Annotated in this window: 48 protein-coding genes, 4 tRNA genes and 1 pseudogene (1 of these 53 running past the window's edge); 9 read left to right on the top strand and 44 right to left on the bottom strand. The window is 71.0% G+C overall.

From position 1 onward, the window contains the following. Window positions 1–84: 84 nt before the first annotated feature. The 8 genes from ACZ4VT_RS25060 to ACZ4VT_RS25095 form a co-directional block, all read right to left on the bottom strand. Window positions 85–157: transfer RNA gene (locus tag ACZ4VT_RS25060), tRNA-Ala, on the bottom strand. A 131-nt stretch (window positions 158–288) separates the two neighbouring features. Further along, entirely contained in the window at window positions 289–522 is a 234-nt protein-coding gene (locus ACZ4VT_RS25065; protein WP_008738908.1) for a hypothetical protein, read from the bottom strand. A 144-nt stretch (window positions 523–666) separates the two neighbouring features. Then, window positions 667–739, bottom strand: a tRNA-Ala gene (locus ACZ4VT_RS25070). 133 nt (window positions 740–872) lie between these two features. Continuing rightward, complete coding sequence (locus tag ACZ4VT_RS25075) at window positions 873–1,529, bottom strand: histidine phosphatase family protein (protein WP_467952939.1); 657 nt, start codon at window positions 1,527–1,529, stop codon at window positions 873–875. Further along, the gene (gene rsfS, locus ACZ4VT_RS25080; protein WP_030008628.1) at window positions 1,526–1,972 is read right to left on the bottom strand and encodes a ribosome silencing factor; all 447 of its coding nucleotides are present in this window, start codon (window positions 1,970–1,972) and stop codon (window positions 1,526–1,528) included. The genes ACZ4VT_RS25075 and rsfS overlap by 4 nt, the downstream gene beginning before the upstream one ends. A 140-nt stretch (window positions 1,973–2,112) precedes the next feature. Continuing rightward, window positions 2,113–3,804 (bottom strand): LCP family protein, encoded by a 1,692-nt coding sequence (locus ACZ4VT_RS25085; RefSeq protein WP_467952860.1) that lies wholly within the window; start codon window positions 3,802–3,804, stop codon window positions 2,113–2,115. A 24-nt stretch (window positions 3,805–3,828) separates the two neighbouring features. Continuing rightward, window positions 3,829–4,446, bottom strand: a complete 618-nt coding sequence (nadD, locus tag ACZ4VT_RS25090) for a nicotinate-nucleotide adenylyltransferase (RefSeq protein ID WP_030710913.1) — start codon at window positions 4,444–4,446, stop codon at window positions 3,829–3,831. Window positions 4,447–4,482: 36 nt separating this feature from the next. Then, on the bottom strand, window positions 4,483–4,650 hold the full coding sequence (locus ACZ4VT_RS25095) for a hypothetical protein (RefSeq protein WP_319720698.1): 168 nt from the start codon (window positions 4,648–4,650) through the stop codon (window positions 4,483–4,485). Between the two features lie 140 nt (window positions 4,651–4,790). Here ACZ4VT_RS25095 and ACZ4VT_RS25100 point away from each other — a divergent pair, with 140 nt between their 5' ends. After that, window positions 4,791–5,873: a M48 family metallopeptidase gene (locus ACZ4VT_RS25100; RefSeq protein ID WP_467952862.1), complete on the top strand. Its 1,083-nt coding sequence runs from the start codon at window positions 4,791–4,793 to the stop codon at window positions 5,871–5,873. Here the strand turns inward: ACZ4VT_RS25100 and ACZ4VT_RS25105 are convergent. The 7 genes from ACZ4VT_RS25105 to ACZ4VT_RS25135 form a co-directional block, all read right to left on the bottom strand. Next, window positions 5,857–7,002, bottom strand: coding sequence for an SCO2583 family membrane protein (locus ACZ4VT_RS25105; protein WP_467952863.1), 1,146 nt, complete (start codon window positions 7,000–7,002; stop codon window positions 5,857–5,859). The two genes, ACZ4VT_RS25100 and ACZ4VT_RS25105, sit on opposite strands and share 17 nt — an antisense overlap. A gap of 68 nt (window positions 7,003–7,070) precedes the next feature. Further along, entirely contained in the window at window positions 7,071–7,631 is a 561-nt protein-coding gene (locus ACZ4VT_RS25110) for an SCO2584 family spore wall biosynthesis protein (protein ID WP_467952865.1), read from the bottom strand. 77 nt (window positions 7,632–7,708) lie between these two features. Beyond that, window positions 7,709–8,992 (bottom strand): glutamate-5-semialdehyde dehydrogenase, encoded by a 1,284-nt coding sequence (locus ACZ4VT_RS25115; protein ID WP_467952866.1) that lies wholly within the window; start codon window positions 8,990–8,992, stop codon window positions 7,709–7,711. A 202-nt stretch (window positions 8,993–9,194) separates the two neighbouring features. Next, window positions 9,195–9,656, bottom strand: coding sequence for a hypothetical protein (locus ACZ4VT_RS25120; protein WP_351592494.1), 462 nt, complete (start codon window positions 9,654–9,656; stop codon window positions 9,195–9,197). 34 nt (window positions 9,657–9,690) lie between these two features. Next, window positions 9,691–10,818 (bottom strand): glutamate 5-kinase, encoded by a 1,128-nt coding sequence (gene proB / locus ACZ4VT_RS25125; protein ID WP_362808360.1) that lies wholly within the window; start codon window positions 10,816–10,818, stop codon window positions 9,691–9,693. A 76-nt stretch (window positions 10,819–10,894) separates the two neighbouring features. Continuing rightward, window positions 10,895–11,323, bottom strand: a complete 429-nt coding sequence (locus ACZ4VT_RS25130) for a GtrA family protein (protein WP_467952868.1) — start codon at window positions 11,321–11,323, stop codon at window positions 10,895–10,897. Beyond that, the gene (locus ACZ4VT_RS25135; protein ID WP_467952870.1) at window positions 11,320–12,315 is read right to left on the bottom strand and encodes a glycosyltransferase family 2 protein; all 996 of its coding nucleotides are present in this window, start codon (window positions 12,313–12,315) and stop codon (window positions 11,320–11,322) included. The genes ACZ4VT_RS25130 and ACZ4VT_RS25135 overlap by 4 nt, the downstream gene beginning before the upstream one ends. 188 nt (window positions 12,316–12,503) lie before the next feature. Here ACZ4VT_RS25135 and ACZ4VT_RS25140 point away from each other — a divergent pair, with 188 nt between their 5' ends. Together ACZ4VT_RS25140 and ACZ4VT_RS25145 are read left to right on the top strand one after the other, a co-directional pair. Beyond that, complete coding sequence (locus tag ACZ4VT_RS25140) at window positions 12,504–15,392, top strand: bifunctional glycosyltransferase/CDP-glycerol:glycerophosphate glycerophosphotransferase (RefSeq protein WP_467952872.1); 2,889 nt, start codon at window positions 12,504–12,506, stop codon at window positions 15,390–15,392. Next, window positions 15,389–16,561, top strand: coding sequence for a glycosyltransferase (locus ACZ4VT_RS25145; protein WP_467952874.1), 1,173 nt, complete (start codon window positions 15,389–15,391; stop codon window positions 16,559–16,561). The genes ACZ4VT_RS25140 and ACZ4VT_RS25145 overlap by 4 nt, the downstream gene beginning before the upstream one ends. Window positions 16,562–16,646: 85 nt before the next feature. Here ACZ4VT_RS25145 and galE read toward each other — a convergent pair whose 3' ends face one another. The 18 genes from galE to folC form a co-directional block, all read right to left on the bottom strand. After that, on the bottom strand, window positions 16,647–17,660 hold the full coding sequence (gene galE, locus ACZ4VT_RS25150; protein ID WP_467952876.1) for a UDP-glucose 4-epimerase GalE: 1,014 nt from the start codon (window positions 17,658–17,660) through the stop codon (window positions 16,647–16,649). A gap of 61 nt (window positions 17,661–17,721) precedes the next feature. Continuing rightward, complete coding sequence (locus ACZ4VT_RS25155; protein WP_467952878.1) at window positions 17,722–19,338, bottom strand: glycosyltransferase family 2 protein; 1,617 nt, start codon at window positions 19,336–19,338, stop codon at window positions 17,722–17,724. 70 nt (window positions 19,339–19,408) lie between these two features. Further along, a complete protein-coding gene (gene obgE, locus ACZ4VT_RS25160; protein WP_362808380.1) occupies window positions 19,409–20,854 on the bottom strand; it encodes a GTPase ObgE in 1,446 nt (481 codons plus the stop codon). A 168-nt stretch (window positions 20,855–21,022) separates the two neighbouring features. Next, entirely contained in the window at window positions 21,023–21,277 is a 255-nt protein-coding gene (gene rpmA / locus ACZ4VT_RS25165; RefSeq protein ID WP_030027134.1) for a 50S ribosomal protein L27, read from the bottom strand. Between the two features lie 13 nt (window positions 21,278–21,290). Next, window positions 21,291–21,611, bottom strand: a complete 321-nt coding sequence (rplU, locus tag ACZ4VT_RS25170; protein ID WP_008738952.1) for a 50S ribosomal protein L21 — start codon at window positions 21,609–21,611, stop codon at window positions 21,291–21,293. Window positions 21,612–21,898: 287 nt separating this feature from the next. Further along, window positions 21,899–25,960: an Rne/Rng family ribonuclease gene (locus tag ACZ4VT_RS25175; protein WP_467952881.1), complete on the bottom strand. Its 4,062-nt coding sequence runs from the start codon at window positions 25,958–25,960 to the stop codon at window positions 21,899–21,901. 235 nt (window positions 25,961–26,195) lie between these two features. Next, window positions 26,196–26,975, bottom strand: a complete 780-nt coding sequence (locus tag ACZ4VT_RS25180) for a TIGR03936 family radical SAM-associated protein (protein ID WP_467952883.1) — start codon at window positions 26,973–26,975, stop codon at window positions 26,196–26,198. Between the two features lie 127 nt (window positions 26,976–27,102). After that, window positions 27,103–28,191 carry a hypothetical protein gene (locus ACZ4VT_RS25185; protein ID WP_467952885.1) on the bottom strand — a complete coding sequence of 363 codons (1,089 nt, stop codon included), beginning with the start codon at window positions 28,189–28,191 and terminating at the stop codon, window positions 27,103–27,105. A gap of 63 nt (window positions 28,192–28,254) precedes the next feature. Continuing rightward, window positions 28,255–30,180, bottom strand: a complete 1,926-nt coding sequence (locus ACZ4VT_RS25190; protein WP_301371177.1) for a TIGR03960 family B12-binding radical SAM protein — start codon at window positions 30,178–30,180, stop codon at window positions 28,255–28,257. Between the two features lie 72 nt (window positions 30,181–30,252). Next, window positions 30,253–31,773: a CYTH and CHAD domain-containing protein gene (locus tag ACZ4VT_RS25195; RefSeq protein WP_467952888.1), complete on the bottom strand. Its 1,521-nt coding sequence runs from the start codon at window positions 31,771–31,773 to the stop codon at window positions 30,253–30,255. Between the two features lie 49 nt (window positions 31,774–31,822). After that, complete coding sequence (gene rodA, locus ACZ4VT_RS25200) at window positions 31,823–33,022, bottom strand: rod shape-determining protein RodA (RefSeq protein WP_467952890.1); 1,200 nt, start codon at window positions 33,020–33,022, stop codon at window positions 31,823–31,825. A 12-nt stretch (window positions 33,023–33,034) separates the two neighbouring features. Further along, window positions 33,035–35,215, bottom strand: coding sequence for a penicillin-binding protein 2 (gene mrdA, locus ACZ4VT_RS25205; RefSeq protein WP_467952892.1), 2,181 nt, complete (start codon window positions 35,213–35,215; stop codon window positions 33,035–33,037). Between the two features lie 13 nt (window positions 35,216–35,228). Then, on the bottom strand, window positions 35,229–35,936 hold the full coding sequence (gene mreD, locus ACZ4VT_RS25210) for a rod shape-determining protein MreD (protein WP_467952894.1): 708 nt from the start codon (window positions 35,934–35,936) through the stop codon (window positions 35,229–35,231). Between the two features lie 13 nt (window positions 35,937–35,949). After that, entirely contained in the window at window positions 35,950–36,897 is a 948-nt protein-coding gene (gene mreC, locus ACZ4VT_RS25215; RefSeq protein ID WP_362852609.1) for a rod shape-determining protein MreC, read from the bottom strand. 135 nt (window positions 36,898–37,032) lie between these two features. Further along, a complete protein-coding gene (locus ACZ4VT_RS25220; RefSeq protein WP_467952896.1) occupies window positions 37,033–38,052 on the bottom strand; it encodes a rod shape-determining protein in 1,020 nt (339 codons plus the stop codon). A gap of 306 nt (window positions 38,053–38,358) precedes the next feature. Next, a complete protein-coding gene (gene ndk, locus ACZ4VT_RS25225; protein WP_030008577.1) occupies window positions 38,359–38,769 on the bottom strand; it encodes a nucleoside-diphosphate kinase in 411 nt (136 codons plus the stop codon). A 97-nt stretch (window positions 38,770–38,866) separates the two neighbouring features. Beyond that, window positions 38,867–39,253 carry a DUF4233 domain-containing protein gene (locus ACZ4VT_RS25230; RefSeq protein ID WP_467952899.1) on the bottom strand — a complete coding sequence of 129 codons (387 nt, stop codon included), beginning with the start codon at window positions 39,251–39,253 and terminating at the stop codon, window positions 38,867–38,869. Window positions 39,254–39,256: 3 nt separating this feature from the next. Then, on the bottom strand, window positions 39,257–40,795 hold the full coding sequence (folC, locus tag ACZ4VT_RS25235) for a bifunctional tetrahydrofolate synthase/dihydrofolate synthase (protein WP_467952901.1): 1,539 nt from the start codon (window positions 40,793–40,795) through the stop codon (window positions 39,257–39,259). 115 nt (window positions 40,796–40,910) lie between these two features. Between folC and ACZ4VT_RS25240 the strand changes: the two are divergent. Then, window positions 40,911–41,235: pseudogene (locus ACZ4VT_RS25240) on the top strand (rod shape-determining protein); the annotation flags it as partial. A gap of 38 nt (window positions 41,236–41,273) precedes the next feature. On the opposite strand, the gene ACZ4VT_RS25245 reads toward ACZ4VT_RS25240, so the two are convergent. Together ACZ4VT_RS25245 and ACZ4VT_RS25250 are read right to left on the bottom strand one after the other, a co-directional pair. Further along, complete coding sequence (locus tag ACZ4VT_RS25245; protein WP_467952903.1) at window positions 41,274–42,425, bottom strand: sensor histidine kinase; 1,152 nt, start codon at window positions 42,423–42,425, stop codon at window positions 41,274–41,276. A 280-nt stretch (window positions 42,426–42,705) separates the two neighbouring features. Continuing rightward, complete coding sequence (locus tag ACZ4VT_RS25250; protein WP_467952905.1) at window positions 42,706–45,327, bottom strand: valine--tRNA ligase; 2,622 nt, start codon at window positions 45,325–45,327, stop codon at window positions 42,706–42,708. Window positions 45,328–45,467: 140 nt separating this feature from the next. Between ACZ4VT_RS25250 and ACZ4VT_RS25255 the strand changes: the two genes are divergently transcribed. Further along, window positions 45,468–46,397 (top strand): hypothetical protein, encoded by a 930-nt coding sequence (locus ACZ4VT_RS25255; RefSeq protein ID WP_467952907.1) that lies wholly within the window; start codon window positions 45,468–45,470, stop codon window positions 46,395–46,397. Between the two features lie 69 nt (window positions 46,398–46,466). On the opposite strand, the gene clpX is transcribed toward ACZ4VT_RS25255, so the two are convergent. The 5 genes from clpX to ACZ4VT_RS25280 all read right to left on the bottom strand — a co-directional run bounded on the left by clpX (window position 46,467) and on the right by ACZ4VT_RS25280 (window position 51,156). Next, window positions 46,467–47,753, bottom strand: coding sequence for an ATP-dependent Clp protease ATP-binding subunit ClpX (clpX, locus tag ACZ4VT_RS25260; RefSeq protein ID WP_301371147.1), 1,287 nt, complete (start codon window positions 47,751–47,753; stop codon window positions 46,467–46,469). A gap of 153 nt (window positions 47,754–47,906) precedes the next feature. Next, the gene (locus tag ACZ4VT_RS25265; protein WP_351302275.1) at window positions 47,907–48,578 is read right to left on the bottom strand and encodes an ATP-dependent Clp protease proteolytic subunit; all 672 of its coding nucleotides are present in this window, start codon (window positions 48,576–48,578) and stop codon (window positions 47,907–47,909) included. 54 nt (window positions 48,579–48,632) lie between these two features. Beyond that, window positions 48,633–49,250, bottom strand: coding sequence for an ATP-dependent Clp protease proteolytic subunit (locus ACZ4VT_RS25270; RefSeq protein ID WP_030026957.1), 618 nt, complete (start codon window positions 49,248–49,250; stop codon window positions 48,633–48,635). A gap of 276 nt (window positions 49,251–49,526) precedes the next feature. Next, the gene (tig, locus tag ACZ4VT_RS25275) at window positions 49,527–50,915 is read right to left on the bottom strand and encodes a trigger factor (RefSeq protein WP_467952910.1); all 1,389 of its coding nucleotides are present in this window, start codon (window positions 50,913–50,915) and stop codon (window positions 49,527–49,529) included. A gap of 164 nt (window positions 50,916–51,079) precedes the next feature. Beyond that, a tRNA-Pro gene (locus tag ACZ4VT_RS25280) sits at window positions 51,080–51,156 on the bottom strand. 168 nt (window positions 51,157–51,324) lie between these two features. Here ACZ4VT_RS25280 and ACZ4VT_RS25285 point away from each other — a divergent pair. Next, window positions 51,325–51,395 (top strand) — tRNA-Gly (locus tag ACZ4VT_RS25285). Window positions 51,396–51,593: 198 nt separating this feature from the next. Here ACZ4VT_RS25285 and ACZ4VT_RS25290 read toward each other — a convergent pair. The 3 genes from ACZ4VT_RS25290 to ACZ4VT_RS25300 form a co-directional block, all read right to left on the bottom strand. Continuing rightward, window positions 51,594–51,788 carry a membrane protein gene (locus ACZ4VT_RS25290; protein WP_030008564.1) on the bottom strand — a complete coding sequence of 65 codons (195 nt, stop codon included), beginning with the start codon at window positions 51,786–51,788 and terminating at the stop codon, window positions 51,594–51,596. 176 nt (window positions 51,789–51,964) lie between these two features. Further along, complete coding sequence (locus tag ACZ4VT_RS25295) at window positions 51,965–52,420, bottom strand: HD domain-containing protein (protein ID WP_467952912.1); 456 nt, start codon at window positions 52,418–52,420, stop codon at window positions 51,965–51,967. Next, entirely contained in the window at window positions 52,417–53,805 is a 1,389-nt protein-coding gene (locus tag ACZ4VT_RS25300; RefSeq protein WP_467952914.1) for a pyridoxal phosphate-dependent decarboxylase family protein, read from the bottom strand. The genes ACZ4VT_RS25295 and ACZ4VT_RS25300 overlap by 4 nt, the downstream gene beginning before the upstream one ends. 489 nt (window positions 53,806–54,294) lie before the next feature. Between ACZ4VT_RS25300 and ACZ4VT_RS25305 the strand changes: the two genes are divergently transcribed. Together ACZ4VT_RS25305 and ACZ4VT_RS25310 are read left to right on the top strand one after the other, a co-directional pair. Then, the gene (locus tag ACZ4VT_RS25305) at window positions 54,295–54,918 is read left to right on the top strand and encodes a DUF4232 domain-containing protein (protein WP_467952916.1); all 624 of its coding nucleotides are present in this window, start codon (window positions 54,295–54,297) and stop codon (window positions 54,916–54,918) included. Continuing rightward, entirely contained in the window at window positions 54,915–55,517 is a 603-nt protein-coding gene (locus ACZ4VT_RS25310) for an AAA family ATPase (RefSeq protein ID WP_467952941.1), read from the top strand. Before ACZ4VT_RS25305 ends, ACZ4VT_RS25310 begins: the two co-directional genes overlap by 4 nt. Before the next feature lie 88 nt (window positions 55,518–55,605). Here ACZ4VT_RS25310 and ACZ4VT_RS25315 read toward each other — a convergent pair whose 3' ends face one another. Next, the gene (locus ACZ4VT_RS25315) at window positions 55,606–56,748 is read right to left on the bottom strand and encodes a SpoIIE family protein phosphatase (protein WP_467952918.1); all 1,143 of its coding nucleotides are present in this window, start codon (window positions 56,746–56,748) and stop codon (window positions 55,606–55,608) included. A 117-nt stretch (window positions 56,749–56,865) separates the two neighbouring features. On the opposite strand from ACZ4VT_RS25315, the gene ACZ4VT_RS25320 reads away from it, so the two are divergent. Further along, window positions 56,866–57,135, top strand: partial view of a GNAT family N-acetyltransferase gene (locus tag ACZ4VT_RS25320; RefSeq protein WP_467952920.1) — the 5' portion only. Its footprint extends 966 nt past the window's final position; 270 of the gene's 1,236 nt are visible here — the first part of the coding sequence; the start codon lies at window positions 56,866–56,868; its stop codon lies off the right edge, out of view.

Raw genomic sequence — 57,135 nt, forward strand, 5'->3', positions numbered from 1 at the left:
GCCCAGAACCCCCCGGGCCCCCCGTGTGGCCAACACAACAGCAAGAGCTGACCCACCCGATCCGGGTGGCCCGCTTCTTCACTGTGGAGCTAAGGAGAATTGAACTCCTGACCTCCTGCATGCCATGCAGGCGCTCTACCAACTGAGCTATAGCCCCTTGTTCTGCCGGCCGCCTCGGTTTCCCTTGCCGGTTCCCCTTGGCGACGTCCCAAACATTACACGGTCATGGCCCCGGTCCAAAAATCGGTTTCCACCGACCGCGGGCCATGTCCGATTTGATCCAACTTGTCACGCTCTCGCAAACTGATAGAAGCGCTTGAGCGTGCAGTGCTCGTCGAGCAGCCGGCCGTAGATCGGCTCCCCTTCCAGCTCACGGTACGTCTCGATCGGGTCGCCTTTTATGATCAGCGCCCGCGCGCATTCCTCGCACCAGTACTGGTAGTCGGGGTTGACCGGGTCCATGTCCCGCACGATCGGCGTGCCGTTGTTGCACCAGTCGCACCGGCGCCGGTGTGCACCCATCCGTCAGCGACTCCCTCCCGCGTCGGGCCGTCGTCTCCCCCTCCGGCGGTCCCGATTCTGCCATGCCGGTGCGGGCCAGGTCAGCAAACGCAAAGGGTACAAAAACAAGGATCCCGCCCCCTATTGGGGACGGGATCCTGATTGTGGAGCTAAGGAGAATTGAACTCCTGACCTCCTGCATGCCATGCAGGCGCTCTACCAACTGAGCTATAGCCCCGCTCTCCGCCGCGCTCCCCCCGTCTCCGGTGTTCCGCGCTGCGAACAAGAAGAACTCTAGCCTGTGACCAGCCGGAAAGTGAAATCCGGGTGGCAGCCCCCGCTAGGAGCGGCAACGAGCGGCAGGAAGCAGCTCAGTCGTCGTCGCCGAGCACCGGTTCCGGCAGGGTGCCGGCGTTGTGCTCCAACAGGCGCCAGCCGCGCGCGCCCTCGCCGAGGACGGACCAGCAGCAGTTGGAGAGCCCGCCCAGGCCCTCCCAGTCGTACGCGTTCAGGCCCAGGAGGCGCCCGATCGTCGTACGGATGGTGCCGCCGTGGCTGACCACGACGAGGGTGCCGCCCTGCGGCAGCCTGTCGGCGTGCGCCAGCACCACCGGTGCGGCGCGGTCGGCGACCTCGGTCTCCAGCTCACCGCCGCCGCGGCGGACCGGTTCGCCGCGCTTCCACGCCGCGTACTGCTCGCCGTACTTCTCGATGATCTCGTCGTGCGTGAGGCCCTGCCACTCACCGGCGTACGTCTCGCGCAGCGCCGCGTCGTGTTCCACGGGCAGCCCGGTGACGGAGGCCAGTTCGGCCGCGGTGGCGGAGGCGCGCCGCAGGTCGGACGCCACGATGGCAGCCGGCTTCAGCGAGGCGAGCAGCCGCGCGGAGCGGCGCGCCTGCGCCACCCCCGCCTCGGTCAGCTCGATGTCCGTGGAGCCCTGGAAGCGCCGCTCCAGGTTCCAACCGGTCTGGCCGTGCCGCCAGAGGACGATCTTGCGTCCGGACTTGCCCGAGGTGCTCGCGCTCAGAACAGATCACCGTCCAGTTCGTCGTCGCCCGCCGCCTCGCGCAGCTTGGCGTGCTCCTCGGCCTTGCCGATGGTGAGCTTGGCGTCCTCGGGAAGCTCGATCTCGGGGCAGTCCTTCCACAGGCGCTCCAGCGCGTAGAAGACCCGCTCCTCGCTGTGCTGGACGTGGACGACGATGTCGACGTAGTCGAGCAGGATCCAGCGGGCGTCGCGGTCGCCCTCGCGGCGCACCGGCTTGGCGCCGAGCTCCTTGAGCAGGCGCTCCTCGATCTCGTCGACGATCGACTTGACCTGGCGGTCGTTGGGCGCCGAGGCGAGCAGGAAGGCGTCGGTGATCGACAGCACGTCGCTGACGTCGTACGCGATGATGTCGTGCGCGAGCCGGTCGGCCGCGGCCTGGGCGGCGGCGGTGATGAGCTCGATGGAGCGGTCCGTGGCGGTCACTGGCCATGCTTTCGGGTTGGCGGGCAGATCCTTACAAGGGTCTCATGTACCGCCGACACCGCCCGCGCGGAACGGCCCGCGCGGGCGAAAGCACCTCCCGGGACCGGGCCGGAGCCCGGATCGGGACGCCTCAGGACTCCTCAGGAGGCCTTGTAGTCCTTGCCCAGGACCACCACGACCTCCGCGTTCACGGCGTTCTCGGCCTTCTTCACGACCGTCTCGGGCAGTCCCAGCGTCTTGGCGACCTCGATCGCCCGGTCCCGCTGCGCGTCGTCCTGGTACGTGATCTGCGAGGCGGCCGCGGTCTTGTCGGCCTTGCCGCCGTCCACGAAGGTGTAGCCGCCGTTCGTCAGCGCCGCCTTCGCTGCGATCTGCGCCTTCTCGTCGCCGGTGGCGTCCTTGAGGCCGACGCGCGGGGTGGCGCCGGGCTGCGCCTCGGTGGCGGATCCGCCGAGCACCTCCTTGACGACCTTCTTGTTGGCCTCGTCCGTGAGCGTGCCGTCCGGCTTCACGGCGAGGGTGTCCGTGCGGTACGCGCCCACCTTGGCGTGCTCGCCGAGCCGGGCCAGCAGGGCGCCGAGGGTCTGCGCGTTCAGGGCCGGGTCGAGGATCTGGCCGATGCTCTCGACCGTCACGGCCGCCGCCTTCGGGTCGCTCGGGACCTTGCGCAGGACCGCCTGGAGGACCTTGCCCACGCGCTCCAGCTGCTTGGCCTCCGGTTCGCCCTGGCCGCGGTGGGTGGCGTACGCGACGGCCATGGCACCGCTCAGGCTCTGCTTCTGGCCCTGGGCCACGGCCGGGGTCTTGGCCGCGTCGTCGGCCGGGACCGCGGTGTCCGTGTCGACCTCGATGCCGCCGACCAGCTCGACCAGGTTCTCCAGGAAGGGGGTGTCCAGCCGCCAGGTGCCGCCGATGTGGGTGCCGAGCACCGAGTCGAGGGCTTCCCGGGTGCCGATGCCGCCCTCCTCGACCGCCTTGCCGAGGCCCGTCGCGGAACCGTCCTGGCCGCTGAGGGCGAGGGTGTTGGGCAGCAGGACGGTGGCGCCCTGCTTGGTGGTGACGTTGTCGACGAGCAGCGCCGAGGAGGTGCCGCCCTTCTTGGTGTTGTGCAGGTGGACGACGATCATGTCGCGCTTCTGCGCCCCGGCGGCGGTCGCACCGGTCTTGTCCTTGCCGGGGCCTTCGAGGAAGGGCAGCTTGCCCGCGTACCAGAGGTAGCCGAGGCCGCCGACGACGAACACGGCGAGGACGACGATCAGCGCCACCACCCGGTTGCGGCCGCGGCGGCGGGCCTCCTCGCGGCGCTCGGTCCGGCTCTCGGTGAACTTGAGCCAGTCGATGACGTCCTCGGAGTCCTCGTCCGGCTGGTCGATGAAGGCGAACATCTCGGTGCGGTAGTCCCGGCCCGCCTCGGGCTCGCCGTCGGGCCGGCGCGGCTCGGGGACCTGGGCGGCCCGGCGCTCGGCCGGGGCCGGCGCCGGCGCCTCGGGAGCGGCCGGCTGCGGGGCGCTCTGCTCCGGAGCGGCCTGCTGCGGGGCTGCCTGCTGCGGGATCCACTGCTGGGTCTGCTGCGTGTCGTACCCGTAGCCGGGCGCCTGCACGTACTCCTGCTGCCCGTACTCCTGGGCGGCCGGCTGCTGCGCGTAGTACTGCTGCTGCTGGCCGTAGTCCTGGTAGTCGTAGCCGTACTGCTGCTGCTCGTACTGCGGCGGCGCGGGCTGGGCGGGCTGGGCGGGCACCTGGCCGTACACCGGCCGCCCGTACGCGTCGTAGCCGACGAGCTGCTGCTCCTGGGCGGCATACGGGTCGTACGGATCCTGTCGGTCGTTCACCGCGGGGCCCCTCTCTCCGGAAGCTCAGGCTCCCCGGTACAGCTCACGCTTGTCGATGTAACGCACGACGCCGTCGGGCACCAGGTACCAGACAGGATCCCCCTGGGCCACCCTCGCACGGCAGTCCGTGGACGAGATCGCCAGCGCGGGAACCTCGACGAGGGAGACGCCGCCCTCGGGCAGCCCGTCGTCGGTGAGCACGTGGCCCGGGCGGGTGACGCCGATGAAATGGGAGAGCGAGAAGAGCTCGTCGGCGTTCCGCCAGGTCAGGATCTGTGCGAGCGCGTCGGCACCCGTGATGAAGAACAGGTCGGCGTCGTCGTTCAGCGCCTTGAGGTCCCGCAGGGTGTCGATCGTGTACGTCGGCCCGCCGCGGTCGATGTCGATGCGGCTCACCGAGAACTGGGGGTTCGATGCCGTGGCGATGACCGTCATCAGGTAGCGGTCCTCGGCGGGCGATACGGCCCGCTGCGACTTCTGCCACGGCTCACCGGTCGGCACGAACATCACCTCGTCGAGGTGGAAAAGGGCGGCCACCTCGCTGGCGGCCACCAGGTGTCCGTGGTGGATCGGGTCGAATGTCCCGCCCATCACGCCGAGCCGGCGCTTGACCGGACCGGTAGGCGTCTCCTGCTCTCCCATGAGCGCAGAGCCTACTGGCCCGGCGGACCGGTCGGTCTAGCGGTCGCGGTTCAGGCGCGTGGTGACCCAGAGCATGAGCATCAGGACGACGAAGGCACCGCCGCCGGTGAGGTACGGGTTCAGGCTGTCGTGGTTGCCGCTGTGCTGTTCGGCCCCCTCCGAGGCGAGGACGACCAGGTTGTGGGCGGTGGAGGCGAGGCTCATCAGGCAGGTACCTATCGAGTCGGGGAGCGGGCGGAGACTTCGCTCACATCGTATGCGGGGGCCTGGGGCACGCTCACGCCGACTCAGGCGTTGGAGAGGATAGACGCACGGCCGAGCAGGTCCATCCAGGGGAGGGCGCTATGACGGAGACGGGTTTCGAGAAGGCACCGGCGAGGGACCGCAGGAGGTTCCCCGGTATCTCCTCGCGGGCGTATGAGCATCCGGCGGACCGCTCGGCGCTGGTGGCGCTGCGCAAGCTGACCGGGTTCGACACCGTGTTCAAGGCCCTGAGCGGGCTGCTCCCGGAGCGGAGCCTGCGGCTGCTGTTCCTGTCGGACTCGGTGCGGGTGGGCGAGACGCAGTTCCCGCACCTGTACGCGATGCTGCGCGACGCCTGTTACATCCTGGACCTGGAGAAGGTCCCGCAGATGTACGTGCAGCAGGACCCGAAGCCCAATGCCATGTGCATCGGGCTGGACGAGCCGATCATCGTGGTGACCACGAGCCTCGTCGAGCTGCTCGACGAGGAGGAGATGCGGGCGGTGGTGGGCCACGAGGTGGGTCACGCCCTGTCGGGGCACTCCGTCTACCGCACGATCCTGCTGTTCCTGACGAGCCTGGCGATGAAGGTCGCGTGGATCCCGCTGGGCAACGTGGCGATCACGGCGCTCGTGACCGCGCTGCGGGAGTGGTTCCGCAAGTCGGAGCTCTCGGCGGACCGGGCCGGCCTGCTGGTGGGCCAGGACGTGACGGCCTCGATGCGGGGGCTGATGAAGCTCGCGGGCGGCAACCACCTGCACGAGATGAACGTGGACGCCTTCCTGGAGCAGGCCGACGAGTACGAGAAGGGCGGCGACCTGCGCGATTCCGTCCTGAAGATCCTCAACATGCTGCCGCGGACGCACCCCTTCACCACGGTCCGGGCGGCCGAGCTGAAGAAGTGGTCGGAGAGCCGGGACTTCCAACGGATCATGGACGGCCACTATCCGCGCCGCGAGGAGGACAAGGACGCCTCGGTCACCGACTCCTTCCGGGAGTCGGCCGCGCACTACGCCGACTCGGTGCGCACCAGCAAGGACCCGCTGTTCAAGCTGGTCGGCGACATCGCGGGCGGCGCGGCCGACATGGGCGGCAAGCTCCGCGACAAGTTCACCGGCGCCGGCAGTGGATCCGGCTCGGGCACCGGGCCGACGGCCAAGGGCGGGGCTACGGAGCAGGGCTGACCTGGGTCTCGCCCGGGGTCGCGGAGGGCGCCAGTACGCCGCACAGCCCGGCCGTGCGCCGCGGCTGGCCTGTGGCGTACGGGTCGCTCGCGGGCGGGCCCACCGTGGTCGGGCCGGCTCCGGCCAGTACCGGGCGGAAGCCCCCGCCCTGGTCGCTGGAGCAGTCCTGCGGCCCGGCCATCACGTAGGCCGCGGCCAGCTCCAGGCGCCGGGCGCTCAGGTCGTCCTTGTCGAAGCGCAGCCGCAGCTCCCGCCGGACGGTGAAGAGCGAGGCGCCCTCGGCCGCGGCCGGGACCCCGGTGGCCGGCCGCACGGCGTACACGAAGGTGTGGTCGGTCATCACCTCCAGCACCTCGGGGGCGACCTCCGCGTAGGCGAGGCTCCCGCTCACCCGGACCCGGGCGTCGGCCACGACGGCGATGGCCGGGTCGAAGCGGACCAGCCAGCCGGTGACCGCGTGCCGCCCGTCGCCGGCGGGCGAGGTCATGCTGCGGTCGAACTGCGCCAGCTGGTCGGGGTCGAGCAGGACGCGCACCGGCCGGTTGGCGGCTCCGGCCAGGACGTCGGGGTCCAGCGAGGAGTTCACCAGGTAGTCCTTGGCGATGGACAGCGCGGTGAGGATCTGGACGTCGGTGAAGTGGTCCGTGCGGCGCACGGCGGGCAGGTTGATCCCGGCCGCCCCGACGCGGTAGTCGGCGGCGGGGCTCTTCGCGTACAGGTCGGCGGGGCGCCCGCCGGGCACGGCGGTGGTCGGCGCGAGCGGGACCACGGTGCTGCTGAGCGCCTGGGCGGCTCCCCCGGGCGGGGCGACGTAGGGGTTGCGCAGCCCCATGTAGACGGCGCCGGCGAAGGCCGTGGCGATGAGCAGCACGAGCAGCATGCCCTGCCGGGCGCCGCGGCCGGGGGTGCCGGTCCGGGACCCGGGGCCGCCGCCCGACCAGATGGAGCGGCTGCGCACGGCCCGGGCGTGCTCGCCCATGCGTTCCTGTGCCGAGTACTCCTGGAGCCGGGCAGCCCGGACGAAGTCCTCGTCGAACACCACCGATCGGTAGTCGTCCGACCGGAACTCGTCTTCGCCCCCGCCCATGCCTTCGGGGGTGCCGTTGGGCGGATCTCCTGGAACGGCCATCGCTTCTCCCCGCTGTCCCCGCTTCAGAGAAGCCCCCAGCTCCGACGTACGCGAGTGGGGTCGTACCTTCAGGGTTGGCGGACGGAGGGGTACGTAAACGCGCCGACGCCGGTGACTTCCCGGCCGGGGGTGCTGGCGGGTGCCGGGGCCGGGTCCGCCTCGCCCGCGGCGCTGCGGTAGACGGCGCTGAAGGCGAGCGCGACCATGCCGAGGCCCATCACGAAGGCGAGCACCCAGGCGACGGGGCGCAGCCAGGGCGCGCGGCCGCGGTACGGGCGCAGGCTGCCGCCGTAGGCCCCGTACGGTCCGTATGGGCCGTCGGGGTAGCCGTGGTCGCGGTCGTCCCAGCCCTGGTCGTCGGCCTCGTACCCGTCGGGGTGGCCGTATCCGTATCCGTCGTAGTCGTCGTCGCCCGTCCAGCCGCCGGCCACGGCGCGGGCGGCTTCCGCCTCCGCGCGCGCCCGGTCGGCCGCCCGCTGGCGTTCGGCGGCACTCGGTTCATGGATCTCGGCGTTCCGGACGAAGGCCTCGTCGAACACCACGGAGGCGAAGTCCTGATCCGCGCCTCCGCGGTCGTCGTCGGGCTCCCCGTCGTCCGGGAACGGCTTGCCCCCCACGTCGTCCGGCACAGGACCAGCCTAGACCTGGGGGGCGCCTTTGGGCAGGGTGTCGGCCGAATTCCGGCCACACCGCGTCCAGGCGATGACTACCGAACGTGACCGTCGCCGGTGACGACGTACTTGGTGGAGGTGAGCTCGGGAAGGCCCATCGGGCCCCGGGCGTGCAGCTTCTGGGTGGAGATGCCGATCTCGGCGCCGAACCCGAACTGACCACCGTCCGTGAACCGGGTGGACGCATTCACGGCGACCGTGGTCGAGTCGACCAGCTGGGTGAAGCGGCGGGCGGCGGCCTGGGAGGTGGTGACGATCGCCTCGGTGTGGCCGGAGGTCCAGCGGCGGATGTGGGCGACGGCGTCGTCGAGGGAGTCCACGACGCCCGCGGCGATGTCGTAGGAGAGGTACTCGGCGGCCCAGTCCTCGTCGGTGGCGGGCAGGGCGGTGACCTTGCCGCCCTCGGCCGCGGCCAGGACCCGGGCGTCGCCGTGCACGGTGACGCCGGCGTCGGCGAGCGCCTCGAGGGCGCGGGGCAGGAAGGCGTCGGCGATGTCGCGGTGGACGAGGAGGGTCTCGGCGGAGTTGCAGACCGAGGGCCGGCTGGCCTTGGAGTTGACGAGGATGTCCACGGCCATGTCCAGGTCGGCCTGGGCGTCGACGTAGACGTGGCAGTTGCCGGTACCGGTCTCGATGACCGGCACGGTGGACTCCTCGACCACGGTCTTGATGAGGGAGGCGCCGCCGCGCGGGATGAGCACGTCGACGAGGCCGCGGGCGCGCATCAGCTCGCGGACGGACTCGCGGGACTCGCCGGGGACGAGCTGGATCGCGTCGGCGGGCAGGCCGGCCCCGGTGATGGCGTCGCGCAGGATGGCGACGAGCGCGGTGTTGGAGGCGTAGGCGGAGGAGCTGCCGCGCAGCAGGACCGCGTTGCCGGACTTGAGGCAGAGGGCGGCGGCGTCGACGGTGACGTTGGGGCGGGCCTCGTAGATGATCCCGACGACGCCGAGGGGAACGCGGATCTGCCGAAGGTCGATGCCGTTGGGGAGGGTGCCGCCGCGGACGACCTCACCGACGGGGTCGGGGAGGGCGGCGACGTCGCGCACATCGGAGGCGATGGCGGCGACGCGCTCCGGGGTCAGCGTGAGGCGGTCGATGACGGTCTCGCTGGTGCCGGCGGCGCGGGCCTTGTCCGTGTCCACGGCGTTGGCGGCGATGATCTCGGCCGTACGGGCCTCCAGCGCGTCCGCGATCGCCAGCAGGGCCGCGTCCTTGGCGGACCGCGGGAGTGGCGCGATGGCGGCGGCGGCGGTGCGGGACCGCTGGGCGGTGGCGATGACGGGCGAGGTGGCGGTGGCGGCATCGAGCGAGGTCATGCCGCCCAGGGTAAGCCCCCGCCGGTGCCCCGCCGAGGGGGTTCCACCCCGCGAGACGCCGCCGCGGGCCGTCTGCGGGGCCGCTGCGCGGGGCCTTCTCCCCGCCCCGCCCTTTCACCGTTTCTCCCCCAGCCACCGCCGGGAGGTGCCCCAGGGCTCCGCCCGGACCCGATCCTCACGCGCCGGACGGGCTGAACGATGCCTAGTACGGGTGGACGCCCACCGGGTGGGCCGGGGGTGGGCCGTAGCCTTCGGCCACTCGCTGGTGGTAGGTGGCGCGGTCGATGACCTCCAGGCCGACGATCTCCCAGGGCGGGAGCTGCGCCGAGGAGCGGTGTTCGCCCCACAGGCGCAGGGCGACGGCCGCCGCGTCGTGGAGGTCGCGGGCCTCTTCCCAGTAGCGGATCTCCGCGTGGTCGTCGGCGTACCGGCTGGTGAGCAGGAAGGGGTGGTCGTGGGCCAGTTGTTCCAGTCCGCGCCGGACCTCGGACAGCGGGGCCGGCTTGCCGGAGACGCTCAGGGTCACGTGCCACAGGCGCGAGGCGTGGTCCTGCTCCTCCCCGCCACCGCCACCGTCCCCCGGACCGACGCTGGTCAGCGCTCGTCTCACCAGCCGCCTCCTGTCTCCGCTGCGCGTGTCCGCCCGCCCCTCACAGTTGACCAGTCCCCGGCCCTCCGCGCTGCGCTTTTCCCGAACCTCAGCCCTGTAGCAGGACCAGATCGTCCCGGTGGACGACCTCCCGCTCGTACGCGGGTCCGAGTTCCCGTGCGAGCTCGCGAGTGGAGCGGCCGAGGAGCTGCGGGAGCTCCTTGGCGTCGAAGTTGACGAGGCCCCTGGCCACCGCGCGGCCGTCGGCGGCGCGCAGTTCCACGGGGTCCCCGGCGACGAAGTCGCCCTCGACGGCGGCGATGCCGGCCGGGAGGAGGGAGCTGCCGCGTTCGGTGACGGCGCGCACCGCCCCGTCGTCCAGGACCAGGTGGCCCTGCGGGGTCGAGGCGTGCTGGAGCCAGAGCAGCCGGTCCGCCGAGCGGCGCCCGGTGGCGTGGAAGAACGTGCCGGTCCCGCGCCCGGCGAGGGCGTCAGCGGCCTGGCTCGCGGAGGTCAGCACGACCGGGATCCCGGCGGCGGCCGCGATCCGGGCCGCCTCGACCTTGGTGACCATGCCGCCGGTGCCCACGCCCGCCTTGCCGGCGCTGCCGATCGTGACGTGCGCGATGTCCTCGGGTCCGCGGACCTCGTCGATGCGGGTGGTGCCGGGCTGGGACGGGTCGCCGTCGTAGAGGCCGTCCACGTCGGAGAGGAGGACGAGGAGGTCGGCGCGGACGAGGTGGGCGACGAGGGCGGCCAGCCGGTCGTTGTCGCCGAAGCGGATCTCGTCCGTGGCGACGGTGTCGTTCTCGTTGACGACGGGCAGGGCGCCCATGGTCAGGAGCTGGTCCAGGGTGCGGAACGCGTTGCGGTAGTGGGCCCGGCGGCTGGTGTCGTCCGTGGTCAGGAGCACTTGGCCGACGCGGATGCCGTAGCGGGCGAAGGAGGCGGTGTAGCGGGCGACGAGCAGGCCCTGGCCGACGCTGGCGGCGGCCTGCTGGCGGGCCAGGTCCTTGGGGCGGCGGCGCAGGCCGAGCGGGGAGAGTCCGGCGGCGATGGCTCCGCTGGAGACGAGGACGATCTCCTTCTCGCCGCCGCTGCGGGCCTTGGCGAGGACGTCGACCAGCGCGTCCACCCGGTCGGCGTCGAGTCCGCCCGCCGCGGTGGTCAGGGAGGAGGAGCCGACCTTGACCACGATCCTGCGGGCGTCCACGACACCTTGCCTAGCCGCTGACACGTCTGTCCCCTTGCCCCTTGCCGAAATGCCTGCCACCTCAATCTACGGGGTGGGCGCGACGGGCTGCTCGGGGGTTTCAGACCCTGGACGGGCCGTCGTGCGCGTGCTCCGGCTCGGCGGCCCGCGCCGCGCCCGGGACGAGGATCTTGCGGGAGAGGAGGAAGGTGAACGGGATGGCCACGATCGCCGCGACCAGCGGGGCGATCCGGGTGTCCATCCCGGCCCAGGCCACCAGCGCGTAGAGGCCGGCCGACTGGATGACGTAGTTCGTCACGTTCGTCAGCGGGAAGAGGAAGAACTTCTTCCAGGTCGGCCGGGTCCGGTAGGTGAAGTACGTGTTCATGAAGAACGAGCCGACCATCGCCAGGCCGAAGGCGAGGGAGTAGGCGGCGAAGTACGGCATCCACGGGTGCAGCAGGAGGTAGATGCCGAAGAAGGTGCCGGTGTTGACGCCGCCGACGAGGGCGAAGCGAAAGATCTGGCCGAGCTGGTCCCTGCGGCTCATCGGGCGCTGCGCTCCACGACGGCGGGCTCCGCCGCCGGCTTGGTCCGGCCGTCGCGCGAGGGCTGCTCCGCGCCGTGCGACTCCTTCACCAGGAAGTGCGGCCGGCGCTTGGTCTCGTAGTAGATGCGGCCGATGTACTCGCCGATGAGACCGAGCATGATCAGCTGGACGCCGCCCAGGCCGGTGATGATCGCCACGAGGGTGACGTAGCCCGGGGACTCGACGCCGTTGGTGATCGCCGTGATCGTGATCCACAGCGCGTACAGGCCGGTCAGGGCGACCAGCGACACGCCGAACCAGATGCCGATGCGCAGCGGCCGGTTGTTGAAGGAGATCAGGCCGTCCATGCCGTAGTTCAGCAGGGAGCCGAACTTCCACTTCGTCTCGCCGGCCTCGCGCTGCGCGTTGCGGTAGTCGAAGTGGACGGTGTCGAAGCCGATCCAGGAGAAGAGGCCCTTGGAGAAGCGGTTGTACTCCGGCAGCGACAGCAGGGCGTCCACGGCCGGACGCGAGAGCATGCGGAAGTCTCCGACGCCGTCGGTGAGCTCGACGTCGACCCAGCGGTTGACGCCCCGGTAGTAGAGGCGGCTGAGGGCGGAGCGGAGCTTCTTGTCGCCCTCGCGCGTGCGGCGGGCGATGATCTGGTCGTGGCCCTGCCGGTAGTGCTCCAGCATGCGCTCGATGAGCTCCGGCGGGTGCTGGAGGTCGGCGTCCATGATCACGACGGCGTCGCCGGTGGCCTCGCGCAGGCCGGCGAGCATGCCGGCCTCCTTGCCGAAGTTGCGGCTGAAGGAGACGTAGCGCGTCTGGTCCCCGTGTTCCGCGGCGATCTTCCGCAGTTTGCCGAGGGTGCCGTCGCGGCTGCCGTCGTCGACGTAGCAGATCTCGTACTCGACGGGGAGGGCGTCCAGGACCCTGCGGACCTCCGCGTCGAAGCTGTCGATGACGGCCTCTTCGTTGTAGCAAGGGACAACTACGGACAGCTTCGTCATGAACACTTCCTGCTGGGTCCGAACGGGTGATTGTCGGCGACCGGACCGGCCTCTCACCTCTTCCTTAGAAGTATGCACGGCGAGGGTGGAGCGTCGGTCGGTCTGCCTGAGCCGAGAGCGGTACACGGTAGCTTTGACGAGATAAGCGGAATGAGCTGAACGAAACGCAACGAAACGAAGGGATCGAGGTGCACGTGCCCGACGTCTCCGTGGTCGTCATCGTCTACAACGACGCAGAGCGTCTGTCGACAGCAGTCCAGTCCGTTCTGGACCAGACCCTGCACGGGGTCGAAGTCGTGATCGTCGACGACTGCAGCAAGGACCGTTCCTACGCGGTCGCCCAGGAACTGGAGGCCGCGCATCCGGGGAGAGTGCGCGCTTTCCAGCTGCCGGAGAACAGCGGTGGCTGCGGCGCGCCGCGCAACCACGGAATCCTGCAGGCCACCGGAACGTACGTGATGTTCCTCGACAGCGACGACGTGCTGGAGCGCAACGCCTGCCGGAACATGCTCCAGGCCGCCGAGCGGACCGGCTCCGATCTGGTCTCGGGCATGTGCGTACGCGTGCACCTCGACAACCGGTGGGGCAAGACCACCGAGTGGTACCCCTGGATCTACTCGCGCACCCGCACGCTGGAATCGATCACCGAGTTCCCCGACCTGCTGGTCTACGACACCCTCTCGACGAACAAGTGCTACCGGCGCGCGTTCCTGCTGGAGCAGGGCCTGGAGTTCCCGGTCGGCATCCACTACGAGGACCTGCTGTTCTCCGCGCAGGCCTACGTCGCGGCCGCACGCATCACGCTGATCCCCAACCACGTCTACTTCTGGAACGTGGTCGAGAAGGCCGCCGCCCTGTCGATCAGCAACCGGCGCCACGAGATCAAGAACTTCGTCCACCGGATGGAGATCCACCGCCGCGTCGACGAGCTGCTGGCGGCCAAGGGCCACGCGGACATCAAGTCCGCGAAGGACGCCAAGTTCGTCAAGCACGACCTGGTGCTGCACCTGCGCGACCTGCGCCTGCTGAGCGACGAGTACCGCCAGGAGTTCGCCCGGCTGGCCAACGGCTACCTCGCGGGCATCGACCCGGCCGCGTACGAGAACGTCACCCACCTCCAGGCGATCTGCGCCTACCTGCTGGGCAAGGAGGACTGGGACAACCTGCTCCCGGCCGCCGACGCCATGACCAACAAGGGCCGGCTCACCTCCCCCCTCGCCGAGCGCGACGGCCGCGTCTACTGGTGCGGGCGGCACATCGACAGTCCCGACCCCGCAGAGGCCGCCGAGGCCCGCCGGATACTGGACGTCACCGAGCAGGGCTTCCACACCACCCCGCTCACCTCCCTCACGCTCGGCAACCGCCTCACCTCCTACGAGGACGACGGGCGCGGCACCGTCACGATGTCGGGCTCCCTCGTGAACCCGCTGGGCCGGATCCCGGCCGACGCGGAGCTGAAGGCCACGCTCGAGTTCCGGGCCCGCCGGCAGGTCGGCGTGCGTTCCTTCGGCTTCCCCGTGGCAAGCGTGCGCCACGCCGGTGACACGATCGAGTGGACCGGGACCGCCGACGTCGCCGGCACGGTCCGCCCCCTCGGCATCATCGACGCCGTCTGGGACGTCCGCCTCAAGCTGACCGCCGGGCGCGAGCGGCTGACCACCCGCGTCTCGGTGGGCGGAGTGGACCTGGACTCGGCGGCCCGGCTGCGCGTGCGGCCGCGCCTGACCCGGCTGGTCTCCGACCGCTTCGGGCCGGAGATGACCAAGAAGGGCAACCTCAGCTACGTCCTGACCGCCGAGGGCGCCGCCGCCGTACGCACCCAGTCGCTGATCAACAACGCCATACAGGGCAAGGCGGCCGGCGTGGTCAAGCGGGGCCTGCGCAAGGCCCTGCGGGCCCGCCGGAACATGGGCTCCGGCGAGCAGAAGGTGAAGCTGTACCACGAGGTCTTCTCGAAGCTGCCGGTCAAGAAGGGCACGGTCGTCTTCGAGAGCCACATGGGCAAGCAGTACAGCGACAGCCCGAAGGCGATCTACGAGGAGATGGTGCGCCAGGGCGTGCCGTTCGAGGCGATCTGGTCGTACGCGGGCGGCAAGCCCACCGGCTTCCCCAAGGAGGCCACCCTGGTGCGGCGCTGGAGCTGGCCCTACCTGCGGGCCCTCGCCCAGGCCGAGTACTGGGTCGACAACCAGGGCTTCCCGCTGGCGCTGGCCAAGCGCCCGGGCACCACGTACATCCAGACCTGGCACGGCTCCGCGCTCAAGCGCATGGGCTTCCACGAGCCCCGCACCAAGGCGCAGGGCCGGGCCGGCCAGAAGCGCTTCCAGGAGGCCGTCGACCGCTTCGACCACTTCCTGATCCGCTCCGAGCACGACACCCGCACCCTCGCCAAGGGCTTCCGGCTGCGCGACGAGGTGCTGCTGCGCACGGGCTACCCGCGCAACGACGCCCTCGTCGAGGCGTACCGGACGGAGGCGGACAGCGGTGAGCGGGTCCGCGGCCCGCTGGCGACGGAGCTCGGCATCGACCCGGACAAGAAGGTGCTGCTGTACGCGCCGACCTTCCGGGCGGGCGCGGACGGCGCGGTGGAGGGCTTCACCTTCCCCTTCGACGTGGAGGAGTTCGCGGACCGGCTCGGCGACCGCTTCACGCTGCTCGTGCGGACCCACTACCTCAACAGCGTCTCGCTGCCGCCGTCGGTCGCCGGCCGGGTCATCGACGTGTCCCGGCACCACGACATCACCCCGCTGCTGGCCCTCGCCGACGGACTGATCACCGACTACTCGTCCGTGATGTTCGACTACGCGGTCCTGGACCGGCCGATGCTGTTCTTCGCGTACGACTACGAGAAGTACGCCAACGACATCCGCGGCACGTACTTCGACCTGAAGGAGAAGGCCCCGGGCCCGGTGGTGGCCACCGCGGACGAACTCCTGCAGGCGGTCGCCGCCTTCGAGGAGGCGGACGTCAAGTACGCGCAGGCGCGCCAGCGCTTCCTCGCCGAGTTCGGCGAGTACGACCGCGGCGACGCGGCCCGCCAGATCGTCGAGAAGTTCTTCACCAGGAGCGGCAAGTGAGCCAGGAGACCACCACCCCGGGCGGCCGTGACATCTTCATCGTCTCCAACAACGTCGACGAGCTCGGCGGCGTGACCACCTGGTCGCACCAGATGGCCCGGCTGTTCACGGACCGCGGCCACCGGGTGCACATCGTCGGCATCGCCCCGGTCGCCGAGGAGATCCGGCAGAAGCTGCCGCAGGACCTGCCGTACGCGATGACCACGCTCTACGACGCCCACCCGCCGTCGGCCCGCCGGCTGCGCGGCATCAAGGGCCGGCTGAACGCCCCCGAGCGGCGCCGTCAGGCGGCCCGGCGGGCGAAGATGCGGGTCAAGGCGGAGCAGCTGAGCGAGCTGCTGCGCACGGCCCGTCCGGGCGGTGTGGTCATCGTCACGCAGGTCTGGGCGATGGAGTGGGTGGCGCTCGCCGACACCAAGGGGCTCAGCGTCATCGGCATGAGCCACGAGTCCTTCGAGGCCAGCCACAAGTCCACCCGTGGCGAGCGGGTCCGCCGCTACTACTCCCAGGTCGACCGGCTGCTGGTGCTGACCGCCGAGGACGCGGACCTGTGGATCCGGGCCGGCATGGAGAACGTCGCCAGCATGCCGAACCCGCTGCCCTTCATGCCCGACACCCCGGCCCCGCGCACGGAGAAGGTCGTGGCGTGCGTCGGCCGCCTCGCCTTCGAGAAGGGCGTCGACCTGCTGCTCGACGCGTGGGCGGACACCGCGCCGCACCACCCCGACTGGGTCCTGCGGATCTACGGGGCGGGCGCGGAGGAGGAAGCGCTGCGGGCGCACTGCACCTCGCTGGGGCTGGACGACTCCGTGCAGTGGATGGGCAGCACCGGCGATGTTCTGGGCGCCCTGCGCGGGGCCTCGGTCTTCGCCCAGGCCTCGCGCGCCGAGGGCTTCCCGATCACGCTGCTGGAGGCGATGGCGGCGGGCGTTCCGGTGGCCGCCTTCGACTGCGCGCCGGGCGTACGGGAGATCGTCGAGCACGGCGAGGACGGGCTGCTGGCCCGGCTGGGCAACACGATGGAGCTGGCCGGGCACCTGAACGCGCTGATGTCCGACCGCGAGCTGCGCGACCGGCTCGGGGACAACGCCTTCCACGCGGTGAAGCGGTACTCCAGCACCGACATCACCGACCGCTGGGAGAGGCTGTTCTCCTTCCTGGAGCGCTGAGCGCGCCCACCGCGCGACACACGAAGCCGCCCGCCCCGGACGCGTCCGGGGCGGGCGGCTTCGTCACGTGGCCTTCGCCGGCCGGTCAGGCCTTGTGGACGTCCTTGTGACGGTCGGTGCGGGCGGCCTTGTTGGCCTCCCAGCCCGCCCAGGCGGAGGTGACCATCTCGCGGACGTCGTGGCGGGCCTTCCAGCCCAGCTCACTGGTGATCTTGTCGGCCGAGGCCACGACCTTGGCCGGGTCGCCGGCGCGGCGCGGGCTGATCACCGGCGCGTAGTCGTGTCCGGTGTTCTTGTTCAGGAGCGCCACCATCTCGGCGACCGAGACGCCCTCGCCGCGCCCGATGTTGACGGTGAGGTCCTTGTAGTCCCCGGCCGCACCCCACTCGGCGAGCTTGCGGGCCGCCGCCACGTGGGCCTCCGCGAGGTCCTCGACGTGGATGTAGTCGCGGATGCAGGTGCCGTCCGGGGTCGGGTAGTCGTCGCCGAAGATCTTGGCTCCCTGGCCGGCGTCGTAGCGCTCGAAGACCATCGGGACCAGGTTGAAGACGCCGGTGTCGGCGAGCTCGGGGGTCGCCGCGCCCGCCACGTTGAAGTAGCGCAGGCAGGCGGTGGAGATGCCGTGCGCCTTGCCCGCGGCGCGGACCAGCCACTCGCCGGCCAGCTTCGTCTCGCCGTAGGGGCTCAGCGGCGCGCAGGGGGTGTCCTCGGTGACCAGGTCCACGTCGGGCATGCCGTAGACGGAGGCGGAGGAGGAGAAGAGGAAGTTGCGGATGCCCGCCTCGGCCACGGCCTGGAGCAGGACCGTGAGGCCCTGCACGTTCTCGTGGTAGTAGTACAGCGGCTTCTCGACGGACTCGCCGACCTGCTTCTTGCCCGCCAGGTGCACCACGCCGGTGATCTTGTGCGCGCGGAGGGTCTTGTCCAGGGTCAGCCGGTCCAGGACGGAGCCGACCACCAGCGGGACGCCCTCCGGGACGCGGTCCTCGTTGCCCGTGGACAGGTCGTCGAGCACGACGACCTTCTCCCCCGCGAGCAGCATCGCGCGGACGACGTGCGCGCCGATGTAACCGGCGCCACCGGTGATCAGAAACGTCATGTGTATCTCCTTGGTCCTGTCCGACTTCGGTGGGGAAAGCGCAGCGGTGTGGAAGGGGCCGTCAGCCCGCCCCGCGGCCTGCCCGGGCCCGGTGGAAGCGGTTGCGCACGAGGTACAGCGCTCCCTCGGCGCCGGGCGCGAGGCGCAGCGCGAGGGCGCCTGCACCCGTCCGGTAGGGCTGCGCCAGCAGAACACCGTACCGGCTGCTGGGCAGGGCCCGACGGCGGAGCAGGCGGCCGCCGGGGCGCAGGGAGGTGAACACCGAGCTCCCGTCGGCGCACTCCACGCGCACCCCGACGTTCCAGGCCTGCATCCTGCGCAGCCCCTGGCGGCGGCCCGTGACGGCCAGGTCGGCCAGCCGAAAGGGCAGTACGGCGATCCAGCCGCCGTTGCGGTCGGGGCGCAGCTCGACAGGCTGGGCGAGGACCGGCTCGGCTCCCGCCCGCGGGATGAAGCTCAGCTGCACGGTCCGGGGCCCGGCCTCGGCGAGGCGCCCGTACAGGTCGTGCAGGCGGATCCGGACGGCGCCGCGGCCGGCCGGTTCGGCGTCGACGGTCACGGGCAGTTCGGCGACCGGGAGCTGGGCCAGGCCGTCCAGCTCCACCGGGAGCTCCTCGCTCCACACCGGGGCGCCGGTGGGGCCGACCGCGTACGGGGGCAGCAGCCGCGGCGGTTCGGCGGCCAGCCGGGTGAGCCGGCCCACGTCGGCGGGCGGGGTCGCGGTGGCGCGCAGCACCCCCGCGATCCAGCGGGCGTGGGCGGCGGCGGACTCGATGTCGGCCTCGGCGAAGGTGTCGAGGTATGCACGGGTGAGGGTCCACCAGGCGGCCTGGTACTCGGGGTCCTTGCCGAGCTCGCGCAGGTACATGCGCAGGTCGTACTCGAGGAACTTCACCTGGCAGGCGCTGCCCAGCACCGGGGAGGCGGCGGCGAGGGTCCGGGCGGCCGTCCGGTGGGCCTCGATGCGGGAGCGCCAGTTCCCGACGTCCTTGCGGTCCAGGGAGATCGACACCTGGGCGGCGCCGCGGCGCACGTGCCAGACGTAGACGAGGTCGCCGGTGACGGCGATGCGGGGGGCCGCGGCGAGCACGCGCGAGGTGAAGACGAAGTCCTCGTAGACGAACCGGCCGTCGGGGAAGCGCAGGCCGTGCTCCTCCAGGAAGGCGCGGTCGTAGAGCTTGTTGACGCAGAGGGTGTCGCGGACGAGCTCGGGCCGGTCCGCCGGCCGCTCGATGACGTCGCCGGGGGTGTACAGCCCGGGCATCCACGGCACGTCGTGGCGCTGGGGCAGCTCGCGCCGGACCGCCGCGCCCACGGTCACCGGGGCGCCGTGCTGCTCGGCGGTGCGCACCAGGGCGTCGGCCGCACCCGGCGGCAGGACGTCGTCGCTGTCGAGGAAGAGGACGTACCGGCCGGACGCGGCCGCGATCCCGTCGTTGCGCGGGGTGCCGCACCCCCCGCTGTTCTCCGTGCGGTGCACGACCTTCAGGCGGGGGTGCGCGGCCGCCAGCTCGTCCAGCACCCGCGCGGTGCCGTCGGACGAGGCGTCGTTCACCGCGATGACCTCGGCGACCACCGGGCCCTGGGCGAGGGCCGAGGAGACGGCCTCGCCCACGAGCCCGGCGTCGTTGTACGCGATGACCACGACGGAGACCGTGGGGAGGTTGCTGCTGTTCACCCGAAGGATCCTAGGCGACCCACATAAAGACGCCTTCAAACCCTCCGGGGCAGATTCCCTCGGCAGGGGACTAGAACGGCCGGAATTCGTCGTACTCCTTCTGCGCCGAGTCCCCGCGCTGGGCTTCCTTGTCCTTGCGGCGGGTGGTGGCCGGACGCGGGGCGTCCAGACGGTGGTCCTCGCCGCGGCGGCCCAGCATCTCGGCGCCGGCCATCACGGTCGGCTCCCAGTCGAAGACGACCGCGTTCTCGTCGGAGCCGATCGCGACACCGTCACCGGCGCGGGCGCCGGCCTTCTTCAGCGCCTCCTCGACGCCGAGGCGGTTGAGGCGGTCGGCGAGGTAACCGACGGCCTCGTCGTTGTTGAAGTCGGTCTGGCGAACCCAGCGCTCAGGCTTCTCGCCGCGCACGTTGTAGACGTCCTCGACCTCGTCGTAGGTGACGGTGAAGCCGGCGTCGTCCACGGCCTTCGGACGGATGACGATGCGGGTCGCCTCCTCCTTCGGCTTGCGGGCGCGGGCCTTGGCGATGCCCTCGGCGAGGAAGTAGGAGAGCTCCTTCAGGCCCGTACGGGCGACCGCGGAGACCTCGAAGACCTTGTAGCCGCGCGCCTCCAGGTCCGGGCGGACCATGTCGGCGAGCTCCTGGCCGTCCGGGATGTCGACCTTGTTCAGGACGACGAGGCGCGGACGCTTCTCCAGGCCGCCGCCGTAGAGCTTGAGCTCCTCCTCGATGACGTCGAGGTCGGCGATCGGGTCGCGGTCGGACTCCAGGGTGGCGGTGTCCAGGACGTGCACGAGCACCGAGCAGCGCTCGACGTGACGCAGGAACTCCAGGCCCAGGCCGCGGCCCTGGCTGGCGCCGGGGATCAGACCCGGGACGTCGGCGATCGTGTAGACCGTCGAGCCGGCCGTGACGACGCCCAGGTTCGGGACGAGGGTGGTGAAGGGGTAGTCCGCGATCTTCGGCTTGGCCGAGGAGAGCACCGAGATCAGCGAGGACTTGCCGGCGCTCGGGAAGCCGACCAGCGCCACGTCGGCGACGGTCTTGAGCTCCAGGACGATGTCGCCGGTGGTGCCGGGGACGCCGAGGAGCGCGAAGCCGGGCGCCTTGCGGCGGGCGGAGGAGAGCGCGGCGTTGCCGAGGCCGCCGCGGCCGCCCTCGGCGGCCACGTAGGTGGTGCCCTGGCCGACGAGGTCGGCGAGGACGTTGCCCTCCTTGTCGAGGACGACGGTGCCGTCCGGCACGGGCAGGACCATGTCCTGGCCGTCCTTGCCGGAGCGGTTGCCGCCCTCGCCGGGCTTGCCGTTGGTGGCCTTGCGGTGGGGGCTGTGGTGGTAGTCCAGCAGGGTGGTGATCGCCTGCTCCACCACCAGGATGACGTCGCCGCCACGGCCGCCGTTGCCGCCGTCGGGGCCGCCGAGCGGCTTGAACTTCTCCCGGTGAACGGAGGCGCAGCCGTGGCCCCCGTTACCCGCGGCGACATGCAGCTCGACGCGGTCCACGAAGGTGGTCATGGTTGTTCCTCCAGTTACATACGGGAATGTCCCGGACAGGCCTTGCTGTCCATTAAAACGTCTGTACGTACCAACGCGCCGAGGGCGGACCTCTCTTCCCGGCCAGAGCCGGGAAGAGCTGAGATCCGCCCTCGGGAAGTTACGAACGCTTGATCAGCCGGAGCTGGATCAGGCGGCCGGAACGATGTTGACGACTTTGCGGCCACGGTGCGTGCCGAACTGCACGGCACCCGCCTGCAGCGCGAACAGCGTGTCGTCGCCACCACGACCGACACCCGAACCCGGGTGGAAGTGGGTGCCACGCTGGCGGACGAGGATCTCGCCGGCGGAAACGACCTGACCGCCGAAGCGCTTCACGCCGAGCCGCTGGGCATTGGAGTCGCGCCCGTTCCGGGTGGACGATGCGCCCTTCTTGTGTGCCATGTCTCAGTCCCTCTTACTTCGCAGCCGCGGGGATACCGGTGACCTTGATCGCCGTGTACTGCTGGCGGTGACCCTGGCGACGGCGGTAGCCGGTCTTGTTCTTGTACCGAAGGATGTCGATCTTCGCACCCTTGTGGTGGTCCACGATCTCGGCCTGGACCTTGATGCCGGCCAGGACCCACGGGTCGCTGGTCACGGCGTCGCCGTCGACAACGAGCAGGGTCGAGAGCTCGACCGTGTCGCCAACCTTGGCAGTGGAAATCTTGTCAACCTCAACGATGTCGCCGACAGCAACCTTGTGCTGGCGACCACCGCTGCGCACGATGGCGTACACGCGGATCTCTCTCTCACTCGGGACGGATGCTCCTGAAGCCAGCCGCTCAGGCAGGCCCCTCGTACCGACGGGGACGACTCTGATCCGGATTGGACGAGCGGCCTCTCTCGAACGACGCTCGCGCGTGCGGTTCGGGAGGAAGGTGCTCAGGAGCGCGGCGCACGCCTGGACGGATTCGTCCAAGACACGCCGACGGTCTAGGTTACGGGCCCGGTTCCGGAGGGTCAAACCGGGCCCCGCACGACCATGGGCCCCGCCGCTCGGCGGGGCCCACGGTCATGAGCGGATCAGGCTTCGGTCGCAGCCGAGACGGACGGGGCAGTCTGCTGCTCCGCCGCCGCGGTCTTCTTCGTCGCCCGCTTCGCCGCGGTCTTCTTGGTCGTGGCCGCCTTCTTGGCCACGGTCTTCTTGGCGGCCGCCGCCTTCTTGGCCGGGGCCTTCTTCGCCGTGGTCGCCTTCTTGGCCGGAGCCTTCTTGGCGGCCTTCTTCGCCGGCGCGGCCTCCTCGGCCGGTGCGGCCTCCTCGGCCGGTGCGGCCTCCTCAGCTGCGGCCGGGGCCTCGGTCACCGGGGCCTCGACGACCACGACGGCGGCCTCCGCCGCGCCTGCCGGGGACCCGGCGGGTGCGGTGGCCTTACGGGTGGCACGCCGGCGCGGACGGGCCGGTGCGGCCTCCGCCACGGGGGCCTCCTCGACCACGGCCACGGGCTCGGGCTCGGGCTCGGGCTCGACGACCGGCTCGGGCTCCGGCACGACGACCGGCTCCGGCTCCGGCTCCGGGGCCACCTCGGCCGCGGGGGCCGGGGCACCCGCCGGGGCGGTGGCCTTACGGGTCGCACGGCGACGGGTACGGCCCTTCGGCGCGGCGTCCTCGGCCACTGCCTCGGCCACGACCTCCGCGACCACCTCCGAAGCCTCCACGGCCTCGGCGACGACCTCGGCGGCCGGCTCCAGCACCGTGTCGGCGGCCTCGGTCACCGGCTCGGCCTCGACCACGGGGGCCGGGGCCCCGGCCTGCGCCGGAGCGGCCGCACCGCGCGGGGCGCCCGCCGGGGCGGTCGCCTTGCGGGTGGCGCGGCGCCGGTTGCGGCGGCTGCTCAGACCCGCCGCGGCCTCGGCCTCGGCCGGGCTGCTGTAGAGCTCCTCGTCCGCGACGAACTCCGGCTCGGGCAGCGCCCGCGGCGCGGCGGCCTCGGCCGCCACCTCCGCCTCGGACTCGAACTCCGTGTCGACCACCTCGACCGTCTCGACCTCGTGGTCGTGCTGGTCGAACTCACCACGGCCGCCGCGGCGCTTCGAACGCTTGCCGTTGCCACCGCCGCCGATCACGGTCGGCGTCTCCATGTGGACGATGACACCGCGGCCGTTGCAGTGGACACAGGTCTCGGAGAAGGACTCCAGCAGACCCTGGCCCACCCGCTTGCGGGTCATCTGGACCAGGCCCAGCGAGGTGACCTCGGCCACCTGGTGCTTCGTACGGTCGCGGCCCAGGCACTCCAGCATCCGCCGCAGGACCAGGTCGCGGTTGGACTCCAGGACCATGTCGATGAAGTCGATGACGACGATGCCGCCCAGGTCGCGCAGCCGCAGCTGGCGCACGATCTCCTCGGCCGCCTCCAGGTTGTTCCTGGTGACGGTCTCCTCGAGGTTGCCGCCCTGACCGGTGAACTTGCCGGTGTTGACGTCGATGACGATCATCGCCTCGGTCTTGTCGATCACAAGCGAGCCGCCCGAGGGCAGCCACACCTTGCGGTCGAGCGCCTTGGCGAGCTGCTCGTCGATCCGGTACGTCGCGAAGACGTCGACCTCGGAGGTCCAGCGGGACAGCCTGTCGGCCAGGTCCGGGGCCACGTGGTTCACGTAGCCGTGGATGGTCTCCCACGCGCCGTCACCGCTGACGATGACCTTCGAGAAGTCCTCGTTGAAGATGTCGCGCACGACGCGGACGGTCATGTCCGGCTCGCCGTACAGCAGGCTCGGCGAAGAGGTCGAGATCTGCTTCGACTTCTTCTGGATGTCCTCCCACTGGGCCTGCAGACGCTCGACGTCGCGGCGCAGCTCGTCCTCGCTCGCGCCCTCGGCGGCGGTGCGCACGATGACGCCCGCGTCCTCGGGGACGATCTTCTTGAGGATGGTCTTCAGACGCGCGCGCTCGGTGTCGGGCAGCTTGCGGCTGATGCCGGTCATCGAGCCCTCGGGCACGTAGACCAGGTAGCGGCCGGGCAGCGAGACCTGGCTGGTCAGGCGGGCGCCCTTGTGGCCGATCGGGTCCTTGGTGACCTGCACCAGGACCGACTGGCCGGACTTGAGGGCGGACTCGATGCGGCGCGGCCCGTTGGCCATGCCGAGCGCCTCGAAGTTGACCTCACCGGCGTACAGGACGGCGTTGCGGCCCTTGCCGATGTCGATGAAGGCGGCCTCCATCGACGGCAGCACGTTCTGGACCTTGCCCAGGTAGACGTTGCCGACGTACGAGGTGGCTTCTTCCTTGTTGACGTAGTGCTCGACGAGCACGTTGTCCTCGAGGACGCCGATCTGGGTGCGCTCGCCGGCCTGGCGGACGACCATGACGCGCTCGACGGCCTCACGGCGGGCCAGGAACTCGGCCTCGGTGATGATCGGCACGCGGCGGCGGCCCTGCTCGCGGCCCTCGCGGCGGCGCTGCTTCTTCGCCTCCAGACGGGTCGAGCCCTTGATGGACTGGACCTCGTCGGACGGCTCGGCCTTCTCGCGCGCCGGGCGCGGCTCGCGGACCTTGACGACGGTGCGCACACCGTCGTCGTCACCCGCTTCGGCGGTCTCGGCACCGGTGTCGCCACTGCGGCGACGGCGACGGCGGCGACGGCGGCTGGAGCTGGAGCCGAGTGCCTCCTCGGCCTCGTCGTCCTCCTCCTCCTCGGCCTCCTGCTCGGTGGCCTCGGCCTCTGCCTCGGTCTCCTCCTCGGCGGACTCGTCGAGGTCGGCGGCCTCACCACGACGGCGGCGACGGCCACCGCGACGGCGGCGGCGCGACGGGCGCTCGCCCGACTCGTCGCCCTCGTCGAACTCGGCGGACTCCTCTTCGAGCTCGGCCTCGGGCTCCTCCTCGGCCAGCACCTCGGGGAGGGAGACCGGCGCGGACTCGGCGGCCGGAGCGGACTCGGCGGCGCCGCGCCCACGGCGACGGCGGCGGCCGGCGGGCTGCGGGGCGGGGGTCTGGACGACCTCGGCCTCAGCCTCGAGCTCCTCCTCCTCGACCTCGTCGGCCGGGGCGGCGGCGCGGGCGGCCGCGGCGGCCATGGCGGCCGTCTCGGGGGTCTGGAACATCGGCTCGGCGAAGACCGGGGCCTGGAAGACGGCCACGGCGGGGCGCGCGGCGCGGCGGGCGCGGGCCGGGGCGGCGGGCGCCTCGGCCTCGGCGGCGGGCTGCGCGGCGGGCTGCGCGGCGGGCTGCGCGGCGGCGGCCGGGGCGGTGGTGGAGCGGGTGGCACGGCGACGGCCGCCGCGCTTCGGGGAGTCCAGGGCGTCGGCCACGGTGAAGGTGCGGGCGGTGGCCTTGGGGGCCTCCTCCACGACCGGTTCGGCCTCGGCGGCCGGGGGCTCGACACTGGCGGCGGCCTCGGCGGCCGGAGCGGCCGGGGCGGTCACGGCGCGAGTGGCACGGCGACGGGCACGCGGAGCGGGAGCGGCCGGGGCCTCCTCCTCGACCACCGGCGCGGCCTCGACCACGGGAGCCTCGGCGGCCGGAGCCTCCGGAGCGGTCACGGCACGGGTGGCACGGCGACGGGCACGCGGAGCGGGAGCGGCCGGGGCCTCCTCCTCGACCACCGGCGCGGCCTCGACCACGGGAGCCTCGACGGCGGCGGCGGCCTCGGCGGCCGGGGCGGCCACGGCGCGGGTGGCACGGCGACGGGCACGCGGAGCCGGAGCGGCCGGCGCCTCCTCCTCGACCACCGGCGCGGCCTCCGCCGCGGGAGCCTCGGCGGCCGGAGCCTCCGGAGCCGTCACGGCACGGGTGGCACGGCGACGGGCACGCGGAGCGGGAGCGGCGGGCTCCTCGGCGGCGGGTGCGGCGGCAGCGGGAGCCGCGGCGGCGGGGGCCTCGACGACGACGGCCTCGGCCGGCGTCTCGGGAGCGGCCACGGCGCGGGTCGCGCGGCGGCGGGTACGTGCGGGGGCGGCGGCCGGAGCGGCCTCCTCGACGGGGGCGGCCGGAGCGGCCTCCGTCACCGGGGTCACCTCTGCGGTGGCCCCGCCGGGCGGGCCGGCGGGCCGGGAAGCGGCGCGGCGACGCCTGCGCGGGGGCAGGTTGTCGCTGGGGCTGCCGCTGTCGGCGTTACCTGCGGTGGTGTCGTTTTCGTTGTTGAGCATTGCGGGCGGTTCTCCCGTCACGCTCCCGGGCGCCGCGGCTGACTTCCGGTCCGGCTCGGCTCCGCGTAGTGAGCGCGGAACCGGCCTCCGGGGCGCGTTCGCCACACGGGAGCTGTAGTCCATGGCCGCCGGTTCCGTACGTGTTGTCCGTACGGCCTGGCGGAAGTCTTCAGGTCAGTGCGCGGCCCGACCCAGGTGGCTCCCGAGTACCAGGGCTGCGCGACGACGACGATCCCTACGCGGCGGGACCTTCCGGCGCCTTCGCGTCGGCGGCTACGGCGGCCGTGGATGGAGCGGCCGTATCAGCCTCGCGGTCGGGCGCGAGCGGGTCGGTCACCGTGCCGGACTCCTCGTCGAAGAGCCCCTGCGCCAGCCTGGTCACCGCTGAGGGGACCGGCGGCGCCAGGTCGGCCACAGCTCGGAGACCGGACAGGACGTCGTCGGGTCGCACGGCAGGTGTCAGATGCCGAACAACCAGCCGCAGTATCGCACAGGCATTGTCCAGCGGCCTATCAGCCGGGGCAGGAAGGGCTTCCAGGCTGACGACCGCGCCACGCGTGTCGAAGGTCCGCATTCCGTTCTTGGTACGGCGCTGCACCTCCACGGTCTCGGCGGCGAGGAACGCCGTCACGGCCCGCTCGGCCTCGGCGAGCTCCACGCCGTCCAGGCGCAGCTCCCACACGGAGGCGGTCAGCCGGTCGGCGAGGCCCGAGGTGCGGGCCTCGACGGCGTCGATGATGTCGAGCCCGGTCGGCATCGACTCGTCGAGCAGCTCGCGGAGCTTCTCGGGGTCGCGGGGCTCGGCGAGGGCGATCTCCAGGTATTCGGCCTCGCTGCCGGTCCCGGTGGGGGCGGCGTTCGCGTACGAGACGCGCGGGTGGGGGGTGAAGCCGGCCGAGTACGCCATCGGCACCTCGGCGCGGCGCAGGGCCCGCTCGAAGGCGCGCTGGAAGTCGCGGTGGCTGGTGAACCGGAGGCGGCCGCGCTTGGTGTAGCGCAGTCGGATGCGCTGCACCACCGGTGCGGGAGGCGGGCCTTCGGGCTGTCGCTTGCCCAGTGGTTCTTCTCCTTGTGCGGGGCTCCGCGTCTCGCGCGTCGCCCTGAGCGTCTGTGGGACCGGCCGGCGCCGCCCTGCTTCCGGCTCACCCCTGCCGTTCGTGGAGGGAGATCTCGGGAGCGGGCGTGTTGCCTGCGGCTGCTGTCGTACTACCCAGAGTACGCGCCCGTGACCTCGCCGGTTCCACGGGAGGAGTACCGAAGAGCGCCGTGCGCACCGCGGCCCGCGCCTCCCGGACCGCGGCGCGGCCGGTGCGCCAGGCCTCGCGGACGGCGCGACCGGCGGGGGTCAGCACATGCCGGTACACCCGGGACGCGGGCCGGCCGACCAGGATCCAGCCGACCCACTTGAGCCCGCGCCACAGGGCTCCGGCGATCCGCCCGGCCACGTGCCAGGCCCAGAGGAGGGCCTGCCCGAGCGGGGTGAGCACGTACCGGTACAGCGCGACCGCCAGCCACGCGAGGCCGATCCCGACGGGCCGCAGCAAGTACCGGTACAGCGCCACCACCAGCCATGTGAGGCCCAGCCCGACGGGCCGCAGCAGATAGCGGTACACCGCGGCGGCCAGCCACGCGAGGCCGTGCCCGAGCGGGGTGAGCACGTACCGGTAGGCCGCCTGGGCCAGCCAGGCGAGGCCGCGGCCGACGGGCGCGAGCACGTACCGCCACAGTCCGACCCACGGCCACACGAACAGCACCATGGCCAGGGCCCACACGACCCACGCCACCCCCTTGCCGAGCGGGGCGAGCAGGTACCGCAGCCCGCCCCGGCCGGCCCAGGTCAGCGCCGCCCAGAGCGGTCGGAACACACAGGCGGCCAGGATCCGCCCGGCCGGTGCGAGCAGGAGCGCGTACGCGCCGCGGCCCAGCCATGCCAGCCCCCGCCCCACCGGGGTGACCACGTACCGCCACAGCCCGGCCCACGGCCAGACGAAGACCAGCTTGAGCAGGGTGGCCAGCACCCAGCCGAGCACCCGGAGCGCCGGCTCGACGACATGGACGTACAGCGGCCCGAGGACGTGCCGCTGCGCGGCCCGGCCCAGGGCGACGAGCAGTTCCCAGACCACTCGTACGGGCAGTACGACGAGTACGGCGACGATCTTGACGGGGATCCTGATGACCCCCACCAGGCATCCGTCGCCACCGCCGCCGGGAGGCCGTTCGTCCAGTTCCATGCAGTCAAGGACACGGCAGAGGCCCCCACCCGTTGCGGGCGGGGGCCTCTCGTGACCCAAGGGTTACTTCACGACCGACAGCGGCAGCAGCTTCTTGCCCGTCGGACCGATCTGGATCTCGGTCTGCATCTGCGGACAGACGCCACAGTCGAAGCAGGGGGTCCAGCGGCAGTCGTCGACCTCGGTCTCGTCGAGGGCGTCCTGCCAGTCCTCCCAGAGCCAGTCCTTGTCGAGACCGGAGTCCAGGTGGTCCCAGGGCAGGACCTCCTCGTACGTGCGCTCGCGCGTCGTGTACCAGGCGACGTCCACGCCGTAGGCCGGCAGCGTCTTCTCCGCGGCCTCCATCCAGCGGTCGTACGAGAAGTGCTCGCGCCAGCCGTCGAAGCGGCCGCCCGACTCGTACACGGCGCGGATGACGTCGCCGATGCGGCGGTCGCCGCGGGAGAGGAGGCCCTCGACGATGCCCGGCTTGCCGTCGTGGTAGCGGAAGCCGATGGAACGGCCGTACTTCTTGTCGCCGCGGATCTTGTCGCGGAGCTTGCCCAGACGGGCGTCCGTCTCCTCGGCCGACAGCTGCGGCGCCCACTGGAACGGGGTGTGCGGCTTGGGGACGAATCCGCCGATCGAGACCGTGCAGCGGATGTCGTTCTGGCCCGAGACCTCACGGCCCTTGGCGATGACGTTGACCGCCATGTCGCCGATCTGGAGGACGTCCTCGTCGGTCTCGGTGGGCAGGCCGCACATGAAGTACAGCTTCACCTGGCGCCAGCCGTTGCCGTACGCGGTGGAGACCGTACGGATCAGGTCCTCTTCCGAGACCATCTTGTTGATGACCTTGCGCATGCGCTCGGAGCCGCCCTCGGGGGCGAAGGTCAGACCGGAGCGGCGCCCGTTGCGGGTCAGCTCGTTGGCCAGGTCCACGTTGAAGGCGTCCACGCGGGTCGACGGCAGGGACAGACCCACCTTGTCGTCCGTGTAGCGGTCCGCGAGGCCCTTGGCGATGTCGGCGATCTCCGTGTGGTCCGCGGAGGACAGGGAGAGGAGACCGACCTCCTCGAAGCCGGTGGCCTTCAGACCCTTCTCCACCATCTCGCCGATGCCGGTGATGCTTCGCTCCCGCACGGGGCGCGTGATCATGCCGGCCTGGCAGAAACGGCAGCCGCGGGTGCAGCCGCGGAAGATCTCCACGGACATGCGCTCGTGGACGGTCTCGGCGAGCGGGACCAGGGGCTGCTTGGGGTAGGGCCACTCGTCGAGGTCCATGACGGTGTGCTTGGAAACGCGCCACGGCACGCCGGAGCGGTTGGGCACGACACGGCCGATGCGGCCGTCCGGCAGGTACTCCACGTCGTAGAAGCCCGGCACGTAGACGTTGCCGGTCTTCGCCAGGCGGAGCAGGACTTCCTCGCGCCCGCCCGGCCGCCCCTCGGCCTTCCAGGTGCGGATGATCTCGGTCATGTCGAGGACGGCCTGCTCGCCGTCGCCGATGACCGCGCAGTCGATGAACTCCGCGATCGGCTCGGGGTTGAAGGCCGCGTGGCCGCCCGCGAGGACGATCGGGTGGTCGACCGTACGGTTGCGGGCCTCCAGCGGGATGCCCGCGAGGTCCAGCGCCGTGAGCATGTTGGTGTAGCCCAGCTCCGTGGAGAAGGACAGGCCGAACACGTCGAAGGCGGAGACCGGGCGGTGGCTGTCCACGGTGAACTGCGGCACCTTGTGCTCGCGCATCAGTTCTTCGAGGTCCGGCCACACGCTGTAGGTGCGCTCGGCGAGGACGCCCTCGCGCTCGTTCAGCACCTCGTACAGGATCATGACGCCCTGGTTGGGCAGCCCGACTTCGTACGCGTCCGGGTACATGAGCGCCCAGCGGACGTCGCAGCTCTCCCACTCCTTGACCGTGGAGTTGAGTTCACCGCCGACGTACTGGATGGGCTTCTGCACATGCGGAAGCAGGGCCTCAAGCTGAGGGAAGACCGACTCGGTCATCACGCGACTTTCGTGAAGCGGGCAGGGGGCAGCTCTCAAGCGTACCCCGAGGCTCAGCCGCCCCCACCCGCGTGATCATTCCAGTCCGGACCGCACCGCCGGGGCGGAGGCCTTCGCCCAGACATCCGGAAGCTCCCTTTCGCTCCGCTCGGCCAGGGCTTCCTCGCGGGCGTAGAGCACGCCCCAGGTGAAGGCCGACTCCCCCGCCCCGGCCGCCTGCACGGCGAGACCGCGCAGGGCATCGCGGGCGACGACGCTGTCCTGGTGGTCGCCGAGCAGGGATTGGACCTTCTTCACGGCCTTGGCCAGGCGTTTGGCCGGTTTCCCGAGGGCCGGTACGGCCGCCTCCGCCGCGTACCGGGACCGCTTGGCCGCCTTGCGGGCCTCGTGCAGGGCCAGGTCGCGTTCGTGGCCCGCGTCGAGGGAGAGCGCGGTGTCGATCCTGTCGGCGAGGCGTTTGTAGTCGTGGAGCACCGCCTTCGGCAGGATGCGTTCGGCCTGCCCCTCCGCGGCCTTCAGCAGCGGCGGCCGCTCCAGCAGGGCGTCGAGGTTGTCCAGGAGGGCCAGGTGGCGCGCGCTGTCGAGCGCAGCGAGCGACCGGCGCCGCGCATCCGAGCGGCGGGCGGCGTTCCAGACTTTCATTCGGGCCCGGACGGGTCCGAGCAGCAGGGTGCGCGGAAGCTCGCCGAGGTGGTCCTGGATCCGCTCCAGCAAAACCTCCCTGTCGCGGTCGACACCGAGTTCGGCGGCGAGCCAGCGCAGTTCCTCCCCGATCGGGTCGGTGACGCCGCGGTCCAGGACCTTGCGGTACGTCTTGAGGGCGCTGCGCAGCCGGCGGCAGGCGACCCTCATCTGGTGGACGGAGTCCGGGAGGTTGCGCCGCACGGCCGGGTCCTGCGCGACCAGGGCGTCGCGCTGTTCACGCAGATAGGCGAGGACGTGCGCGCCTGCGGAGCCCTCGGGGCCGCCGCCCTCGGGCCGGGCCGGGGGCGCGGCGCCGGTCTCCTCAAGGGCACGGGCGAGCTTCGAGGGGGCGTCGGAGACCCGGAGCCCGGCCTTGCGGAAGGTCTTCTCGACGGCGTCGAGCAGTTCGGGGTCCACCCCGTCGGCGAGTTCCACCTCGACCTCGGTCCAGGAGGCGCTGGCCTGGCCCCGCTCGGCGAGGACCTCGTCGGTGCTGAGCTCCGCGAGGAGGGCCCCGTCGGCGTCGAGCAGGTGGCTGACGCGTCGCGAGGAGACCATCCTGACCTGCGGCCCGAGCCCTGCCTCGCGCACCCGGGACCGGACGAGGGCGGTGAGGGAGGGCGGGACGGTGTCGCTGAGCGGCGCCCCGACCTCGTCGCGCACTCCGGGGGAGACGGGCAGTTTGAGGTGCCAGCCCGCGTCCGCGCCGCCCGTTCTGCGCCGCAGGGTGAGACCGTCGGCGGCCAGCCGCTGGTCGGGGGTGTCGTAGTAGACGGCGTCGAGGTCGACGGTGCCCTGGTCGGAGACGGCCGCGATCGCGGCCGTGCCCGTCAGGTCCGGCACCCCTCGCCGGGCAGATTTGGCCTTGGAGAACTCGAATTTACGCTCGATTTCGCGTTTTGTGTCCGCCATAGACCGAACTTAGTCCTGAACGGACCACGGCGGCAGGGTGAACAGGAGATCAGGCTGACAATGGCCGCTGCACCTTGATCGATTGCAGTAGTCCGATCGCCACCCACACGGCGAACATCGACGAGCCTCCGTACGAGACGAACGGCAGCGGCAGCCCGGCCACCGGCATGATCCCGAGGGTCATCCCGATGTTCTCGAAGGACTGGAACGCGAACCAGGCGATGATCCCGGCGCAGACGATCGTCCCGTACAGCTCGGTGGTCTCCCGGGCGATCATGCAGGCCCGCCACAGGATGACGGCCAGCAGGAACAGGATCAGCCCGGCTCCGAGGAACCCCAGCTCCTCCCCCGCCACGGTGAACACGAAGTCGGTCTGCTGCTCCGGCACGAACTGGCCGGTGGTCTGCGAGCCCTTGAACAGCCCGGAGCCGGTGAGCCCGCCGGAGCCGATCGCGATGCGCGCCTGGTTGGTGTTGTAGCCGACGCCCGCCGGGTCGAGTTCGGGGTTGGCGAAGGCCGCGAAGCGGTTGATCTGGTACTCGTCGAGGACGCCGAGCTGCCAGATCAGGATGGCGCCGCCGGCGCCGGTGCCGAGGAGCCCGAGCACCCAGCGGTTGGAGGCGCCGGAGGCCAGCAGCACGCCGAGCACGATGACGATCATGACCATGACGGACCCGAGGTCGGGCATCAGCATGACGATGCCCATCGGGGCGGCGGCCAGGCAGAGCGCCTTGACGACCGTGCGGTGGTCCGGGTGGGTGAGGTCGCCCGCGTCCACCCGGGTGGCCAGCAGCATCGCCATGACCAGGATGATCGTGATCTTCACGAACTCGGAGGGCTGGAGGGAGAATCCGCCGCCGATCACGATCCACGCGTGGGCGCCGTTGATGGTGGCGCCGAGCGGGGTGAGCACGGCCAGGATGAGCAACAGCGAGAGCCCGTAGAGGACCGGCACCGCACCGCGCAGGGTGCGGTGGCCGAGCCAGATGGTGCCGATCATCAGGACGAGGCCGATGCCGGTGTTCAGGGCGTGCCGGGCCAGGAAGTAGTACGGGTCCCCCTGGTTCAGCTGGGTCCTGTTGCGGGTCGCCGACCACACCAGCAGGGCGCCCATGAAGGACAGGGCGAGCGCGGAGAGGAGTATCGGCCAGTCGAGCCGGCGCACCACGGAGTCGCGGGCGGTGAGCCTGGCCATCGCCCCGCGCTCGGGCGCGTACCGGGAGACGGAGAACTTGTTGGCGGTCTGCATGTCTTTCGGTCCTCAGTCGTGCCGTGCGGGAGGCGGGGCTGGCGGCCCGGCGAGGGCGGGCGGTTCCAGCTCCTCCGGGGACGGCGGCACGTACGGCCGGATCTCCGGGGAGTCGATGGAACCGTCGGGGCGGATCTTGGGCAGGTTCGCCTCGGGCCGCAGCAGCAGGGCCTTCTTCAGGTCCTGCTTGCCGGCCATGTCGAGACCGTAGATGGCGTTGTAGAGGTTGCGGACGGCGGGGCCGGAGGCGCCGGAGCCGGTGCCGCCCTGGGAGATCGTCATGACGATCGTGAAGTCCTTGGTGTACGTCGCCAGCCAGGACGTGGTCTGCTTGCCGTACACCTGGGCGGTGCCGGTCTTGGCGTGCATCGGGATCTTGTCCATCGGCCAGCCGATGAACCGCCAGGCGGCGGTGCCGCCGGGCTCGGCGACCGAGCGCAGGCCCTTGTCGAGGTCGCTGATGGTCTTGGTGTCGATCGGCAGCCGGCCGTGGGACTGCGGCTTGATCATCTCGATGCTCTTGCCGTCGGGGCTGACCAGCGCCTTGCCGACCGTGGGGTTGTAGAGGGTGCCGCCGTTGCTGATGGCGGAGTACGCGGTGGCCATCTGGATGGGGGTGACGAGGACGTCTCCCTGGCCGATGGCGAAGTTGATGCTGTCGTAGGCCTTCAGCTGGTTGCCTTCGAGGCAGCTCTCGTAGGCGATCTGCTCGACGTAGCTGCCGCCCCGCTTGCCCTGCTTGCACCAGGAGTCCTTGTTGGCCGCCCAGAAGCTCTGCTTCCACTTGCGGTCGGGGATGCGGCCGGTGACCTCGTTCGGCAGGTCGATGTGGGTCTCGGAGCCGAGTCCGAATTCGCGGGCGGTCCGGTAGAACCAGTCGTGCGCGTCCTTCTTCGGCTTGAGGCCGCCGTCGCGGTTCCACTCCTTGTGGCCGAGGGCGTAGAAGACGGTGTTGCACGAGAACTTGAGGGCGTCTCCGAGGGTGATGGGGCCATGCCCCTTGGACTCGAAGTTCGCGAAGCTCCGGCCGCCCATGTTGTAGGAAGCGCTGCAGTTGTACTTGCCGTCGAAGTCGTAGCCGGCCCGCACGGCCGCGCTCGCCGACACCACCTTGAAGATGGAGCCCGCGGGGGCCTGGCCCTGGATGGCCCGGTTGAGCAGCGGGTAGTTGGATTTCTTGCTGGTGAGCCTGGCGTAGTCCTTGCCGGAGATGCCGCCGACCCAGGCGTTGGGGTCGTAGTCGGGCTGGGAGGCCATCGCGACGACGCGGCCGGTCCTGGCCTCCATGACGACGACGGCGCCCGAGTCGGCCTCGTACTTGCGGCCGGTGATGTTGTCGGTCTCGTTGCGGACGACCTTCATCGCCTGCTGGAGCTCGAACTCCGCGACGGCCTGCACCCGGGCGTCGATGCTGGTGATGAGGGTGGCCCCGGCCACGCCCGGGTCGGACTTGGTCTGGCCCATGACCCGGCCGAGGTTGTCGACCTCGTACGAGGTGACCTCCGCCTTGCCGCGCAGCTGCCGGTCGTAGGTGCGTTCGATCCCGGAGCGGCCGACCTGATCGGAACGCAAGTGCGGCGAGTCGGTGTCCTTGGCCTTCTGGATCTCGTCGTCGGTGACCGGCGACAGATAGCCGAGCACCTGCGAGGTACGGGCCCCGCCCGGGGCCGGGTAGCGGCGGACGGCGGTGGGCTCCGCGGTGATGCCGGGGAAGTCCTCGGGGCGCTCGCGCAGCTGGAGCGCCTGCTGCGTGGTGGCCTCCATGGTGACCGGGATCGGCTGGTACGGGGAACCGTTCCAGCAGGGCGCGGGGGTCTGGGAGTCGCACAGCCGGACCTTCTCCATGACCTCCTTGGGGGTCATGTCCAGGACGTCGGCGAGGCGGGTCATGACGCCCTTGCCCCGGTCCTTCATCTTCATCAGCGCGGTGCGGCTGGCGGAGACGACGAGCCGGGTCTCGTTGTCGGCGAGGGGGACCCCGCGGGCGTCGAGGATCGAGCCGCGCACGGCGGGCTGGACCACGCGCTGCACGTGGTTGCTCTTGGCCTCGTGGTAGTACTCCGCGCCGTTGCGGATCTGCAGGAACCAGAGCCGGCCGCCGAGGGTGACCAGCATCGAGACGATGAGCACCTGCATGATGACGAGCCTGATCTGCACCCGGGAGGTGCGGCCGGTCTCCGGAACGTTCGTCATGCCTGCTCCTCCCTCACAGCTTCTTGACGCTCTTCACACCCTTGACTGGCTTGACGCCCTTTATGCGGACGGCCTTGTTGGCGCGGGAGCGCGCGGTCTTCAGTCGCAGGCCGCCGCGCTGGCTGCCGATGCGCAGGCCCGTACCGCCGGCCAGCCAGCCGGCGGAGACGTCGGCGGCCTTGTTCGTGGGGCCGCCGCCGGCCTCGACGGCCATCGGGTCGTTCTCGGCGCGCCGGGCCAGGGCCATGATGAACGGCACCGTGAACGGCGCGAGCAGCAGGTCGTAGAGGGTCGCGGTGAACAGCAGCCCGGTCAGGCCCACGTGGCGGGCGGCGGTGTCGCCGACGAGGGCGCCGACGCCCGCGTAGAGCAGGGTGGAGCCGATCGCGGCGGCGACGACGGTGAGCATGGGGCCCCAGGCGGAGCGGAACCGCCCGCCGTCGGGCCGGACCAGCCCGCAGACGTAGCCGATGACGCACAGCACGAGCGCGTAGCGGCCGGCGGCGTGGTCGGCGGGCGGGGCCAGGTCGGCGAGGAGGCCGGCGGCGAATCCGATCAGGGCTCCGCTGACGTGCCCGTACACGAGTGCGAGGGCGACGACGGTGAGGAGCAGCAGGTCGGGTACGGCGCCGGGCAGTTGGAGCCGGCCCAGGACGGTGACCTGGACGACGAGGGCGACCACGACGAGCGTGGCCGAGAGCAGGATCCGGTTGAAGCGCATGGGCGGTCTGCTCCTACTCGTCGGCCGGCTTGCCGGGCACGCTGGCGGACCCGGACGGGGTCACCGTGACGGTGACCGTCGGGGTGGGCTTGGGGGCCTCGGGCTTGGGGGGCAGGACGGCGTCGCGCGGGTCCTCGCGCGGCGGCATCACGACGACGCCGACGATGTCCAGGCGCGAGAACGCGACGGCCGGATTGACCCATACGGTGCGGGTCAGGTCTCCGCGCGAGGGGTCGACCTTGACCACCTCGCCGATCGGCACGCCGGGCACGAACGGCTTGTTGCCGCGCGAGCCGAAGGTGACGAGCCGGTCACCGGGGTTGATCTTGGCCTTGCCGTTGAGCATCTGCACGGACATCGCGCGGTCGCCCTGGCCGGTGGCGAAGCCGAGTTCGCCGGTCTTCTCCAGCCGGGTGCCGACGGTGAAGTCGGGGTCGTTGGCGAGGACGACGGTGGCGGTGTCCGGGCCTACGGTGCTGACCCGGCCGACGAGGCCGTCCCCGTTGAGGACGGTCATGTCGCGTTCGATGCCGTCCTTGCTGCCGGCGTCGATGGTGACGGTCCAGGAGAAGCCCTGGGCCGCTCCTATCGCGATGACCTCGGCGCCCTTGATGCCGTACTGTCCGGCGCCCGCCCGCTTGAGCATCTCGTCGAGCTCGTGGATGCGGCTGCGGGTCTGCTCGTCGCTGCCCAGTTTGGCCTTCAGGGCGGCGTTCTCGCGCTCCAGCGTGGCGATGCGGTTGTGCCGCTCGCCCGAGTCCCGTACCGCCCCTATGGCGTTGGCGACCGGATCGACAGCGGTCGCCACACCTTCCTCGACCGGCCCGAAGACCGCTGCCGCGGCCTGCCGGGCACCGTCGACCGGCGACTCCTCGCCTGCCCTGATGTCCACCGTGATCAACGCGAACGCGATGGCGATCAAAAGCACCAGGAGCAGCCGGCTTTCTCGTGTGTCCCTCACGTGCGGCGGCCGTGCCTTCCTCGTCGGAATTCTCTTTTGCCTGTATATCAACGATCCGCCGCACGGGCCCGGTAGCACCCGTACGGCGGATCCTTGTGTGTTCCGCATGGCCCCTCCGGCAAGGAGGGGTGTCTGTCAGCGACGGGGCTGGGCGTCCAGGACCTGCTGGAGCGCCTCGAACTCCTCGACGCACTTGCCGGAGCCGAGCGCCACGGAGTCGAGCGGGTCCTCGGCGATGTGGATCGGCATGCCGGTCTCCCGGCGCAGCCGTTCGTCGAGGCCGCGCAGCAGGGCGCCGCCGCCGGTCAGGACGATGCCGCGGTCCATGATGTCGCCGGAGAGCTCCGGCGGACATTTGTCGAGCGTGGTCTTGACCGCGTCGACGATGGCGTTGACCGGCTCCTCGATGGCCTTGCGGACCTCGGCGGCCGAGATGACGACCGTCTTGGGCAGGCCGGAGACCAGGTCGCGTCCTCGGATCTCGGTGTGCTCGTCCTTGTCGAGGTCGTACGCCGATCCGATGGTGAGCTTGATCTGTTCGGCCGTCCGCTCACCGAGGAGGAGCGAGTACTCCTTCTTGATGTGCTGGATGATCGCGTTGTCGAGCTCGTCGCCGGCCACCCGGATGGACTGCGCCGTGACGATTCCGCCGAGGGAGATGACGGCGACCTCCGTGGTGCCGCCGCCGATGTCCACGACCATGTTGCCGGTGGCCTCGTGGACGGGCAGGCCCGAGCCGATGGCGGCGGCCATGGGCTCCTCGATGATGTGCACCTGACGGGCGCCGGCCTGCGTGGACGCCTCGATGACGGCGCGTCGCTCCACCCCGGTGATGCCGGAGGGGACACAGACCACGACCCGCGGACGTGCCAGGTATCGGCGCTTGTGGATCTTGAGGATGAAGTACCGGAGCATACGCTCGGTGATCTCGAAGTCGGCGATGACGCCGTCCTTGAGGGGTCGTACGGCGACGATGTTGCCGGGCGTGCGCCCGATCATCTTCTTCGCCTCGGAGCCGACCGCCAGAATGCCGCCGGTGTTCGTGTTGATGGCGACCACGGACGGCTCGTTCAGGACGATCCCCCGGCCCCTCACGTACACCAGCGTGTTGGCGGTCCCGAGGTCGATCGCCATGTCACGGCCGATGAACGACATGTTGTTCCCCTTGTTCCCCATGAGGAGCGTCTGGCCTTCCAGTTGATAGCGGCTGCTGTCAGGTCGGCGAGGTGGGTGTGTGGGTGGAGGCCCCATCGTAGTCACGGTTGTACCGACACCGCGCGACGGGACTCCGGCAATCCCGCCGGAATGGATACCCGCCCCCTTAGTGGTGACGACGCGTCCTGCCCAGGCGTTCCCCCTCGCGCCGGGAAATACCGAAGGGCGACCGAAATTACTTCGGTCGCCCCAGGTCGTGAGCGCTATTTGGCTGATGTCTCGTCAGGAAAGAGTGCTCCGGAAGAGTCAGAGAGCGGGGAAGAACAGCTTCAGTTCGCGTTCCGCGGACTCCTCGGAATCCGAGGCGTGGATCAGGTTCTCCCGGGTGATGGTGCCGAAGTCACCCCGGATGGAGCCGGGCGCCGCGGCGATCGGGTCGGTGGGTCCGGCCAGCTGGCGGACACCTTCGATCACGCGTTCCCCTTCGACGACCAGGGCGACGATCGGACCGCTCGCCATGAAGCCCATGAGGGGCTCGTAGAAGGGCTTGCCCTTGTGCTCGCCGTAGTGCGCCTCCAGGGTCTCCTGGTCCAGCGTGCGCAGCTCCAGTGCGGGAATCGTCCAGCCGGCCTTCCGCTCGATGCGGCCGATGATCTCGCCGACCAGACCACGACGGACGGCGTCGGGCTTGAGCAGGACGAGGGTGCGCTGGGTCATGTTTCGGCTCCTTGCGGCAAACGGGTGCGGTGGGACGAATCTACAGGGCCGTCAGGGGCGGTCCGGCCGGTCCTCGGCCGGGCCCGGAGGGGACCCGTCACGCGGTGTCGGGCGCCGCCGACGCCGCGGACGCCGCGGATGCCCCGGACGCCTCCTGCGCGGCCGCCCACCGCGCCTTGATCGTGTCGATCTTCCTGCCGTAGTGCACCGAGCACCACCACAGGCCGGCGAACACCGCGCCGAGGAAGAACATCGTCGGGACGACGAACCCGCTCACGATCAGGCCGATCTGCAGCGCCCAGCCCAGCTGGACCGCCCCGGGACGCGACAGCATCCCGCACAGCAGCACCGACAGCAGCATCGCGACCCCGCAGACCGTCCAGACCGTGGCCTGGGTCAGGTCGGGGTCCTTCATCGCCACCAGCCCCGCGAAGCCGATCACGAAGAACTCGCCGATCAGCGTGCTCGCACACAGCGTGCGCATCCCTCAGCCCCTCTTCAGCAGCAGGCGGGCCTCGCCCACCGTGATCACGGAACCGGTCACCAGGACCCCGGCCCCTCCGTACTCGGCCTCTTCCTCCGCCAGGGTGATCGCCGCCTCCAGGGCGTCGTCCAGCCGCGGCTCCACCTGCACCCGGTCCCCGCCGAAGACCTCGACCGCCACGGCCGCCAGCTCGTCCGCGCCCATCGACCGGTGGCTGGAGTTCTCCGTGACCACCACCTCCGCGAAGATCGGCTCGAAGGCCGCCAGCACCCCGCGGACGTCCTTGCCCTCGCTCGCGGCCACGACCCCGATCAGCCGGCTGAAGCCGAAGGACTCGGTCACCGCGTCGGCCGTGGCCGCGGCACCCGCCGGGTTGTGCGCCGCGTCCAGGACCACCGTCGGGCTGCGCCGCACGACCTCCATGCGGCCCGGCGAGGTCACCGAGGCGAACGCCCGCTGCACGGTCTCCAGGTCCAGCACCCGCGCGTGCTCCTGGCCGATCCCGAAGAAGGCCTCGACCGCGGCCAGCGCCACCGCCGCGTTGTGCGCCATGTGGGCGCCGTACAGCGGCAGGAAGATGCCGCCGTACTCCCCGCCCACACCGCGCAGCGTCAGCTGCTGGCCGCCGACGGCGACCTCCCGCGAGACGACGCCGAACTCCATGCCCTCGCGGGCCACCGTGGCGTCGACCTCCACGGCCTTCTTCAGCAGCACCTGCGCCGCGTCCACCGGCTGCTGCGCCAGGATCACGGTCGCGTCCTGCTTGATGACGCCGCCCTTCTCCACGGCGATCTCGCCGGGCGTGGAGCCGAGCCGGTCGGTGTGGTCCAGGCTGATCGGGGTGACCACGGCGACCGAGGCGTCGATGACGTTGGTCGCGTCCCAGCTGCCTCCCATGCCGACCTCGACCACCGCCACGTCCACGGGCGCGTCCGCGAAGGCCGCGTAGGCCATTGCGGTGAGCACCTCGAAGAACGACAGCCGGAACTCCTCGGCGGCGTCGACCATCTCCACGTACGGCTTGATGTCCTGGTACGTCTCGACGAACCGCTCGGCGCTGATCGGCGCCCCGTCGAGGCTGATCCGCTCGGTGATCGACTGCACGTGCGGGCTGGTGTAGCGCCCGGTGCGCAGCTCGAAGGCGTTCAGCAGGCACTCGATCATGCGGGCCGTGCTCGTCTTGCCGTTGGTGCCGGTGACGTGGATGGAGGGGTACGCGCGCTGCGGCTCGCCCAGCACGTCCATCAGCGCCGCGATCCGCGACACCGACGGTTCCAGCTTGGTCTCGCCCCAGCGGGTGGAAAGCTCCTGTTCCACCTCCAGCAGCGCCTTCGCGACCTCCGGGTCGACGGGCGGGGCGGGTACCGGGTCGCCCTGGGGCGGTCCGGCCTGGGCGCGCAGGGTACGGCTGCCGGCCTCGATCACCGCCAGGTCGGGGTCGCGGTCGGACTCTTCCGCCACGATCTGGTCGAACTCGTCGAAGGTGCCGGCGAGGTCGTCGTTGTCATCGCGGTCGTGGCTCTCGGGCTGCTGCTCACTCACAGGGCCAGTCTACGGACGGGACCCCGAGGACTTTCGGCCCGGCCCTTCGGGGAGTTTCGGCGGCAAGAGCGACCGGATCGTTGTGCCGGCCTTGCGGGCAGCAGAGAGGTGAACAATGCCGCAGGCCAGTACCAACAAGACGGCTTCCAGCCGCGGCATAGGGATAGACCTGGGGACCGCGAACACCCTCGTCCATGCGCGGGGACACGGGATCGTCCTCAATGAGCCGTCCGTGGTCGCCGTCACAGCGGGCACCACCACCGCCCTTGCCGCCGGGGCGGACGCCAAGGAGACCATCGGCCGCACCCCGGCTCCATCACCGCGATCCGCCCCCTCAAGGGCGGCGTGATCTGCGACTACGAGCCGCCAAGGCCGTGCACCTGATCGAGGAGCCGATGGCGGCGGCGATCGGCTCCGGACCGCCCGTGGCCGAACCGCGCTGCCGCGGCCTGATCCACGAAGACCGCCCGGACAGGGCCTAGCCGCGCGGGAGCGTGGCCACGACCTCGTACGCGTCCTGCGTGCGCCGCGCCGTCAGGGTCCCGCCCAGGCTGCGTACGCGCTCGGACATGCTCGCCGTGCCGGAGCCCGCCGAGACGGGGGCCCGGCCCGGGTTCCGGGCCGGCAGCGCGTTGCTCACGGCGATCCGCAGCTGGGGCCCGTCCGCCGCGATCGACACGTCGATGGTCTCGCCGTGCGCGTGCTTGGCGGCGTTGGTCAGGCACTCCTGCACCACCCGGTAGACCGCCGCCTGCCGCAGCGGCGACAGCGCGTGCACCTCCCGGTCCATGGCGAGCCGCACGGGCGACCCCGCCCGCCCGCTCTCCTCGGCCAGCGCGGGCAGCCCGTCCACGCCCGGGGTCGCGGCCCGCTCCCCGCGCTGCACGATGATCTCGTTGAGCACCAGGTGCGCCCGGCGCGCGGTGTCGGCCAGCTCCTCGAAGTCCTTCGCGTGCGTCGTCTCGCGCGCCCGCACCGACAGCACCTCGGAGCGCACCGTCAGCAGGGTCAGCTCCCGGCCGACGAAGTCGTGGACGTCACGGGCGACGGAGGTGCGCTCCTGCTGGACGGCCTGCAGCACGGCGGACTCGGCCCGCCGGGCGGAGAGCTCCCCCACCAGGTCGCGCCGGTAGGCGGCGATGCCCACCGCCGCGGCGAGCACCCCGATGGGCACGAACAGGCCGAGGAAGCCGCTGAGCGTCTCGGCCTTGTCCGCCGCCCAGCCCGGCACGCAGGAGAACAGGAGCAGCGCGAAGCCGACGTACCCGATCGTGGCCAGGACGGCGGCCCGCCGGCCCCGGTAGCGGCCCACCGAGTACAGCGCGAACTGGATCAGGGTCAGCTCGTGCAGCCATCCGATGAAGAGCAGCGCGGCCACGTACGAGATCCAGGGCGTCCGGCGGCGCACCAGCAGACTCGCGCAGCCCACGGCGAGCACGACGGCCGCGGCGGGCCCGCTCAGCGAGTTGTCGGCGGCGGCGAGTCCCGGCAGGTCGAGGGCCATCAGGCCGAGGCAGCTCAGTGCCGTGAGCACGTCCAGCGCCCGCGGGGATCCGGCCCAGCTCTCGGTGAGCCGGCGGCCGGAGGCCACCCACCGGTGGTACGCCGAGACGAGGGGCTGGACGCGCATGCCCTCCATCATCCGTGGTCAGCGGATCGGATCGGATCGACGGAGGCCGAAAGCGGAGTGATCTAGGGCACTTCGGACAGGTCGGAGGTCCCGGCATCCCGCGACCCTGCTGGTGCCGCTGGCCGGGTACGCGGTGCCGGCCGCGCTGGTCCCGGCGCGGTTCGGCACCCGCCTGCTGTGAGACCGTCCCCCGGACGGGGAACGCATAAGGCGAAGGCCCCCGCGTCGACCGACGGTGCGGGGGCCTTCGCCCGGTGCCTGTTCCTGCGCCTACGGACCGCTAGGCGGCGGGCAGCGCGGCCAGCTGGGCCTGGAGGCGCGCGATGTCCGCCTCGGCCTTGGCGAGCCGGCCCTTGATCTTGTCCACGACGTTGTCGGGGGCCTTGGCGATGAACGCCTCGTTCCCCAGCTTCGCCTCGGCCTGCTGCTTCTCCTTCTCGGCGGCGGCCAGGTCCTTGTTCAGCCGCTTGCGCTCCGCCGGGATGTCGATCGTGCCCGACAGGTCGAGCGCGACGGTGGCACCGCCCACCGGGAGGGTCGCGGTGGCCTCGAAGCCCTCGCCCTCCGGCTGCAGGCGCAGCAGCTGGCGGATGGCGGCCTCGTGCAGGACCAGCGTCGTGCCGGACAGGTCCAGGCGGCCCGGGACCTTCTGCTTGTCGTCGAGGTTCTGCTCCCTGCGGAACCGGCGGACCTCACGGACCAGGCTCTGGACGGCCTCGATCTCGGCCTCGGCAGCCGCGTCGCGGAAGCCGCTGTCCTTCGGCCAGTCGGCGATCACGAGGGACTCGCCACCGGTCAGCGTGGTCCACAGGGTCTCGGTGACGAACGGGACCACCGGGTGCAGCAGGCGCAGCATGACGTCGAGGACCTCGCCGAGGACCCGGGCGGAGGCCTTGGCCTGCTCGCCGCCCGCGAAGAAGGTCGTCTTCGACAGCTCCACGTACCAGTCGAAGACCTCGTCCCACGCGAAGTGGTAGAGGGAGTCCGACAGCTTCGAGAACTGGTAGTCCTCGTAGAACGCGTCGACCTCGGCCACGGTCTTGTTGAGCCGCGACAGGATCCAGCGGTCGGTCGCCGACATCTCCTCGACGGCCGGCAGCTCGCCCTCGATCGTGGCGCCGTTCATCAGCGCGAAGCGCGTGGCGTTCCAGATCTTGTTGGCGAACTTGCTGGACGCCTGGACCCAGTCCTCGCCGATCGGGACGTCGACGCCCGGGTTGGCGCCGCGGGCCAGGGTGAAGCGGACGGCGTCGGAGCCGTACCGGTCCATCCAGTCCAGCGGGTTGACCGCGTTGCCGAAGGACTTCGACATCTTCTTGCCGCGCTCGTCACGGACCATGCCGTGCAGGGCGATGGTGTGGAACGGCGGGGTGCCGTCCATCGCGTACAGGCCGAACATCATCATCCGGGCGACCCAGAAGAAGAGGATGTCGTAGCCGGTGACCAGGACGGAGTTCGGATAGAACTTCGCCAGGCTCTCGGTCCGGTTCGGCCAGCCGAGCGTGGAGAAGGGCCACAGGCCCGACGAGAACCACGTGTCGAGGACGTCGGTGTCCTGGGTCCAGCCCTCGCCCGCGGGCGGCTGCTCGTCCGGTCCGACGCAGACGACCTCGCCGTTCGGGCCGTACCAGACGGGGATGCGGTGGCCCCACCACAGCTGGCGCGAGATGCACCAGTCGTGGAGGTTGTCGACCCAGTCGAAGTAGCGCTTCTCCATCTCCTGCGGGTGGATCTTGACCCGGCCGTCGCGGACCGCGTCACCGGCGGCCTGGGCGAGCGGGCCGACCTTGACCCACCACTGCATGGACAGACGCGGCTCGATGGTGGTCTTGCAGCGCGAGCAGTGGCCGACGGAGTGGGTGTACGGGCGCTTCTCGGCGACGATCCGGCCCTCGGCGCGCAGCGCGGCGACGATGGCGGAGCGGGCCTCCAGCCGGTCCAGGCCCTGGAAGGGGCCGTGGGCCGTGATGATGGCGTGCTCGTCCATGACGGCGAGGTTCGGCAGGCCGTGGCGCTGGCCGATCTCGAAGTCGTTCGGGTCGTGCGCCGGGGTCACCTTGACGGCGCCGGTGCCGAACTCCGGGTCGACGTGCTCGTCCGCGACGACCGGGATGCGGCGGCCGGTCAGCGGCAGCTCGATCTCGGTGCCGACGAGGTGCTTGTAGCGCTCGTCCTCCGGGTGGACGGCGACGGCGGTGTCGCCGAGCATCGTCTCGGCGCGGGTGGTCGCCACGACGATGGAGGCGTCACCCTCGCCGTACCGGATGGAGACGAGCTCGCCCTCGTCGTCCTGGTACTCGACCTCGATGTCGGAGATCGCGGTGAGGCAGCGCGGGCACCAGTTGATGATGCGCTCGGCCCGGTAGATGAGCTCGTCGTCGTAGAGCTTCTTGAAGATGGTCTGGACGGCCTCGGAGAGGCCCTCGTCCATGGTGAAGCGCTCGCGCGACCAGTCGACACCGTCACCGAGGCGGCGCATCTGGCCGGAGATCTGCCCGCCGGACTCGCCCTTCCACTGCCAGACGCGCTCGACGAACGCCTCGCGGCCCAGGTCGTGGCGGGACTTGCCCTCCTTGGCGAGCTCGCGCTCGACGACGTTCTGGGTGGCGATGCCGGCGTGGTCCATGCCGGGCTGCCACAGCGTCTCGAAGCCCTGCATGCGCTTGCGGCGGGTCAGGGCGTCGATGAGCGTGTGCTCGAAGGCGTGGCCCAGGTGGAGCGAGCCCGTGACGTTCGGCGGCGGGATGACGATGGTGTACGGCGGCTTCTCGCTCTTCGCGTCGGCCTCGAAATACCCACGCTCTACCCAGCGCTCGTAGAGCTTCCCCTCTACCTCGGCCGGCGTGTAGGCGGTCGGCAATTCGGAGTTGGGGCTGCTGGGTGTCTGCGTGTTCTCGGTCACGGGCCACAGTTTACGGCCGTAACAGTCCAGTCATGAAACCGGTAATGAGGGGGCCCGCCGCCCCGGGCGCCATCCGCTTCCGCCAGGATGTGTGAAACGGATAAGCAAAACGGATAGCCAACCTCATTGGGGGACGCGGGATGAGTTACAACCAGCCAGGGCCCTACGGGCAGCAGCCGCAGCAGCCGGGACCGTACGGGCAGCAGCCGCAGCCGGGTCCGTACGGCCAGCCCGCCCCCCAGCCCGGGCCGTACGGGCAGCCCGCCCCGCAGCCGGGCTACGGCTACCCGCAGCAGCCGGGCGTTCCCCCGCAGGGCTACCCGCAGCAGCCTCCGACGCCGGCGTACGGCTACCCGCAGCAGCAGGCTCCGTACGGCGGGCAGCCGCCGAAGAAGTCCAAGGCCGGGGTGATCATCGCCGTGGTCGTCGCGGTCGCGGTCGTCGCGGGCGCCGGCTGGTACTTCACGCAGGGCGGCGGCGCGGGCGGCGCCATCGCGGCCGACACCAAGGGATACAAGCTGGTCGCGCCGGAGTCGGTGGACGACTTCAAGAAGGACCCGAAGTACGAAGAGAAGCCCTTCACCGACAAGGACAAGAAGGAAGCCGAGGCGGTGGGCGTCAAGAACGCCACCCAGGTGGGCATGAACTACCAGGCCGGCGACCCGAAGAACCCGCTGTCGGCCAAGGGCCTCAACTTCTCCGGTGTCTACGGTGAGGTCAGCGACCCGGAGAAGGCGGTGGACGGATACTTCGCCATGGCCAAGCTGAACGCCGCCAAGGAGGGCAAGTCGGAGGTGCAACTCGTCGGCAGCCCCAAGACGATGAACCCCGCGGGCTTCAAGGGCGCCGTCATGAAGTGCCAGGACATCAAGTTCACCTCGAAGGACACCAGCACCAAGGGGCCCAAGGAGGCCACGGTGCCGTTCTGCATCTGGGGTGACTACAGCACCCTGACCATGGTCAGCGCCTCTGACGTGGCGTCCATCCTCGCCGGCAAGCCGGGCTACACCCAGGAGCAGGCCGCGGAGCTCGCCGCGAAGCTCTACAACACCGCCCGCGTCAAGAAGTAGCGGCACGGCAGGACATGCAGAAGGGGCGCCCCCGGCCGGGGGCGCCCCTTCTGCTTGCCGCTCTGCGGGCTACGCGGACTTCTCGTGCGGGCCCTGGTCCTTCGGGACGATCCGGGGGACCAGCGTCGGGTTGACGTTGGAGCGGACCACGTCGGACGTGATGACCACGCGGGCCACGTCCTTGCGGGACGGGACCTCGTACATCACCGACATGAGGACCTCTTCCATGATGGCGCGCAGGCCGCGCGCGCCGGTCTGGCGGAGGATCGCCTGGTCGGCGATGGCCTCGAGGGCCTCGCGCTCGAAGTCCAGCTCGACACCGTCGAGTTCGAACAGCCGCTGGTACTGCTTCACCAGGGCGTTGCGCGGCTCGATCAGGATCTGGAGCAGGGCCTCGCGGTCCAGGTTGTGCACGGAGGTCAGCACGGGGAGGCGGCCGATGAACTCGGGGATCATCCCGAACTTCACCAGGTCCTCCGGCATGACCTCCTGGAACTGGTCGCTGGCCTCGATCTCGCGCTTCGAGCGGATCGTCGCCCCGAAGCCGATGCCCTTGGCGCCCGCACGCGACTCGATGATCTTCTCCAGGCCGGCGAAGGCGCCGCCCACGATGAAGAGCACGTTCGTCGTGTCGATCTGGATGAACTCCTGGTGCGGGTGCTTCCGGCCACCCTGCGGCGGTACGGAGGCGGTCGTGCCTTCCAGGATCTTCAGGAGGGCCTGCTGCACGCCCTCACCGCTCACATCACGCGTGATCGACGGGTTCTCGCTCTTGCGGGCCACCTTGTCGATCTCGTCGATGTAGATGATCCCGGTCTCGGCCTTCTTGACGTCGTAGTCGGCGGCCTGGATCAGCTTCAGCAGGATGTTCTCGACGTCCTCGCCGACGTACCCGGCCTCCGTCAGCGCCGTCGCGTCGGCGATGGCGAACGGGACGTTCAGCATGCGGGCGAGGGTCTGCGCGAGCAGCGTCTTGCCGGAACCGGTGGGGCCCAGCAGCAGGATGTTGGACTTCGCGAGCTCGATCGCGTCGTCCCGGCCCTGCGCGCCGCCGTTCTCGCCGGCCTGGACCCGCTTGTAGTGGTTGTAGACCGCTACGGAGAGGGCCTTCTTCGCCGGCTCCTGGCCGACGACGTAGCTCTCCAGGAACTCGTAGATCTCACGGGGCTTGGGGAGTTCCTCCCACCGGACCTCGGAGGTCTCCGCGAGTTCTTCTTCGATGATCTCGTTGCAGAGGTCGATGCACTCGTCGCAGATGTACACACCGGGTCCTGCGATGAGCTTCTTCACCTGCTTCTGGCTCTTTCCGCAGAACGAGCACTTGAGCAGGTCGCCGCCGTCACCGATGCGTGCCACGAGGTGCTTCCCCTTCGCCTGGGAGACGCCTGGTTCAGCGCTCCTGGTGCCTCATATCCGACGGTACCTTGCCGGGGGCCCCGTGCGGGGCCCCCTTGACGTGGTTCACATCGCCGAATCCGGCGGCGGTTCCACGCCAACTGGCGGCAAGGATCAGTGCGAACTCTTGCGGGTGGAGATGATCTGGTCGATCAGGCCGTACGCGAGCGCGTCCTCGGCCGTCAGGATCTTGTCGCGCTCGATGTCGTCGCGGATCTTCTCGATCGGCGTCGTCGAGTGCTTGGCCAGCATGGTCTCCAGCTGGTCGCGCATGCGCAGGATCTCGTTGGCCGCGATCTCGAGGTCCGAGAGCTGCTCACGGCCGGTGCCGCCGGAGGGCTGGTGGATCAGCACACGGGCGTTCGGCAGGGCCATGCGCTTGCCGGGGGTGCCGGCGGCGAGCAGGACCGCGGCGGCGGAGGCCGCCTGGCCCATGCAGACCGTCTGGATGTCCGGCTTCACGAACTGCATCGTGTCGTAGATCGCCGTCAGCGCGGTGAAGGAGCCGCCGGGGCTGTTGATGTAAATCGAGATGTCGCGGTCCGGGTCCATCGACTCCAGGCACAGCAGCTGCGCCATGACGTCGTTGGCGGACGCGTCGTCGATCTGCACGCCGAGGAAGATCACGCGCTCCTCGAAGAGCTTCGCGTACGGGTCGTACTCGCGCACGCCCTGCGAGGTGCGCTCGACGAAGCGCGGGATGACGTAGCGGTTGTCCACCTGCGGGCCGGTGTAGAGGCCGTTGGCGCTGGCGGAGAAGTTGTTCTGCATCTGGGTGTTCACCATCCTGGTGGCGTTCTGCGGGCTGTCGACTGCCGGGTGCTGACGGTGGTGCCGGGATCAGGCCCCGGTGCCGCCGCCGCCCGGAACGTTGGACGCGGCCGAGATGATCTCGTCGATGAGGCCGTAGTCCTTGGCCTCCTCGGAGGTGAACCAGCGGTCGCGGTCACCGTCGCGGATGATCGCCTCGACGGTCTGGCCCGAGTGGAACGCGGTGATCTCGGCCATCCGCTGCTTGGTGCGCAGCAGGTACTGGGCCTGGATCTTGATGTCCGACGCGGTGCCACCGATGCCGGCGGAGCCCTGGTGCATCAGGATGTCGGTGTTCGGCAGGGCGAAGCGCTTGCCCTTGGCGCCACCGGTGAGCAGGAACTGCCCCATCGAGGCCGCCATGCCCATGCCGATGGTCACGACGTCGTTGGGGATGTACTGCATGGTGTCGTAGACGGCCATGCCGGCCGTCACGGAGCCACCGGGGCTGTTGATGTAGAGGTAGATGTCCTTCTCCGGCTCGGCGGCCAGGAGCAGGAGCTGTGCGGTGATCTTGTTCGCGATGTCGTCGTCAACCTGCTGGCCGAGGAAGATGATGCGCTCGCCGAGCAGCCGGTTGTAGACATGGTCGCCGAGGCCGCCACCGATGGACGGCTCACCCGCGGCGTAAGGCTTCAGATTCGTCACGTATCCACCTGCTCGTCTCCGACGGCCATGTGCCGTCTCAGCGTCTCGTTCTGGGGCGCGGTCCGGCCGGAGCGGACGAGTCCGCCGGCGCCCGGGTACTCACGTGCCCTCGTATTCATGGACCCTAACGCGCAGGTCGGACAACGCCATCCCGCTTCCCGAACTGTTCGCTCGGAGCGCAAGGTCCCGGGGCCGTTGGGGCGCCATGCCGAAGGGCCCGGACGCGGCTGCGTACGGGCCCTTCGGGACACTGCTCAGTGGGCTTCGCCCGGGGTGTTACTTGGCCTCGTCGGCCTTGGCCTCGTCGTCACCGTCGACGGCGGCCTCGACGGTCTCGACGACCGTCTCCTCGTCCTCGTCGGACAGGTCCACGACGTCACCGTTGGTGTCGACGACCTTGGCGGCCTCGACGACGACCGCGAGGGCCTTGCCGCGGGCGACCTCGCCGACGAGCATCGGAACCTGGCCACCCTCGACGACCGCCTGGGCGAACTGGTCGGGGGACATGCCGGAGGACTGGGCGCGGCGCATGAGGTGCTCGGTGAGCTCCTCCTGGTTGACGCCCAGCTTCTCCTTGTTGACCAGCGCGTCGAGGACGAACTGGGTCTTGATGCCCTTGATCGCCTGCTCGGAGGTCTCGGCGTCGAACTCCTCGACCGTCTTGCCCTGGAACTCCAGGTACTTCTCGATGGTCAGACCCATCTGGCCGAGCTGGTGGTGCTCCAGGTTGTGCTTGCGGGTCTGGACCTCGTCCGCGAGCAGCTTCTCGGGGATCGGGACCTCGACGAGCTCCAGCAGCTTCTCCAGGACGCGCTCCTGGGCCTGCGTGGCCTGGTCGTACTGCTTCATGTTCTCGAGGCGCTTGCGGCTGTCCGCCTTGAGGTCCTCAAGGGTGTCGAACTCGCTCGCCATCTGCGCGAACTCGTCGTCCAGCTCCGGGAGCTCCTTGGCGGAGACCTTGGTGACCTTGACGGTGACCTCGGCGTCCTTGCCCTCGGCGGAGCCGCCCTTCAGCTGGGAGGTGAAGGTGGCCTCGCCACCGGCCTCCAGGCCCGTGACGGCCTCGTCGATGCCCTCGAGGAGCTCGCCCGAGCCGATGGTGTACGAGACGTCGGAGGCGACGCCGTCGGGCAGCACCTCGCCGTCGACCTTGGCCTCCAGGTCGAGGGTGACGACGTCACCGTCGGCGGCGGCGCGCTCGACGTCCTTGGTGGAGCCGAAACGGCCGCGCAGCTGCTCGACCGACTTCTCGACGTCCTCGTCGGAAACCTCGATGGCGTCGACCTCGACCTCGATGCCGGAGTAGTCCGGGATCTCGATCTCGGGACGGACGTCGACCTCGGCGGTGAAGGCCAGCAGCTCGCCGTCCTTCAGCTCCGTGATGTCCACCTCGGGCTGGCCCAGCGGGTTCAGGTCGGCCTCGTTGACGGCCTCGGTGTAGAACTTCGGGAGGGCGTCGTTGACGGCCTCCTCCAGCACCGCACCGCGGCCGAAGCGCTGGTCGATGACGCGGGCCGGGATCTTGCCCTTGCGGAAGCCCTTCACCGTGACCTGCTGGTTGATCTTCTTGTACGCCGCGTCGAGGCTGTCCTTGAGCTCCTCGAAGGGCACCTCAACAGTGAGCCGAACCCGAGTCGGGTTCAGGGTCTCCACGGCGCTCTTCACGGTTCGGTCTCCTTGTGGCTGACTTCTGGGGGATCTGCCGTCTCGCTGTGATTCAGCGGTTCAGCGGACTTCGGCCCGGTACATCAGACACACGGGCACGCAGCTTGCATAGTAGCCGCAAGCGGCAATCAGCCCACAACGCGATCTTGTGGAGACACTGCTGTTGGTCGGGGTGGCCGGATTCGAACCGACGACCTTCCGCTCCCAAAGCGGACGCGCTACCAAGCTGCGCCACACCCCGTCGGTGCGACACGTAGGGTACATGCCCGGAGACCCTCTGATGTGCGGGGTTTCCCGATGCGTTTCGGGACCGTCCGGGGCGTGCGCGCGAAATGTGGTGTGCGCTCCCCCTGTACGACCCGCTAGGATGCTGTCCGTGCCGCGGTCCCGTACCTGCGGCGCGCGCGTTGCGGGTGTAGCTCAATGGTAGAGCACTAGTCTTCCAAACTAGCTACGCGGGTTCGATTCCCGTCACCCGCTCTGAAGCACAAAGGGCCAGGTCAGAGGATGTTTCCTCGACCTGGCCCTTCGTCGTTCCCGGAGGCTCCGATCAGCCTCGCGTGCCCCCTGCGTGCCGCTTGCGCCGTGGATCTCCCTCTGTGCTCTCGGGACGACCAACGGGTCTGCCGGGGCTCGTACGCGATCTTCCGAACCAGCCCTCTGCCGGTGGGGGGCGGCTCAGAGTTTGATGTTGGCGATCATCGTCGCGAGGGAGTTGAGGAAACGGTTCACGTCGTCCGCGATCGAGCTGGACGCCAGGAAGAAACCGAAGAGGGCCGCGACGATGGCGGGGCCCGTCTTGATGTGGTTGCCGCGGATCAGCACCACCAGGATGACCGCCAACAGAACCACCACTGACAGCGAAATGGCCACTACTGATCACACCTTCGGTCGTCCCCTGGTCGGCCCGGGGCGCGCGGCCAGGCACACCCCCACATGGACCATCCTCCCACCAACGGGCCCCGGCTATCCGCCCGGTGGCGAATCGCCGTGGTTCCGTTTCCGCCAACCACATGTGCGCCGGGCATGTTTCGGGCGCGGGGCCCGGGTTACGGGGCGGTGAGACCGAGCAGGGACCGGACATACGCGTACTTCGCGGACAGCCGTTCGCGCGTGGGGCCGTCCAGTACGGAGAGGCGTACGGGGTCGGCGTTGTGCGCCAGGTCGGCCTCCTTGACGAGGAGCGCGCCGGGCGTGGCGAGGATGCGGGCCGTGTACTGCTCGACCGGTTCGCCCGGGCGCTTGGTGACCGCGAGGACCATGTCCTTCACCTCGGGGGGAAGGGCGGCGGAATCCAGCCAGGTGAGGCTGAGGGCCTCGTCCTCGATCGCGTCGTGGAGCCAGGCCGCCGCCTGCTGTTCGGGGCTGCCGCCGCGCAGGCGGACCCCCTCGGCCACGGCCGCGAGGTGCTCGGCGTAGGGCCGGCCGGCCTTGTCGGTCTGGCCCTCGTGCGCCGTGCGCGCCAGGGCCTCGACCTCCACGAGTGTCAGGGGACGGCTGGTCATGCGATCTCCCTCGCTGCTGTGCCGAGGGCCTCGGCGGCCCGGCGTACATCCGCCCGCGTGGTACGCCAGTTGGAGAACGCGGCGCGCAGGGCGGGGGTTCCACCGTAGACGGTCGGGGTGACGAAGACCTCGGCGGCCGCGGCCTCGCGCAGGGCGGCCAGCCGGGCGGGAGTGGGATCGGCGGCGAGGGTGAAGCAGACGACGTTGAGGCGGACCGGGGCGAGGAGGGTGAAGGCGGGGTCCTCCTCCAGTGCGGCTCCCAGCGCGCGGGCGCAGGCGATGTCGCGTTCGACGATCTCGCGGTGGCCCTGGCGCCCGTAGGCCCGGAGCGTGAACCAGGCGGCGAGGGCGCGCAGCCGGTGGGAGTTCTCCGGGGTGAGGTGGACGAGGTCGGGGTGGTCGCCGAGGGGGCCGAGGTAGGCGGCGGAGTTCTGGAAGACGCGGGCCTGGAGGTCTCGGCGGCGGGTGAACTGAACGGCGCTGTCGTAGGGGACGTTGAGCCACTTGTGCAGGTCGACGCAGAGGGAGTCGGAGGCGTCGAGGCCGGCGGCGAGGTGCGCGTGCTCCGGGGAGAGGGCGGCGAAGGCGCCGAACGCGGCGTCGGTGTGCAGCCAGAAGTCGTGGCGTTCGCGCAGGGCGGTGATGGCGGGCAGGTCGTCGAAGTCGACGGTGTTGACGGTGCCCGCGTTGGCGACGACGACGGCCGGGCCGGGGGTGTCGGCGAGCGCGCGGTCCAGGGCGGCCGGGTCCACGGCCTCGCGGCCGGGCAGGGTCGGGACCGTGACGAGGGAGCTCCGGCCCAGGCCGAGGACCGAGAGGGCCTTGCCGATCGAGGAGTGCGGGGCGCCGGAAAGCACCCGGACCGTGCCGAGGGCGGCTACGCCGTCGTCGGCCGGGGAGACGCCGAGGCGTTCGCCGAGCCATTCGCGGGCGATGGCAAGGCCGGTGGTGTTGGACATGGTGGCGCCGCTGACGAACGTGCCGGTGTGGGCGGCGGAGAGGTGGAAGAGGTCGCGGAGCCAGGTGATGGTTTCGCGTTCGAGGTCCTGGCCGGCGCCGTCCAGGGCGGAGTTGGAGTTCTGGTCGTGGGCGGCGGTGAGCCAGTCTCCGGCGAGGGCGGCGGGGGTGGCTCCGCCGGTGACGAAGCCGAGGTAGCGGGGGCCGGCGGAGGCCGAGAGCCGCGGCTCCCAGCGCGCGCGGAAGGCGGCGAGGGCGGCGGCCGTGCCGGTGCCGTGCTCGGGCAGGGGTTCGGGGTCGAGGGGCTTGCCGGCATGCGGTACGACGGGACGCGCGTCCAGCGTGGCGAGCGCGTCGGTGGCGGCGCGGCGGGTGGCGTCGAGCAGGTCGGGGAGCCGGGCGAGGTCGGCGGCGAGCGTGCGGTCCATGGGGGCACGGTAGGCGCGCCGCGCCCTGCCGGGGCGGGCCAATCCGCGCGGATTGGCCCGCGCGTCGCCGCGTCGCCGTGTCGCCGTGTCGCCGCGTCGCCGCGTCGCCGTGTCGCCGCCGGCCGGACGGGGCGGGCAGGCCGGGCGGCGCAGGCGGGCGCGCTGGCCGGGCGGCCGGGCCGGGTTTGGTGGGGGCGGTTTCGGCGGGGCCGGGCGCGCGCCGGGACGTCTCCTCGGACGCCGAACGTGACGAGGGGTCGGAGAGTCTGGCGGAAGTGCGTTCGGCGCCCTGCGGGGATCGCCCCGACACACACCCGACCCCGGGGGTCGGAGGCTCCCGCCGGAACCCGCTGGGGGGGGAGGGTGGGCCAGGGCGTTTGGCGCCCTGTGGGGATCGCCCCGGCACATGCCCGGCCCCGCCGGAACGGGTGGGCAGTGGGAGGGGAGGGTTTGTGCGGCCTCTGGGGTGGTGCGTCGTAGGGTCGGCGGATGATCGCGAAGCGGTGGATGGGTGGCGTTGTCGGGGGCGTTGTCGTCGCGGGGGTGCTGGCGGGGTGCAGTACGCCGCCGGCGCCGCGGGCCGCGCCGGGGCCGACCTCCGGGCCGCAGGCCAGACCCACGCGGCACGACACCGAGGCGAGGCCGGACCGGAACTCGCCCGCCCCTGACGGCAAGTGCCCCGAGGGTGGGGTCCGGCTCGTCGAGACGGGCGGGGACGCGGCGATGGGGCTGCGGGTGGAGGGCTTCCAGCTGGTCAACTGCGGTACGGAGCCCTACGTACTGGAGGGCTACCCGGAGGTGTCGCTGCGGGACAGCCGCAACGATCCGCTGGAGGTCACGGTGGAGCACGGCGCGGAGGGCATCACCACGGGCGTGCCGAACATCGAGGCGGCCCCGAAGCGGGTGACGCTGGCGCCGGGACAGGCCGCGTCGTGGTCGGTGGTGTGGCGCAACCTCGTCACCGACGCGACCGTGACGGCCACGACGGTGCCGGTGCTGGAGATCGCGCCCCGCCCCGGAGCGCCCCGGCTGTGGCTGCGGCTGGCCCGGCCGTTCGACCTCGGGAACACCGGGAAGCTCGGGATCGGCCCGTGGACGGCGGTGACCCGGTGATCGTCTGGCTCAACGGGCCCTTCGGGGGCGGCAAGACCCAGACGGCGTACGAGGTGCACCGGCGGCTGCCGGGAAGCGTCGTGTGCGATCCCGAGCACGTCGGGTTTGGGCTCCACCGGATGCTGCCGCCCGCGCTGCGCGGCGATTTCCAGGACCTTCCTGCCTGGCGCCAGGGAGTGTTCGAGGTACTGGACCTCGCGGCGCGGCGGCATCCGGGCGTGGTGCTGGTGCCGATGACGGTCACGGAGCCGGTCTATTTCGCTCAGACCGTGGGACGGCTGCGCGAAGAGGGGCACGACGTACGGCATTTCGCGCTGCTGGCGCAGCGGGAGACGGTGCTGCGGCGGCTGCGGGAGCGGGGGCTGGGCCGCGGGCTGAAGCGGGAGAGCTTCGCGGTGGCCCGGCTGGACGGGTGCCTGGAGGCGCTGCGCGCGCCCGAGTTCGCGCAGCACGTGACGACTGATCGGCTGACCGTGTCCGAGGTCGCCGAGCGTGTGGCCGGTGCCGCGGGCCTGGACCTTGCGCCGAACACCGACGGGCCGTTGCGGGGGCGGGTCCGGCGCGCGCTGATCGGCGTACAACACATCCGCTTCGGCTAGCCGGTGCCGGGGCTCCGCCCCGCACCCCACCCTCAAACGCCGGCGAGGCTGGAGAGGGCTCGGCGGGGTGGGGCATACCCCACTCCGTTCAGGCGGAGCGGCGGATGAGGAGCAGGGCGCGGTCGTCGTTGACGTCCTTGGCGACCTTCTCGATGAGGTGCCAGGCGGCGCCCTCCCAGCCGGCGGCGACGTAGCGGTCGGCCTCGCCGGTGAGGCGGTCGATGCCCTCGCTGAGCTCGCGGTCGGAGGTCTCGACGAGGCCGTCGGTGAAGAGCATCAGGACGTCGCCGGGGCGGAGGTTGCCGCGGGCGGGGATGAATTCGGCGCCGTCGTAGACACCGAGCAGCGGGCCCTCGCCGGACTTCTCCTGCCAGCGGCCGGTGCCCGCGGAGAGCTGGAGGGCGGGGAGGTGGCCGGCCGAGAGGAGTTCGTAGTCGCCGGTCTCCAGGTCGAGGACCAGGTGGATGGAGGTGGCGAAGCCCTCGTCCCAGTCCTGGCGGAGCAGGTAGCCGTTGGCGGCGGGCAGGAAGCCGTGCGGGGGGAGGGCGCCGAGGAGGCCGCCGAAGGCTCCGGAGAGGAGGAGGGCGCGGGAGCCCGCTTCCATGCCCTTGCCGGAGACGTCGGTCAGGACGATCTCCAGGGTGCGGCCGCCGTTGGTGCGGGCGGCGACGACGAAGTCGCCGGAGAAGGACTGGCCGCCGGCCGGGCGCAGGGCCATCTCGCGGTGCCAGCCGCGCGGCAGGCCGGGCAGTTTGCTCTGGACGCGGATCCGCTCGCGCAGGTCGAAGAGCATGGTGCCGCCGCGTCGCCAGGGCACGCCGACGCGGCTGCGGAACTGGGCGATGACCAGTCCGAAGAACCCACAGGCGGCGACGACGAGGACGGTTCCGGGGGTGACGCGCGCCGGGCCCTGGGTGTAGGGGCCGAGCACGACGGCCTCGACGATCAGCGCGGCCGCGGAGGCGGCGTACAGGCCGAGCAGGCTGGCGGGGCGCAGCAGCAGCCCGCCGGCCACGATCGGCAGGACGAGCGCCGAGGGCGAGAACCAGACGGGCAGCATCATCGTGCCGCAGGCGATGGCGGGGACGGTCAGGAGCAGCCCGGCGAAGGCGAGCCAGTCGGAGGCGTCGCCGCGAAAGTAGTCGACCGCCGATTTGCGCAGGGCGGTGCGGCCCCGGTGCGACAGCATGCGCATCCGGGCCATGAGGGATTCCACGCGTGCTCCGGCCATTGCTCCGGGACCCTATCCATCCTGGCTGTGGATGCGCAGGGGTACCCCCGGACCCGGGGCCCGTCGGCGCCCGAAAACACTTCGACCGGGACGGAATGCCCTGATAGGGATGGCCGTATGGCTCTTGAGATGCGCGTATTACAGGCTGATGAGTGGGATGTCTGGTACGACCACCTGGAACTGGCGTTCGGTGGTGTGCCCGAATCCCCCGAAGAGCGGAACCTCTACAGGGCGCTGACGGAAGCGGAGCGCTCGCTCGGTGTCTGGGACGGCGCCGCGTGCGTCGGCTCGGCCGGCGCCTTCAGCTTCCGGCTCTCCGTCCCGGGCGGGGCGGTCGTCCCCGCGGCCGGGGTCACGATGGTGGGCGTCTCCCCCACCCACCGCCGG

This window comes from Streptomyces sp. NPDC029164 (genome assembly GCF_055563995.1).

What these genes read in the sequence shown, in the direction of transcription:
- ACZ4VT_RS25220 (WP_467952896.1), bottom strand. Translation starts at nt 38,052, where the DNA reads ATGTCGTTCATCGGCCGTGACATGGCGATCGACCTCGGGACCGCCAAC.
- nadD (WP_030710913.1), bottom strand. Translation starts at nt 4,446, where the DNA reads ATGGGAGAGCAGGAGACGCCTACCGGTCCGGTCAAGCGCCGGCTCGGC.
- ACZ4VT_RS25105 (WP_467952863.1), bottom strand. Translation starts at nt 7,002, where the DNA reads ATGGCCGTTCCAGGAGATCCGCCCAACGGCACCCCCGAAGGCATGGGC.
- rpmA (WP_030027134.1), bottom strand. Translation starts at nt 21,277, where the DNA reads ATGGCACACAAGAAGGGCGCATCGTCCACCCGGAACGGGCGCGACTCC.
- obgE (WP_362808380.1), bottom strand. Translation starts at nt 20,854, where the DNA reads ATGACCACCTTCGTGGACCGCGTCGAGCTGCATGTCGCCGCGGGTAAC.
- ACZ4VT_RS25115 (WP_467952866.1), bottom strand. Translation starts at nt 8,992, where the DNA reads ATGACCTCGCTCGATGCCGCCACCGCCACCTCGCCCGTCATCGCCACC.
- ACZ4VT_RS25100 (WP_467952862.1), top strand. Translation starts at nt 4,791, where the DNA reads ATGACGGAGACGGGTTTCGAGAAGGCACCGGCGAGGGACCGCAGGAGG.
- mreD (WP_467952894.1), bottom strand. Translation starts at nt 35,936, where the DNA reads ATGCGCTTCAACCGGATCCTGCTCTCGGCCACGCTCGTCGTGGTCGCC.
- ACZ4VT_RS25300 (WP_467952914.1), bottom strand. Translation starts at nt 53,805, where the DNA reads ATGGACCGCACGCTCGCCGCCGACCTCGCCCGGCTCCCCGACCTGCTC.
- ACZ4VT_RS25195 (WP_467952888.1), bottom strand. Translation starts at nt 31,773, where the DNA reads ATGGCGGACACAAAACGCGAAATCGAGCGTAAATTCGAGTTCTCCAAG.
- ACZ4VT_RS25065 (WP_008738908.1), bottom strand. Translation starts at nt 522, where the DNA reads ATGGGTGCACACCGGCGCCGGTGCGACTGGTGCAACAACGGCACGCCG.
- ACZ4VT_RS25130 (WP_467952868.1), bottom strand. Translation starts at nt 11,323, where the DNA reads ATGAGCCGCAGGGACCAGCTCGGCCAGATCTTTCGCTTCGCCCTCGTC.
- ACZ4VT_RS25095 (WP_319720698.1), bottom strand. Translation starts at nt 4,650, where the DNA reads ATGAGCCTCGCCTCCACCGCCCACAACCTGGTCGTCCTCGCCTCGGAG.
- ACZ4VT_RS25295 (WP_467952912.1), bottom strand. Translation starts at nt 52,420, where the DNA reads ATGACCAGCCGTCCCCTGACACTCGTGGAGGTCGAGGCCCTGGCGCGC.
- ACZ4VT_RS25185 (WP_467952885.1), bottom strand. Translation starts at nt 28,191, where the DNA reads ATGGAACTGGACGAACGGCCTCCCGGCGGCGGTGGCGACGGATGCCTG.
- ACZ4VT_RS25135 (WP_467952870.1), bottom strand. Translation starts at nt 12,315, where the DNA reads ATGACGAAGCTGTCCGTAGTTGTCCCTTGCTACAACGAAGAGGCCGTC.
- ACZ4VT_RS25255 (WP_467952907.1), top strand. Translation starts at nt 45,468, where the DNA reads ATGAGTTACAACCAGCCAGGGCCCTACGGGCAGCAGCCGCAGCAGCCG.
- mrdA (WP_467952892.1), bottom strand. Translation starts at nt 35,215, where the DNA reads ATGACGAACGTTCCGGAGACCGGCCGCACCTCCCGGGTGCAGATCAGG.
- ACZ4VT_RS25230 (WP_467952899.1), bottom strand. Translation starts at nt 39,253, where the DNA reads ATGCGCACGCTGTGTGCGAGCACGCTGATCGGCGAGTTCTTCGTGATC.
- galE (WP_467952876.1), bottom strand. Translation starts at nt 17,660, where the DNA reads ATGACGTTTCTGATCACCGGTGGCGCCGGTTACATCGGCGCGCACGTC.
- ACZ4VT_RS25175 (WP_467952881.1), bottom strand. Translation starts at nt 25,960, where the DNA reads ATGCTCAACAACGAAAACGACACCACCGCAGGTAACGCCGACAGCGGC.
- ACZ4VT_RS25265 (WP_351302275.1), bottom strand. Translation starts at nt 48,578, where the DNA reads ATGGTGAACACCCAGATGCAGAACAACTTCTCCGCCAGCGCCAACGGC.
- rodA (WP_467952890.1), bottom strand. Translation starts at nt 33,022, where the DNA reads ATGCAGACCGCCAACAAGTTCTCCGTCTCCCGGTACGCGCCCGAGCGC.
- ndk (WP_030008577.1), bottom strand. Translation starts at nt 38,769, where the DNA reads ATGACCCAGCGCACCCTCGTCCTGCTCAAGCCCGACGCCGTCCGTCGT.
- ACZ4VT_RS25315 (WP_467952918.1), bottom strand. Translation starts at nt 56,748, where the DNA reads ATGGCCGGAGCACGCGTGGAATCCCTCATGGCCCGGATGCGCATGCTG.
- ACZ4VT_RS25245 (WP_467952903.1), bottom strand. Translation starts at nt 42,425, where the DNA reads ATGCGCGTCCAGCCCCTCGTCTCGGCGTACCACCGGTGGGTGGCCTCC.
- ACZ4VT_RS25305 (WP_467952916.1), top strand. Translation starts at nt 54,295, where the DNA reads ATGATCGCGAAGCGGTGGATGGGTGGCGTTGTCGGGGGCGTTGTCGTC.